Source organism: Halobacillus rhizosphaerae (assembly GCF_046719735.1).
Classification (GTDB): domain Bacteria; phylum Bacillota; class Bacilli; order Bacillales; family Halobacillaceae; genus Halobacillus_B; species Halobacillus_B rhizosphaerae.
The window spans coordinates 1-57671 of the sequence record NZ_JAUTWQ010000013.1 but is presented as its reverse complement, the minus strand read 5'-3'; the positions used below and the strand labels follow the sequence as shown (position 1 = coordinate 57671).

Here is a 57671-nt window from a genome sequence, read left to right as displayed (position 1 = left end):
AAATAGTAAGAAAGTAAGAAAGTCCGAGAAACATCATGCTCATGAGTAAAAGATCGGAAGACATACCTCCAAGTCCAACGCAAAAAGACGGCCAAAACCCATAGGAAAGACCTCTTTTAATAATTTCTATATTAATCGGCCCCACTGGTGCAGCGATAGATAATCCGAGGAAAATATAGCTGATTAATAAGGTCAAGCCACTCCATCCTCTCTTCCTGCTTGTCCTTATTAGTAAATGACATTTGCAGGAAATGTATGACTGATAAAGTCCGTAATAAAAAATTTTTTATAAAAGTTGAAATGCCTACATAAAAGCATTTATTTAAGTTAAATAGAGAGAATTTCTCAGAAAATTGAATAACTGGGGTTGTAAAGCGCTTTCATTACCTCTATACTAGAGCTGTACTTTACTAAACCGATTTACTAAACTGATTTAGTAAAGGGCAATCTGCAGATGATTTGAGGATTTGGCCATGGGAAAAGTAAGGAGAATTACAATTAAAGAAGTAGCTGAGCGTGCAGAGGTTTCCAAAAGTACCGTATCTCAGTTTTTGAACAAAAGGTACGAATACATGGCAACTCTCACTAAAAAAAGAATAGAGGAGGCGATTAAGGATCTTGGGTATCAGCCCAATATTGTAGCAAGAAGCTTGAAACAAAAATCAACAAGAACCATAGGGGTGATCGTCGCGAATATTCTACATACATTTTCAACTGAGGTAAGCCGTGCTATTGAGGATGTTTGTAATCAAAAGGACTTTCACACGATCATATGCAATGCTGATGATCATCCTGAAAAGGAAAAGAAGTACATTGAAATGCTGAGGGCAAAACAAGTTGATGGGTTAATTATTTTTCCAACTGGAAATAATCGAACGCTTTATAAGCAAATGCAGGAGGAAAATTACCCGGTTGTTTTTATAGATAGGGAAGTATCCCAAATTCCGATAACTTCAGTCTTACTTGAAAATAAAAAAGCGGCTTCCATAGCTGTAGACCACTTTATTGAAAAAGGGCATACAAAAATTGCAATGATCACTACTTCTATTATTCATAACGTAACTGCCCGTGTGGAAAGGCTGGAAGGTTATAAGCAGAGTCTTAAAAGAAACGGAATACCCGTTCGCAAAGAATACATTGGGAGTGTCCGGTCCGCTGAAATTCTTGAAACACTTGAGGAGATGCTTAACCTGGATCAACCGCCTAAAGCCGTTTTAGCCGGGAATGACCTGGTATTGATTGAGGTTCTTAAATATATTAAACAACATCATTTAAGAATTCCTGAGGATTTGGCTGTTATAGGAATTGACGATGTGTCATTTGCCAGCTTCTATACTCCCTCGATTACCACAGTGGCCCAGCCGACATTCCAAATGGGTCAATCTGCCGCAGAAATCTTATTTAACAAGATGGAAAGCAGCACAAATAAAGATGCTAGTATTCGATTTGAACCCAAATTAATGGTTCGAAATTCTGGTTAAAGCCGCAGAGGAGGAACAAGATGAGTGAAGTCATAACAATAGGCGACGCGATGATTACTTTCGATCCAGTTCTAACGGGGCCAATGAGAAACTCCCCCTCGTTTAGTAGAAAAGCTGGAGGAGCAGAATTCAATTTTGCAATCGGATGTGCAAGGTTGGGAATGGATGTAAAGTGGCTCAGCTGTCTTGGAAATGATGAATTTGGAAAGTACATTAGGAATTTTGCAAGAGGAGAAGGGATCGACACATCCTCTGTCCGTTTGATGGATGGTTTCCCCACCTCGCTTAACTTTAAAGAAATCCGAGCAGATGGTAGTGGCAGCACTTATTACTACCGAACTCCATCTCCAACCAAAGCGTTAACCGAACAAACCTTGGATGAAAATGCGATACGCAATGCAAAACTTCTTCATATTAGTGGAGTTTTCGCAGCCATTGACCCCAAAAAGAATATTCCTTTACTAAAGAGAGCCGTAACTATCGCAAAAGATCACGGCTTACTGATTTCCTTCGATCCAAATATCCGCTTAAAACTTTGGAGTAAAAAACAAGCAAAAGAGGGTCTTATTGAATTGTTACCCTATGTAGATATCATGCTGACAGGAGAGGAAGAAGCTGAGCTGTTGTTTGGTGTTTCTGATCCAGAATCCATTGTAGATGCCTGCAGAAAATACGGGATTTCTACTATTGCTATAAAAAAAGGTGAGTTAGGAGCAGTTGGTTATCACAACGGAGAATTTATCACGGCTCCGGCAATTCAGCCTAATAAAGTAGTAGATACAGTGGGGGCAGGAGATGGTTTTGATGCTGGGGTAGTATACGGCTTTTTACAAGGCTGGGAGTTAGAAAAGACCCTGAATTTTGCTAATACAATAGGTTCTATGGTTGTTAGTGTTCAAGGAGATAATGAGGGGCTTCCGGAGCTCGAAGATGTACTTGTGCAAACAGGAGAAAAAGAATACCTGGAGCGATAAAGCAAGAGAAACTACGGTTCATTTTGAAAGCGAATTCATTTAAAAATTATACTTGGAGGAATTAGAATGAAAAAATCTTTGTCTATGTTTTGCTTATTATTCATGGTGATTGCAGCCGGCTTAACTGGCTGCAGTAATAGTGACAAGTCTGCAGGTGCATCTGGAGATGGCAAAATTAAAATAGTCGCGGCTCATAACCAGACGTCGCCAGAAAATCCTTACCAAATCGGAATGAAGGAATTTAAAAAAGTAGCAGAAGAAAAATCTGATGGAAATATTGAAGTTGAAGTCCATGCAGGTACATTAGGTACAAGTGAATCAGAACTTGTAGAGAAATTAAAGCTAGGTGCAGCAGATGTCGTGCTGGTATCTCCAGGGTTTATGTCTAAAACAGGTATAAAGGAAATCGATTTATTAGCTCTTCCTTATTTATTTGACAGCTACGATCATTGGGAAAAAGCTGTTGATGGGGAAGTGGGAGACAAGATGGCAGATATCATTAATAAAAAATCTAACAATGACTTTAAACTATTAGGTTATTGGACAGCAGGGGTTCGTCATTATTACGGCAAGAAACCTCTTCATTCTGTAGATGATTTAAAAGGCATGAAATTACGCACTCAAACCTCTGGAGTCGTTGCGAATTATTGGGAGAAAACTGGAGCCATTCCTACATCCGTTGCATGGGGCGAACTTTATCAGGCACTGCAGCAGGGTGTTGTAGATGGAGCTGAAAATGCTTATCCATACTTTGTCCAGCAAAATCATCATAAAACAGAGAACGGGAAGTACATTACAGAAACTGCCCATGACTACACTACAAGATTCTTATTGATTAACGGTAAGAAATTTGATTCTTATTCTGATGAACAGAAAAAGAATGTTCTAGCAGCAGCTAAGGCAGCAGTGAAGAAAGAACGTGAAGCTCTATATGCTCAAGAAGAAGAATACAAACAAAAAGCCATTGATGAAGGAGCAAAAGTAAACCAAATCGATCGTGAGCCGTTTATCGAGCTTGCTAAACCTCTTCAGGATAAAACGGCTAAAAAAATTGGTATGACGGATATGCTTGAAAAAATCCGTGAAATGAAATAACTAAATCAAATAGAGGAAAGAACATAGCATTGTTCTTTCCTCCAATATTCTTTGAGGAGGACAAGCTAAAGATGTTGATCAAACTTCTTGAGAAAGTACAATTAGCTATCGGTGTTTTATTTCTGGTCATCTTCTTTACTACAATTATTATTCAAGTTATCACTCGTTTAGTGGGAATCTCTGCCATATGGACTGAAGAAGTGGCGACCTATTCGTTTATTTGGTCAGTCTTTATGGGAGCATCGATCATGGTAAATAAACGAGAGCACTTTAAATTTGATTTGTTGTTAAAGAAATTAAAAGGCAAACGAAAGAACAGTCTTTATCTAGTTAACGATTTCATTTTACTGCTCTTTTGCGCAGCACTTTTCTACTTTGGGATGGTGGCCGTTCAAAGTTTTTGGAATTACAATTGGGTGTCCCTTCCCCAGATGAAGATGGGATACGTTTGGATCTCAGTTCCGATTATGGGAGGATCCATGATGATTTATAAACTTGGCCATATTATCAATACGGTGAAAAATTTCTCAAGAGAGGGGATCGCAGAATGATCGGACCTATATTAGTCGGAGTGTTTATATTGTTTATGATCATTGGCGTCCCTATTGCATTTGTTATCGGCATCGTGGCTTTACTGGGGATTATGTTTATTCCCTACATTCCTGATGTTACCGTTCCTGTAAAGATGCTTAACGGGCTGGATTCTTTTGTCCTGCTGGCTGTTCCTTTGTTTATTTTAGCCGCTAACCTAATGAATAGTGGAAAAATATCTCAAAAACTCATTGATTTTTCCCTTTCTATGGTTGGCCATATTCGCGGAGGATTAGCCCATGCGAACATACTCGTTTCCATGCTTTTTGCAGGGGTGTCAGGAGCTTCTCAAGCTGATACGGCAGGCGTAGGGAAAATTCTCATTCCTAACATGAAGAAACAAGGATATGATAAAGAGAATGCAGTAGGAATTACAGCCGCTTCCTCTACGATCGGTGTCATTATTCCACCGAGTATTCCTATGATTATTTATGCAGGCTTGACCAATGTCTCTGTAGGTGCTTTATTTCTAGTGGGTATCATTCCAGGAGTCCTAGTGGGCTTAGGAATGATGGCAATCGTGTATGTACTAGCTAAAAAAAGAGGTTATCCCACCTATCAAAAAGCTTCATTAAAGAACTTCTTCAAGCAATTTTTTGAGACAATTCCTGCTTTATTTACACCGGTGATCCTTATTGGCGGCATTATTTCTGGGATTTTTACGGCAACGGAAGCAGCGGCTTTTGCTTCTTTATATACAATTATCGTAGGAATGTTCTATTATAAGACCCTGAAGCTGAAAGATTTTCCAAAGATACTCAAAGATACATTAATGCTGAGTTCCCTTTCATTATTTGCTCTGGCAGCAGCCAATGCACTCGGAGAGTTAATGAGTTATTATCAGCTTTCCTCATGGGCACAACAGTTTTTCACTAACAATATCGACAGTAAGTGGTTATTCTTAGTTGTCATTATTGCATTCTTTTTATTTGTGGGTACGTTTATGGATGCTATTCCAGCAATGATCCTGTTCATACCCGTCATTTTGCCAGTCGCGATCAGCTTCAATATCAGCCCGATCTTACTTGGAATTGTTACCATTATGACACTCGCTGTTGGATTAGTTACTCCGCCATATGGATTGTGTCTACTGTTAGCCGCTAAGATAGGTGACTTACCTATAGAACGATCGTTTAAAGGTGTTCTCCCTTATATAACAGTGGTAGTTGTAGTTCTTCTCTTGGTGGCTTTCATCCCAGGATTTGCTTTTTACCTGCCTCAGCATGTAAGTCCAAATTTATTCTAAATGTCAATTTATTTAGTAGAGACTGAAACAGAATAATTTTAGTCATTTAAATCCGAACGATGAGGAAATGTTAACGACATTCTTCCATCTCTGTTCGGATTTTTTTGTACTGTATGACGTTACTCGTCGGTCGTTACTGGGGAAAAAGAAAATGTAAGACCATGGATTGTTCGTGATGGGAAGATTTCCTGTGCTCGTTGTTATCGTTATAATAAAGCTAAATGCTGAAAGGAGCACTGTCGCTAATGGAAGTTAACCAACTGTTAGGAAAAGCCGTCTGCTTATTTACACAAGAGCTTCGTACAAATTTAACAGGTATCTATTTGCATGGATCGCTGGCAATGGGCTGTTTTAAGAAGGATAGAAGTGATGTAGACCTATTAATAGTAGTAAAAGAGAAGATAAGCGAGAAAACAAAGAGAAAACTCATCGAAGGCACAATCAGGCTGGAGGAACAATGTAAAGTGTACCCACTGGAGTGGAGCGTTATTCTCCAAACAGAAGTCAAAAAGCCTTCTCATCCTGTTCATTTTCTGCTCCATTATTCTGCTTTCCATAAACCTCATTATCTTACTAATCCTGATTATAAATGCGAAGAGGGCAGGGATCCTGATTTGACTGCCCACTTAATGGTTACTTACGAGCGAGGACGCTGCTTGTTCGGGGTTCCGATAAGGGAAATGTTTAAGAAGCCTGAAGAAGCGGACTATTTTCAAGCGATATACTATGATATTCATAATGCGGAAGAGCACATAGCGGAAAACCCTGTTTATTATGTGCTTAACTTGTGCCGGGTTTATCAATATGCATTAACTAAAATGGTCTCTTCTAAGAAAGAGGGAGGGGAGTGGGGAGTAACTTTTTTACCCTCTGAGTATCATCACCTCCTCCGCCTGTCATTGAAGAAATATGCAGGGGAAGGACAAAGTGAAAAACTGCCTGGTCCTTTGCTGAAAAAGTTTGCCGGATTTATGATTCGTGAAATAAAGAATTACTGTTTTTCAGAAATGGGCCGCACATAACCCTCCACCGTAATACGGTCATTCTCTTTTTCAGCGTTGGCCCATTCATTAATTAATTTGAGCAAGGTAAACAGCATAACAACTAGCCCTGAGATTAAGAACCCCTGCGTAGGCTCTGCTTGATAGTATTGGAAACTGATAATGTGATAAACAAAGAAAGCTATGGATGTTAAAGCCAAATAACCAAGCCGCTGCATATAGGGTCTCTGCTTTTGAAACGGACAATTCAGCAGTAAGGGAGCCCAGTAAACGATAGAACAAACCGTTAGTATACCTAAATGGATGATGAAACCAAAAGGGTGAGCAAGCATTAGCGTGACTTCATAGCTAATGACTACTCCAATGAAGAACAAGGCTGCACTGACAATGAGACGTTGGCTGCCATTGACTATCCATCTTAAAGTTCTCCTGAACCAAAGATGGGTGCGATTCGCGTACAGAATCCAACCGGGGACGACAATAAAGGTAATTAAACTTCTAGAGAAATTCATAAGAGGATGCTCATTATGAATAGTAATGAGCAAAATGCCAGCAAAGACGAGAGAAAAGAAAACAGGGAAAAGGATTTTCTTATTGCGGACCAGCACGTGCTGCACTCTCCATCAACTCCTATAAGCTTTGGCGTTACTATTCCCTTATTGATTGAAAATAAACTTTAAAAAGCCGATCCCCTTGGGAGTTAAGACGATTTTCGAGGGGAGAACATAACGGAAAAATAATTACTTGTGGGAAAACTCAAATGTACTGTATTAAAAATGGATTTTCCACCAATGGAGGGCTAATTCTTCCACCTCATCCAGATGAGTCATGAAATCGTGTTCTGCTCCTTGAAGTACCTCTAGCTTTGAATCATCAGACAGCCATTTCATCCCTTGCTGAGTTATGGGCATGAGAATAGCTTCCTCTCCCAACTCCCCATGAACGATGAGCACTGGACACGAAATTCTGCTTAAGAGAAGCTGCTGGTCGCATTCCGAAAAGTCATCAAGCATCTGTTTAGAAATCGTGATATGGTCACGATTAGAATGTTGGACAGGCTGCGTAAGAAATCCTGTGGCAGCAAGCTCATTCAGCTGCGTATCTGTAAATTCTTCCTTCCAGTTATAGTGGACAGGTCCAGTCCCAGCTCCCGTTAGAACCATGGTGGTGATATCTTCCGGCTGGAATGCCTCTAAGCAGACTCTTGCCCCCAAGCTATGCCCATATAGAGCAATCTCTTCGAAACCTTGAGATTTAACAAAAGCAATAGCTGAGCTTAAATCATCGACTTCGTTTTTCAAAGAAAGGGCTGTATCTTCACTATCACCACAGCCTGAGAAGTCAAACCTCAATACGCTGAATCCTGCTTTTGAGAAGGCTTCGGAGAAACGATCAAACCTTCCTTTTGAAAAACGGTTCGACCTGAAGCCGTGACACATGATAATAACTTTTCGCTTGTTTTCCCCTTGTAAGTCTCCTGCTAATGAAAGTCCTTTGGAATTCTTAAAACGGATCTGCTTCACGATTCAGTCTCCTTGTCTATGTAAAAAGTATTCGGTGCTCCTGCCGTGTTTAAACAAAATCATCAAGAGAGGGCTTTACCTTCATTAAAGATGTCCATAAGTAGTCCTCTCCGAAAAGGCACTCAGAAGTCTCCATTTTCTTCATTTTTCTAAATGAAGAAAGAGTAAACTTCTTTTCGAGGATTTCCTTCAGCCTGTCTTCTTGATAACCAATCCCTCCCTGCATATTGAACTGGCGATAAACCTCCCAGTCTGAAATATCCGCACCACCATCAGGGGTGAAACAGACTAACCCAAAATATCCGTTAGACTTTAATGATTCTGCGATAATTTCTAAATAATCGATTCTTTGATGAGGCGGAAGGTGGTGCAGTAAACCGCTGTCGTAAATGAAATCGTAAGAATCAGGCAAAAGGTTCAGCTTGAATACGTCTCCACAGCGATAACGAATGGAGAGGTTTTCTTTCTTCGCTCGCTGACGTGCCCAATTTATAGCATTCTCGGATAAGTCGACAGCTTCTACTTCACATCCTTGTCTTGCCATATACATAGCGTTTCTTCCTGGACCGCAGCCTAGTTCCAGCACGGTCTCAGGTGAGATAGAATGTTTAAAATAATCCACTAGGTTTTCATCCGGGTAAGTGCTTTGCAAGAAAGGAACATCTTGATTACGATCTTCGTAGAATTTCTCCCAGAAGGGCTTGGGTGCACGCATCAATTCATCCAGCATACGATAAAGATCTTGATTATTTAATATTTTTTCGTTCACATTTACCCCTCCAGAACGTTGGAATGATTCGCTATCTTTATCATACCATTTTCCCTGTACAGCCTCCTATGAAATCTTTTGAAGCACTGTGAAGTAATTATTTTTACTTTTAAATTTAAAAATTTATTGCTTTTCAGAGTAATTTATTTTACTATTTAAAGTAATAAGGAGGGACATAATGGAAAATTTTCAATTAAATGTGGCTTTGCTTCGGAGGAGGGTCCCTAATTTAACAAGTGCAGCTAAGTCAGTGGGTCTTCGTCCAGCCACTGTGTCTAATTTATGCAATGGGAAAATATCTATTGGCCGCACAGAGGTCAGGACTTTAGTTGCTCTTGCCACACTCGCAGAATGCGGGCTGGATGAGTTAATTATTCGAGGGGAGAGATTTGAAATGGTGGAGACTGGGGTTAAGGTTCTTGATTTATTTGCACCTTTAGCTAAAGGGGGAACCGCTGGATTGGTCGCACGTCCTGGAATGGGACAGCTCGTCGTATTGGCTGAAATCTTTCATCGGTTAAAACAAGAAGGGTATAAGATTGTCCTGCTTCATCCTGAAGGGGAGTATCCCGAAGTGAACGATATCACTGACGATGTGGATGAAATATGCTGGAGCCTGGAGGATGCTGAGAATCAAGTTAAGCAACTGGGAGAAAATCATGATGTTGTCTTTGCAGCGGACCGTTCCCATGTCTTAACTGGGGGAATGGTACAATTACAGGAAAGCTGGTCTGCCTTATCGTCAGTAACCACCTTTTTACTCGATCTAAAAGGGGAATCGGTTGATGAAGATCTTCCTTATGGCCCCCTTGAAACGTTGTGGCAGTTTGACATTGATTTAAGCAGCCGGCATCTCTATCCGGCAGTTCATCCATTATTCTCCACCTCTACGGTCCTTGAAGGAGCAAATCTTGATCAGACCCATTTCTCCATTCAACAGCGGGCTCAGAGGCTGCTGCGAAGGTATCGGGAACTTCGATCTGTCGTGAATGCAAGCAGTATAACAGCACTTTCCTCTGCAGATACAGAGACTTTTAATCGAGGGGAAAGATTAGAAGCCTATTTGAGCCAGCCTTTTTTTACAGCGGAAGCTTTTACAGGTCAAAAAGGAGAATACGTACCATTTAGGACTACACTAGAGGATGTAAGAAAAATCCTTGATGGTTTAGCTGATAACAAAGGTGTTAAGGAACTAACATATAGAGGCAGTCTTTCATAAGGAAGTGATAACATGGATTATATTACCTACCTAAGATCAATGGTAGGGCATGAGAAAGTACTCATGCCTGTATGCGGGGCGTTAATTTTTGATGAGCAGGGCAGAATCCTGCTGCAGCTGCGCTCTGATACCAACTCCTGGGGAATTCCTGGAGGTTTTATGGAATTAGATGAATCGATTGAAGACACAGCGAGACGCGAAACTATGGAGGAAACCGGGATAAAACTGGGAGAACTGAACTTCTTCGGGATATATTCTGGCTCTGACTTTCACAAGACTTTTCCGAATGGGGACCAGGCCGCTCTCGTACAAATTCTGTTTACTTGCAGGGATTACGCCGGGGACATTCATTTTCATGATCGAGAAACTCTTGATGCTCAATTCTTTTCGTTCGATGAATTACCGGAAGAGATTTTGGAAAAACACCGGATGTTTCTGAAGGATTATCAGGAGAATCCTTCTGGACCAGTCATTGGCTGATGTATAATTGCATAAAATATGGTACACTGTGTGTAGAATAAGAAAGACCGCAGTTTGAGCTGCGGCCTTAACGATAACGATTCCTTCGGGGATCAGCTACTCACTGAGGAATAGACCTCTCCCGTTTGCAGACAGGAGGTCTATTTTTTATTGGTCAATTTTAAGACCAAAGTAAGCAGAGCAATAAGGAAAGTTCCGAACGAAAACAGAACCATAAATACCTCATAGATACTCACTAAAGGCATCACCCCCTTTCTCTGAGAAATAAGGGGGCAGCCGACCTCCGTGTAAGAATCGTTATCTACTTGTTATTGTATCACAGGAAAAATAGGGAAAAGGTCGGAATTTCCTGCATCTTCCTTATTTATCTTCTAGCTATATTCCATAAGCAGGTGAGATCCCACAGGGTCTGTCCGACGAAGCACACTGGCCATACTTGGGAAAGTGCACAAATGGGGATAACCTGGAAGGCGCTCTTTCTTTGCGGTGTGATAGAAGGGAGTTTGGATGCGATAGAAAGAAATTTTGAAGCGATAGATTGTATTTCAAGGATAATGATAAGACGATAGAAAGGGTAAGATGCGATAGAACGAAAGGAAGAGGCGATAGAATCGCTTCGGGAAAAGATAGAATTGAATTTAGCACCGATAAAAGAGAAATAAGGAAGGATAGATTCAATATTCGGAGCGATAGAAAGATTTTGAAACAAGAAAGGTAGTGGTTGAGTGATAAAATAGCTTGTTCCCTTTGCGGTTGAAGAAAATAGAGTCCCTTACCCGAAGGCTCCATTTCCATCATGCGAAGCTTCCCCCATCCATGACACCTACAGAAGTTTCAGGCGAGCAGTCGCTTGATTTTCACCTCCTCAGATAATGACCTCATTTTGTATGATCCCCTGCTGTTATGCCGTCCCAAATTGTCTTATCCCCCATAGTTTGCATCCAATTTTCAAAAGCAGAGGAGCAGCCATTCTAAATCCTGAATTTGGCCCCCTCCCAAAGTTGGGTTAAAATTTATATTGTCATTTTGTTATAGCTGTTATACTATATATATAACAATACAAACAAAAGAGGTGAGATTCATTTGTGTTTATTCATCTTGATTTAGAAGCGAAAGAACCCATCTATACCCAATTAAAAAATGAGATCATTGCCGGAATAGCTAAACAGGAACTTGTTCCAGGAGAAGGGCTGCCATCTGTAAGATCGTTAGCTAAGGATTTAAGCATTAATCTGCATACAGTCAATAAAGCATATCAACAGCTAAAGCAAGAGGGGTTCATTCTGATTCACCGCCAAAAGGGAGTGGTCATCAATCCAGATGGAATTCCTGAAGCAGGTAATGAAGAAATACAAAGAATAAAGAAAGATCTGCGTCCCATGATTGCTGAATCAATTTGCAGAGGAATAGAAGAAGAAGAGTATATAGAGATGTGCCGGATGATCTTCCGAGAATTTAGTGCCAAAGGGGGAAATCGAAATGAATAACGAATTAGCAGCTAGTTTATTGGCCCTCATCTTCATTCCAATTGTGCTCTCCATGATGTTTATTCCATATTGGACTCGAAGAACAGAAAGTTTTGGTGTATCCATTCCAGAATCCTACTACATGCGAGAAGACCTGAGAATCATGCGAAAGCGCTATGTATTTTATACAGGTATCTTGAGTGTTCTTTCATTAGTGATAATTTTTCTGCTGGGTGGTTTATTGGATGAGAGGACTTTAAGTCTTGGGTTCGGTGCAATTACGGTCGTTTATATTATTGCTTCCTTTTTTATTTATTTGTACTTTCATCGCAGGATGAAGACACTGAAAGCAAAGGAAAAGTGGAGTAAAACGAAGACTCAGCAGCTGGTTGTCGATACGAGCTTTAGAAATTATCGCTTAACGTATTCAAACTTATGGTTTCTTATACCGTTGCTGCTTACACTGGTTACAGTCGTATACACATTTCAAATGTATGATAAAATACCAGATCGTTTTCCAATGCAATACAATTTCAGCGGCGAAGTTACCAATTGGGCGGATAAATCCTATAAGACTCTTCTTCTTATGCCGGTGATGCAAATATATTTAACCGTAATCTTCTTATTTACGAATATCGTCATCTCACGGGCCAAACAGCAGGTGAGTGCGGAACAGCCGGAAAGATCTTTAAAGCAGAATCTTGTATTTCGTCGAAGGTGGTCTGCCTTTACGATTTGGTCAGGTATTGGGCTGGTTGTGTTGTTCTCCTTCAGTCAATATACGTTTATATATCCCGTTCATGGAGTCTGGATTATGGTCGTTCCCTTGGTATTTACATTTGCAATTGTGGCAGGTGCTATTGTCCTATCTGTATCTACCGGACAAGGAGGAAGCCGAGTAAAGACGGCTTCAGGATCTGATGGAAGTGTCATTGATCGGGATGATGACCGCCATTGGAAGCTTGGACAAATCTATTTTAACCCTAAGGATCCCGCACTCTTTCTGGAGAAAAGGTTCGGAGTGGGCTGGACGGTTAATTTTGCCCGGCCGTCTGCCTGGGTGATTCTCGTCGTTATTATTGGTCTAGCTGTGGTGCTTCCGTTTCTATTTGGAGCTTAACAATCGACGATAAGAAAAGGCTGTATTTCATGGGTAGTCCATGAAATACAGCCTTTTACGTTTATTATATTATCTCCTGATTTTCTGCAGCAGGCGCAGAATTTCGAAGTATAACCAGACAAGCGTGACGATTAAACCGAAAGCTCCATACCACTCCATATACTTGGGAGCTCTTCCTCGGACACCTGATTCAATGAAATCAAAATCGAGGACAAGGTTCATCGCGGCCACGGCCACAATGAGTAAACTAATGCCGATTCCGATCCATCCACTGGAATGTAGATAGGGAACGGAGGTATGAACAAATAGATTGAGAGCAAAGTCGATCATATAGACTACGAATATCGCTAAGGTAGCAGAAACGACCATCATTCTGAAATTCTTTGTAACTTTAATGATTCTTGTAGCGTAAAGAAATAACAATACACCTAATACAGCAAATGTCAGTCCTGCCGCCTGGATAACAATCCCGGGATACTGGGCTTCGAGAATAGAAGATATACCCCCAATGAAAAACCCTTCCAGTGCTGCGTAAATAGGGGCAGTAACAGGTGCCGCTTTCTTAAAGAAAGCAGTAATCAGCGCAAAGATAAGCCCGCCAATTGCTCCAATTAGCATCATTAGCGTAATATTTACTCCCTGGGAATACTGATACCAGGTGTAAAGCGCTGCTCCAAGCAAGAAGAGAAAGAGAACAGCTGTCTTTCCTACTGTTCCTCCCAGGGTCATTGAACTGCCTGATGCACGTTCTTTTCTAAATGTATCTTCTTTTAAAATTGGATTTCCAGATCTCATCATTTTCCTCACTCCTTCTAGTCACTCTCTATGTGATACGTAATTGGCCATCAGAAGGTTTCACTTCCGTGTTTACCTGTTAAGATAAAATGCCAAACCCATTTATATAAGAAAGCGGAGCTAAGAGGACAGCTTTACCCGCTCCTTTATAGATGATTACATAGAATGACTAATTTGAGTACCATTTGTAAAGTTTCTTCGGACGACCGATTTTCTGATGGCTGACAATCTGCTTTACTTTTCCTTCTTCCAGTAAATGCATCAAATATCGGTAAACCGTCGGGTAAGCTAGGCCGATTTCTTTGGATATTACGTCCACGGAAGTAGGGTCAGGATGATTTTTAAGAAATTCCGCTACTGACTTTAACGTGTTTTTACTGATTCCTTTGGTGGTGAACACATCCTCTTCTTCCTCTTGAACATGCTTCATATTCGCGATTTGCACATGTAATTTAATTCTGGAAATCATATCAGGGGCTTTCACTGGTTTAAGGGCGAAATCGGTTGCCCCTTCCTCGAGGAATTTGTCTGCTACTTCTTGTCGTTCATCTACGGTCAGTACAAGAATAGGAACATATTCGTTTTGTTTGCGAATCTCTCTAACCGTTTGTAAACCGTCCATTTCAGGCATATGATAGTCCACCAGAATGATGTCGTAAGAATCTGCTTGGAATTTCTTCATTCCTTCGCTGCCATTTTCAGCGGTCTCTGATTCCCATCCTGCATGCCGGCAAAACTCTGTAAGCATGTAGCGCAGGGATTCATCATTATCTATGATTAGTATTTTCATAACGTACTCTCTCCTTTGGAAAATGGATCCAAAACGTGGTGCCGAGTCCATCTTTACTTTTAATCGTTAATTCGGCATCATGTTCCTGTACTACATTCTTTACAAAAGCAAGTCCTACCCCGGGGTGGGCTTTCGTACTGTACCCCGCGTTCCATATTTTGGACACTTCAGAAGGCTTGATTCCCGGCCCGTTGTCTTCAATTCCTATTAATATACCTTCATTTTCTACTTTCGTTCGAATAGTGACGCGGGCATCTTCCTGGCCCTCTACTGCGTCACTCGCATTATCAATTAAGTTAACAAGTACTCGCGTCATGCGGATCTTATTTATATAAATTTCAATATCTTTCTCCGCCTGTAAATCAAATGCGTAGATAGTGGCTGAATCTGATAGCTTATTGGCTCGCATATAGGAAATAAACGCCTTCAGTGTACACCAGTTTCGTTTTTCATGATATAGAATTTCTGAAACCATATCACTGGTGGATTGAATAGACGATGAAATCTTTTCTGTGTATTCCTGGATTTCTGGATCCTGATTTTTCATTTGGATTAAGGAATTTAATCCTTCCATTAAAGCTAACGGAGTTTTTAAGTCATGCACGAGATGAAGGGCTTCGCGGCCTGATCTCGATTCTACCATCTCAAGTCTTGCGATATCGAGGTCTTGTCTCATCTTCCATTTCTGTTCAGAAACGGTCAGATAGACTGCAAGAATGGCGGCATTGATAATAAATACGCCGCATAAAACAAGGCTGTAAAAGGAAAGGGTGACGCCGAAGCCTAGCTCCACAGCCATATCTTTAATATCTGAGGATACGACGCCGTTTCCAAAACCAAAGTGAGTCAGAAAAATTACTGTATCGAGCCATTGAAAACCAAAAAGTAATTGAGATAAGACGACGGCTTTAAACAGCGGACGGAGCTGTCCCTTCCCTAATAATTGAAGAGCTGTTATAGCTGCCAGTAAGAGGAGGGCAGGACCACCGAAGTCATAATTCACTGAATTGTATCCGTTAATAGTCACATAAACAAGCGGGATGATGACAATAGGGAGAACTGCTTTCAGCCAGGGCATATCAAGCTTTCTCCCAAGTTCATCTCCGAGAAGTAGAGCTCCAATATAATGAGGCAATGCCCGTACCGTATTTAACATAACAAGCACAAAGGCAGCTATCATTAATGTATTGCCAGAAGGAGAACTGTGTAATTCCTTCATTAAGTGGGTGAGGCCGACCACATCTGGAGCCAGCCATAGTGGCATAGATATGCCTAATAGAATTAAACCAATCTTTATCCAGACGCTTTTCGATCGAACGAGCTCCTTCATCATTAGTAATCCCCTGCCTAGACCAATCTTTCTTTTATTCTAATACACGAAGAAAAGATTTTCGATCCTTTTTTACTTAAAAGCGTTAATCGGATATTTGCTTCTTTTCTTGGGAACTGGGCATTCACTGGCAACACCTAGTATAATGGAGACAGATAACTCTATATAAAGAGCAGGTGCTTGAGATGATCTTGATGATTGATAACTATGATTCGTTCACTTATAATCTATTTCAATATTTTAAACAAATGGATGATGAGGTTCTTGTTTTCCGAAATGATGAGGTCACATTACAGGAAATGGACGCTTTGAATCCCGATCTTATTGTTTTGTCCCCGGGTCCTGGAAGTCCATCTGAGTCAGGGATATGCCGTGAAGTTATAAAATCTTATTATTTACACACACCGATCCTGGGGATTTGTTTGGGACATCAGCTAATCGTCGACTTCTTTGGCGGTGAGATTAGGAAAGGGAAACAGCCAGTGCATGGAAAAGTGACGGCTATTCGTCATGATGGAAAGTTTTTATTTAGGAATATCCCAGCCTCTATCCGTGTAACAAGGTACCATTCTTTGGTGATAGCGGAAGATAATTTGCCGTCAACTTTACAGATAAGCGCCATATCTGAAGATAATGTAGTCATGGGTGTGCGCCATGCAGAGGCTCCGTTAGAAGGGATTCAGTTTCATCCGGAGTCCATATTAACCGAATACGGATTTGAAATGCTTAAGAACGCTTATGAGCAGGCTGTGCAATTTCAAAGAAATCGAATGGAGGTCTGCCGATGAATCCTTTGATGGTGTTCGATTTTGCAGATGACAAAGGAAATAACCAGCAAATCTCCTTTGAGAAACCAATCTCTGTAGTCACTGCCAACTCTCTGAGTGAGGTAAAGACTGCGTTTCATGAAGTTGAGAAGCAGTTAGCCAAGGGGAATTATGCAGCAGGGTTCGTTTCTTACGAAGCTGCTCCAGCATTTGATCGTGCGTTTCGGGTGCATAAGCAGTCAGAGTGGCCGCTTGTGTGGTTTGGAATTTTTGATGAACCAGTGGAGGAGTTAAAAATTTCAGAAGGGGAATATCAGCTTTCTCAATGGGAAATGGAAGGAACATTCGCAGATTACCAGACGGGAATGAAGAAGATTAAAGAAGCGATCGAAGTTGGAAATACCTATCAAGTGAATTACACTACACGACTGCGGTCCCATTTTAAAGGGAATGCTTATTCCTTTTATAAGCAGCTGTCCAAGAACCAGCAAGCCCAGTATAGTGCTTTCTTACAATTGGGCAATCGTAGCATACTATCTGCTTCTCCAGAATTATTTTTTAAAAGGCATGGTAATCAGCTGACAGCAAAACCCATGAAAGGTACAGCGAAACGCGGCCGATGGGCAGAGGAAGACAAGCAGCAAATGGACCATTTAGTGGAATCAGAAAAAGAAAGAGCGGAAAACTTGATGATTGTCGACCTGTTAAGAAATGATTTAGGCAGAGTAGCTGTTCCCGGGTCGATACACGTGCCAAAACTCTTTGAAATAGAAACGTACCCAACGGTTCATCAAATGACCTCGACCGTTAACGCTGCTTTACTAGAAGAAACTTCTATACTCCAAATCTTTCAGGCTTTGTTTCCTTGCGGCTCGATCACTGGGGCCCCGAAAGTTCGAACGATGGAATATATTGCTGCGTTAGAAACCTCTGCCAGAAATATTTATTGCGGGGCAGTCGGGTATATAACACCTACGAAAGAAGCGGTGTTTAATGTTCCTATCCGAACCGTTATGATTGACCATCGAACAGGAGAAGCCGTATACGGGACGGGCGGAGGGGTTACATGGGATTCAACACCGGAAGCGGAATTCCACGAACTTCAGACAAAGGCAAAGTTCCTAACTGAAAAACGACCGGAGTTTGATTTATTAGAGACGATGAAGCTTGAGGAAGGGCAGTTTCCGCTCCTGGAGTACCACCTGAACCGTGCCGGCAAGTCTTCAGCGTATTTTAATCGGCCATTTAACGATGCGGATATAAGGATACAAACAGACAAACTTGCTTCTGAACACCCCCAAGGAGTTTATAAAGTACGGCTGTTATTAGATGCAGCAGGTGACTGTAAACTTACAATCAGTCCAATTTCTGAGCCTCCACTAAAGGTGAAGGCGTCGCTTGCTTCTGAGCCTGTAAATGAACATGATGTTTTTCTTTTTCACAAGACGACCCATAGACAAGTATATAATCGCCACAATCGGAATGATGTGTTTACAGTGCTGCTTTGGAATCAGAAGAATGAGCTTACGGAGTTTACAATGGCTAATTTAGTAGTCAAGCATCAAGGGGAATTCTACACCCCGCCTGTAACGTCTGGACTATTAGCGGGAACTTACCGGGAAAGGCTGTTAGAGGAAGGCTTCTTAAAGGAAAGGAAATTAAATAAAGAAGATCTCGGAAGCTTCGAGGAAATCTGGATGATTAATGGTGTTCGGGGCTGGGTGAGAGTGGAGATGGTATGACTAGCGGTTTATTTAACCGCAAAAGTGTGAAAAGTGGATATAAGGAGGTATGAAAATGAAACATATCGTTTTTTATGATGCTCAATGTCCCTTTTGCTTTAACGTAAAAAGGATACTAAGGAAATTTGACTGGTTTCATCAAATTAAATGGGTAGCCGTTCAAGAAGTGGAGGAACGCGGGGGTTATCCTTATTTAGAAGGCCGCAATACACTTGATGAGATCCACATGCTTACGAAAGAAGGTGAAGTGAAAGAAGGGTATTACTCCATTAGAAAACTCCTCCTGGCTTTACCTCCATTTGCTTTGTTAGGGCTGCTTTTATATTTGCCGGGTATGGACCGCGTTGGCTCCCCTGCCTATAAGTGGTTTTCCGCTCACCGTTATCAATGGTTCGGCCGTTATGATATTCCTAGGTATGCTTGAAAGTCTCCCTAAGATGGAGGCTTTTTTAATAGAGGACTTAGGTAATGAACTAAACAAGTTCCATAAGCCTGTGTTTTCTTAATTTGTTATAATAAAAAGAAAATGAAGCGTGAACACCTCTTAAGGATATTCACGCTTCATGAGTACCGCTGGCACGGTAATTTTATTTAATTCGAAGGTTCTGCGACTTTAACAAGCTGTTTACCCAGGTTCTCCCCTTTAAAGAGACCAAAGAAGGCATCGGGAATGTTCTCAAACCCTTCTTTCACCGTTTCTTCATAGGTTAATTTGCCTTCTTGCAACCATTTGGATAAGTGCTCAAAGCCTTCTTTATACCGATCCTGATAGTCAGCTACCACGAATCCTTTAATAAGAGCACTGGACTTGATGAGATAGCCTTGGATGCGCGGTCCCTGATCATTTTGAACGTTATAGGACGAGATGGCCCCGCACTGAACGATCCGAGCGAATTTATTCAAGCGTGGATAGATGGCGTCAGCAATTTCGCCTCCCACGTTATCAAAGTAAATATCAACTCCGTCTGGACACGCTTGTTTAACGGCTTCGCGTACATTTTCGGTTTTGTAGTTAATGGCAGCATCGGCTCCCAGTGTGTCAGTCAGGTAGGAAGTTTTTTCGTCAGTCCCAGCAATACCTATCACTCTGCAGCCGAGAATTTTTCCTATTTGTACAACAGTAGAACCTACAGCACCTGCTGCCCCTGAGACGACAAGAGTTTCTCCCTGCTTAGGGCTTCCAATATCAGTTAATCCGAAATAAGCGGTTAAGCCTGGCATACCCAGGATACCGAGGGAAGTAGTGACAGGTCCGAGCTTTGGATCTACTTTTCTTACAGATTCTCCATTAGCGGTGGAATATTCCTGCCATGGAAGAGCGCCAGTAACAATATCCCCTGCTTGGAAGTCCTGATTATTTGAATCTACTACTTCAGCAACAGCACCTCCAGAAATGGGTTCATTAAGCTGAAATGGAGCAATATAAGATTTCGCATCACTCATACGTCCTCGCATATAAGGGTCAACGGAAACGTATAGGGTTTTAAGTAAAACTTCACCTTCTGCAGGTTGAGGTTGGTTGCTTTCTACAATCGATAAATGTTCATGATCCGGAGTTCCTTCTGGCCGTTTAACAAGATGGATTTCACGATTCATAGTGTTTCACTCCTTCCAAATTTAATACAAATCTATTGTACCTCGGATGGGGAAGACTAGTAAAAAATATTGACTCATTACTATGCTCCTTTGAAAACGATAAGCAGGAGGGTTTACCTAATGAATAAGCGTGTCCGCTTTTACCCGGAGCACCATTTTAGAGAGCAAGCTGAAAGAGTTTATCAGCGTCATAGAAATAGAATACTAGCTACTTTTCCACAAGCTGAGATTCACCATATTGGAAGCACTGCCGTCGAAGGCTCATTAACCAAAGGGGATGTAGATCTCCAGGTGAGAATTCGAGAAGAACAATTCCTGCCCTGTAAAGGATTCCTTCTGCATCATTACTCCATAAATACAGGAAGTACTCAAACTCATGATTTTTGCGCATTTGAAACAAACCACGAAATAGCAGTAGGAATTCAGCTGACCGTCAAAAACTCATCTTCTGATTTCTTCTTCAAAATGACACGTTTTTTCGTCGAAAACCCTGCTTATACCCAGGATTATAATCAACTGAAGAAGGACTATGACGGTGCAGATATGGAAGATTACCTGCAAGCAAAAGCTGCATTTTTAACCCGCATGCAAACTTCTGAAAAATATAAACAACTGCTGTGTAAACTAGATTTGTATCAAAAAGTGAAATTTGTGGAAGGTGAAAACTTTGTAACTATTGAGGAGACAAAGCATTTAACCACTGAAGAACTCCCTGAACTGATTCACCACTTGGCTGAGGATCCTATTTTGAAAAAAGTAAACCATCTAAGCATTGTAGTAAAGCATCCATATTCTAGTTCTATAGAGGAATGTATGAAGAAACATGGTTTTTCCCACCACGATACGATGATTACTGTGAAAAAGGACTTAGCCTACCACCAGAAGAGAGATTGCCCATTTACATTTAAAAGTCTGCCTGAGATTTCGGAAGAAGCATTTATTCTAACCTGGGAACGTTGTATGAGCGGTTCTTTAAACTCCCCCTCGTATTTAAATATGAAGGAGCAAATGGGAAGTATAAAGAAAGAGATTGGACCAGCTTACGAACAAAGCTGTAAAATCGCCTATGAAGGAGATCAACCGGCAGGGGTGGTCATTCCTCATATTGAGGAAGGGACGAAAGTTGAGGGACGGCTTTTCTATTTCGGAATGATGCCAGAAGCACGTGGGAAAGGCAAGGGAGCCCTGCTGCATTATGAGGCGCTGACTATTTTAAAAGACGAATTTAAGGCATTGTATAATGTAGGAGGGACAAGTATCCATAATATCCCTATGCAGAAGGTTTTTCTCAGAAACGGCTGTGAGGAAGAGGAAAGAAACAGTGTGTACCGCCGTTCCATGGAAGGATGAGCTTCGCTTACTAGTGAAGGACATTTCCTAAGGTGCCGCGTTAGGAAAAGTTATCCTTGTTCTTAATAAGGGTAAAGAACCAGAAGAGAGAATCCTATTTTCATTACTAAGAGGGGCTGCTATAGACGCATACTAGAGACAGGAGGGCCGGAATGATTTTACATACGAATGTGACTGGTGAAGGTGAAGCCATGGTGTTTCTCCATACAGATCTTCAAACAGGCAAGACTGATTTCCAGTTTCAGCAGGACCATTTTAACCAGACCTATCAAGTCATCGCCCCAGATTTAAGAGGGCACGGCAACTCGTTCAGTGAAAATTTCAATAATTATTTTCATGATAGTGTATTAGATTTATTGGAAACGTTGGAGAGTTTGAATATTTCTCAAGCACACTTTGCTGGCAATTCACTAGGTGCTTTGGTCGCTATTTTATTTGCTCAAGACTATCCACAATACGTAAAGAGTTTAACAATCTCCGGGATTATTCCCTACAAGCCGAATCAATGGAAGAAGCTCCATCATAAAGAAGTGGACAAGCAACGGCAGCTTCTTAGGAATGAGGCGTCAGTGGCATATTTTAATCAGCTTCATAACACCAACTGGCGTGAGATTATTTACTTGGAAAGAAATGAAAACTGGTATCCTTTTGCAGAACTTAAATTCCTTCCTGCGATGAATGTACCTGTCCTCTATATCGCAGGGGATAGAAACGTCCACGAGCTTTCAGGGGTCACTCAATTTTCAGCTTCTAACCATTTTCATGTGGCTGTGCTGCCTTTTGCCTCCCAATTTACCCACACAGATCAGCCGGAATTATACACCGCCATTTTAGAAGAATTTATTCTAAAGTACGCTCACTCTATGAAAGAGATTCGTTGAACTTTCATCCTCTGCGTAGAAAAGGGAAGGAGAGTTTCAATTGAAAGAAGCAATCTATTGTCATAAATGTTCACATGAAATTATGAAGAGAGAGAAGCTTGCCGTCGCTGGGCTGTTATTTTTTCTAGCCCCCTATCATGAAGAGTGTTTCGCAAGAGAATTGAAGGGACCTGCTTCTTTATTTATGAGGAACCAGCCGGTTAACAGCGCATTTGGTACGGTTTTTGCCATCATTAGTTTTTTCTTATTAGCAGGTGTGCTGATATTAACTGAGGGATACACGAAATTATTTTCCGTCTTTTTCGTATTTCCGATCGTTTTTCGACTGCTTGCCTACTTTTTATACGAAAGATATGTTCCACGATAATCAGCTGTTTGGAGGAGTTACACTGTAATGAAATTAAGGAATATCGCTCATGAAATTGGAAAGCTGTATAGCCGAAACGAAAAAGTTTCGGCTGTTCTACTAGCGGGTTCTGTCTCAAGAGGATGGGAAGATGGTCACTCTGACATTGAGCTTCATGTCATTTGGAATCAATCTCCCTCATCGGAGGATCGAATGGAAGTTATCAGAAGGGTGAATGGGGTACTTAAAAGTTTCTATCCCTATGAGGATGAAGAGTGGTCGGAAACTTATTGGTACAATGGGGTGAAAATGGAGATCAGTAATTTTCTATGCCAAACCATTGATAAAACCATTGATAGAGTAACAAAAGAATATTCCACTAATTTAGAGGATCAGTGCTTAGTGGCAGCTGTTCATGATGGAATCCCTTTGCACGGAAATGAAAAGATAAGTCAATTCAAACACAAAACGGCAGTGTATCCCGACGGTTTAAAACGCGCCATGCTAACTGAAAATATGGAACTCGGGAGCAGATGGGATAGCAGGGTAGCTCTACAGTCCCGTGGAGATTATCTCATGCTTTATGACTTAATGGCAGCAGTAGAGAAAAAAGTAATGGCACAATTATTTGCCCATAATAAGTTATATGTTCACCATCCAGCCTTTAAGTGGCAGAGAAAGTCCTTAGAACAGATGTCCCGTGTACCTGAGGGGATAGGAAGGCGACTGGAGCAAGTGTTTATAAGTGATGTGGAATCCGGTCTGAGAGAACTAGAAACCATTGTAGGGGAAGTAGAACAACTAGTGATTGCAGATCTTTAAGTGGATCAATCATCTCCGCATTTGGTGTTAAAAAAAGACTCGCACAGATTTCTGTGCGAGTCTTTTAGCTTTAAACGGTTCCTTCAGCTTTTAGTTCTTTAAATTCTTCATCAGAAAAAGCCCGGGAACGAGATAAAAATCGCTTTCCCATTACTCCTTCTAAAGAAAACATTCCGCCTCTGCCATCCACAACATCAATGATGACTTGCGTATGCTTCCAGTATTCATATTGCTTCTTGTTCATATAAAAAGGTGTGTCTCCAATTGTTCCAAGCAGAACATCCTGGCTCCCTGTTAGCAGATCACCTTCAGGGTAGCACATAGGAGAGCTGCCGTCACAGCATCCTCCTGATTGATGAAACATCAAGGGACCGTGTTTTTCTTTTAACTCTTCTATTAATTGGAGGGCGGAATCCGTAGCGGTTACACGTTGTACCAATATCGGTCACCTCCTCTGCGTGTAGTTTAAAAGAATCCTAGTTTCTGCGGGCTGTAGCTGACTAGCATGTTTTTTGTCTGCTGATAGTGATCCAGCATCATCTTATGGTTTTCACGGCCGACACCTGACATTTTATAGCCTCCAAAAGCGGCATGAGCAGGGTAGGCGTGGTAGCAGTTCGTCCAGACACGGCCCGCTTCTATCTCACGTCCAAACCGGTAGGCAGTATTCATGTCACGGGTCCATACACCAGCTCCGAGGCCGTATAACGTATCGTTTGCAATTTCCAATGCCTCTTTCTGGTCTTTAAAGGTAGTGACTGAGAGTACTGGTCCGAAAATTTCTTCCTGGAAAATTCTCATGTCATTTTTTCCTTTAAACATCGTTGGCTGAACATAGTACCCCTCTGAAAAATCACCATCCAATGAGTTTCTATCTCCACCAACCAGGCATTCAGCCCCTTCTTCTTTACCAATGGCTAAATAGGACATAATCTTATCCATTTGTTCTGAAGAAGCCTGGGCACCCATCATAACTTCTGGATCCAGCGGGTTTCCTGTTTTAATAGCTTTCACTCGTTCAAGCGCTTTTTCCATAAACTTATCATAGATAGATTCCTGGATTAAAGCACGAGAAGGACAAGTACAAACTTCACCTTGATTTAAAGCAAACATCACCATACCTTCAATGGTTTTATCAAGGAAATCGTCATCTTTACTCATCACGTCTTCGAAGAAAATATTCGGCGATTTGCCCCCAAGTTCCAGTGTTACAGGGATAATATTTTGAGAAGCATACTGCATGATCATTCTTCCGGTTGTGGTTTCACCGGTAAAGGCGACTTTATTAATTCTTGGATTGGAAGCAAGTGGTTTTCCAGCTTCTAATCCAAATCCATTGACGATATTTAACACCCCTTCAGGAAGCAGATCGCCAATGAGGTCCATCATATAAAGGATAGAAGCAGGTGTCTGCTCTGCCGGCTTTAATACAATGGTATTACCAGCGGCCAGGGCAGGAGCAATCTTCCACACACCCATTAAAATCGGGAAATTCCAAGGGATGATTTGTCCAACGACCCCAAGAGGCTCGTGAAAATGGTAAGCAATCGTATCCTGATCTATTTCTCCAATCGAACCTTCCTGTGCTCGAATGACTGAAGCGAAATACCGGAAATGATCCACAGCCAGGGGAAGGTCTGCATTCAAAGTTTCTCGAACGGCTTTCCCATTTTCCCAAGTTTCGGCAACGGCTAATTGTTCCAAATTTTCTTCCATTCGATCGGCAATGCGATTTAAGATAACAGAGCGTTCCGTAGCCGAGGTTTTCCCCCAGGAATGCTTTGCTTTATGAGCAGCATCTAAAGCAAGTTCAATGTCTTCTTCGGTTGAACGCGCTACCTGACAGAATGCTTTACCTGTTACAGGAGTGACATTATCAAAGTACTGCCCTTTAACAGGGGCAGTCCACTTGCCGCCTATAAAATTATCATATCGTTCTTTAAATTGGACGATCGCACCTTCTGTGTTCGGAAATGCATATACCATCTCATTCATTCCTCCCATTCATATATAAGTGCAAACGCTTACAAAATTCGCTATGTAAATAGAATTGCACTTAGTTTGAAGCTATCATGCTGACGGAATTTTGTCAATTATTAGATAATTTGGATGAGAAAACAAGATGAGGTCACCTGAAAGAGTAAGAGTGTTTCTGGCAAAATCTTAATTCTCTTCTATGCCCGCTTTTTTGTTATAATAGGGCTATCTCTCTATGAAAGAAGGGCACGTATAAATGACCACAACAAATCGTATTTTGCTGGTGGATGGGATGGCCCTCTTATTTCGGGCATTCTATGCTACAGCCATGAGTAATTATTTTATGGTAAATAGTAAAGGTACTCCAACTAATGGAGTTTACGGTATGATGAAACACTTGTTTACTGCAGTTAACCATTATCAGCCCACTCATGTAGTGTGCTGCTGGGATATGGGAAGTAAAACCTTCAGAAATGATATGTTTCCTGAATATAAAGCCAATCGCGGAGCACCACCGGTAGAACTGATTCCGCAGTTTGATTTAGCAAAGGAAGTCGTTGAGTCTTTAAATATTCCTAATGTAGGACAAGCTGGTTTTGAAGCTGATGATTGTTTAGGCACACTCAGTCATCAATACAGTGAGCATTCGCAAGTGTTCATTTTGACAGGAGATCAGGATATGCTGCAGCTGTTAAAACCGAACATTTCTGTTGTTTTACTGCAGAAAGGCTATGGAAATTATGCGGAATATCACGAGCAGTCATTTTATGAAGAGAAGGGGATTACTCCTGCCCAAATGGTCGATTTAAAGGCATTAATGGGAGACAGCAGTGATAATTATCCTGGAGTTAAAGGAATAGGAGAAAAAACAGCCCTGAAACTGTTAATAGAACATGAAACCATAGAAGGCATTCTTGAGAATATGGATCGTCTTACGAAAGGGCAGAGGTCTAAAATCGAAGCGGACCTTGAAATGCTTCATTTATCAAGAAAGCTTGCCCGGATTCACTGTGAAGCAGATGTAAATTGTACATTGGAGGATGCACTGTTTTATATTGATGATGATAAAATGAGTGCTAAATTTGATGAACTGGAATTTAAAAATTGGAAGAAGAATATTTTAGGGGTTTCCTAACCATTATGTAAAAGCCGGCAACAATGAGTTGCCGGCTTTTTGATGGGGAATATTAAAGTAGGTCTTTCTTCTGGGTGGATTTATAATTGTTCGCTTCTTTAAAATACATGGAAGCTTTCTTATACATTCTTTTGTTGTAGTATAAGTTGCCGAGCAGCTCAAGGTTATCCTTGTAATCATCGTATTCATTCATATTTCGTAAATCCGGAATGATATTTTGTTCCAATTTTGCTATAAAGTCCATCTGATGAGTTGTCTCTTGAAGTTTGTTTTTTAAGATGAAAAATTTGTGCTGGTATTTGAGAGCAGCGTTTGATTTTGCTTCTTCTTCACCAATTTCAATAAAATCCAAACATTTTTCTCTGTCACCACTGTAATAATGGGCTAAAGATAAAAGGTAGTTCGTACTTGCGTTAAATTCTGTATCTTCTGTAGTAATATCTTTAGCTTTATATAAATAATACAAAGCCTCGGTATAGTTTTCCATATTAATATTGATATATCCTAAATTATGAAAAATCCTCCGTTTTTCAATAAAATTAAGGTGATTCTTTGCAACTTTTAAAATCTTTAGGAAGTAATCTTTTGCAATATCATAGGCATTTAAAATCTGATAATTGATAGCAATAATTGTGTAACTATCAATAATTTTAGAATACTCTAATGAGTTAGTATAACCCTCTAAGGCTTTTTCAGCATAAAAATTGGATTCAACCGCAGACCGCGTGCGGGAATAGGCTAAAGATAAATGAAAATAGGTTTCGCTATCTTCTAACGGCAACTTATTCATCATTTGATTGGCTTTTCGGAAGTAGTCGAGCGCATCTCGAATTTCTCCATTAATAAAAAAATCCAACCCTACAGTTTTATAATAAAAGAAATGATATTCAGCAGTGGCTTCTGGAAAGATTCCTTTTAGTTCTTTCATTTTTTCTTTGGAAATGCTGGTTTCGTTTAATGTCATGTTGTGCCGTACCTGAATGATGTGGTACAAGTTCAAAAGGTCAATATTTTGGTTCTTGTTTAGAGCCTTTTCAGCATAACTTTGATATTCTTTCATTATTGAAAAATCTCTCATTTGAATGGCTTCATGCCATTGGTGTAAATTTTCATAAATAGTTTCATCAAATTTTTGGTTAATGTCTGTCAAGGTAATACTTAAACGCTCTCCGAGAAGACGATAGATTTCATCGCTGGCATTGATTGAATTATGTTCAATTTTACTTAAATAGGATACTGAGCAGATTCCTTGGGCAAGATCCTCTAAAGTTAAATTTTTAAACTTTCTGTGTTGTTTAATTAGCGACCCTTTCACTTCTTCTTCACCTCTTCTTTAAAGCATTCAAGTATACACATTATACTAAAATAAATTTATACACAATACAAATTCCTTCAAGCAGGCGCATTGTTGTTGGAATCACAACAAAAAAGCCATCCTCGTCAAGGATGGCTGGGTTAGTACTAATTAAAGTGATTTTAGAGCTTCCTCGATTTGGGTTTCGCCTGAAACCAGTTCAAATGTTTTATGATAAGCATTGGCTTCGTTTAAAGCAGCAATCATCGTTTTAGCAACATCTGCTCTTGGAATAGTGCCCCCGTCAACTTTCTTCTCTACTTTAACTTTACTGGTTCCTTCTTCATCAGTAAGACCGCCTGGACGGACAATAGAGTAATCAAGCTCCGTAGTTTTAAGGTAATCGTCGGCTTCACCTTTCATTTTAAGGTAATGTTTCATTTCTTCGTTGCCTCGTTCAGGCTGCCCAGCAGCAATAGAACTCAACATAACAAATTTCTTAATCCCAAGGTTTTCTGTAGCTTTTATTAAGTTTATGGCGCCGTCACGGTCAACGATTTCCGTTTGTTCAGGGCCTGTGCTTGATCCGGATCCTGCAGCAAAAATAACAGCGTCCATGCCTTTCACTGCATAACCAACATCACTTGTAAGGTCCGCTAAAACAGGGGTTCCTCCAAGCTGTTCGATTGTGCTTTTCTGCTCTTCCTTACGTACCAAACCATAAGCTTCGTGACCATCTTCTTTTAAATATTGAATGAGTAAACGGCCAGTACTGCCATTTGCTCCTGCAACTAGTACTTTCATGTTATAACAACTCCTTCAGCTAGTGTTCGTCTCCATCCATTATTTAGCCGGTTTTCTAGTACGTTAAACATGTAAGCTGGCAGGAGATACATTAATCAGGTAGCAGAAGAAGGGAAGCATAGTTCCTGATAATTGCAGCGTGCACAAATATTTGGATTCTCCTGCATAGGAAATTGGGGAATAGGTTTTGGCTTGTTTTTTTCTGGTTCTTCCAGATAGGATTTCATTTGTTCCATGCTGATTTGATAAAGATTCTGGACGTTAAGCAAATCTTGTTCAGTTAATTGATGTTCTACATGAGTGCCTTCCAGTAAATACTCATTCCTAATAATAATATCGTTAAGATCCTGAATCTTGTACTTTTGCTGAAGATAGAGGGCATATAAGGCTAATTGATTACGGTCCTCTTCAGAAGATTTACCTGTCTTCCAATCTACGATGACCCATTTATTCTGCTCGAGATCTTTGTAAAGCAAGTCCATAACGACGAAGATCTTCACACCAGCAATCTTCATGTAGCGGAATTTCTCAGATTCAATAAATTGCATATCCTGTTTATTTAAAACATCGGCAAAGGACTGACTGGCAAAAAAGTTCTTTACTGTTGTATTCAACCGGTCAGTGATTTTCTGGACTTTGCCGACTGGAAGTTCATTCGTTTGACTGTAATAGATTTCGTGAAGCATCGTGTAATGTTTGGGGCGATTATTCCATAAATGCTCTTTGCGTGTGGCTTCAATAAACCCTCGGTTAAGGTGATGGCGAATCTCAGTAACGACCTTCTCCTCAGTTGGTATTTGCTTGTTCTGAAGGACTTGCTGAATGATCTGATAGATTAAATCATGTACAATACTGCCAAAGTACATCTCTAAATTAGTAATTTTTTTAAGTCGGTAGGTTTGGCGGGCAAGTGAATCTGCATCTCTTAACCAGCCATTATGAGAAACATAATAATCGTACGCATATTTTCTTACGCAAGTCAGCAAAGTTTTATGTCTGGACAGAGACCAGGACAACTCAGGATAGGGTTGAACTTCAAACATAGGGCGCCTCCCGGGAATAGGTTGATTTCATTATAGTAAAAATGAGGACAGTATGAAAATTAATAATCTATATGGTATTGATAGCGTTCTAAGCTGATCTGTTTATTTATGACGGCAATTCCCTCCGCTTCGAGTGCCATGGCTTGAATTTCGGCTGATGCTTCGTCCTTAATTGCTAGCTGGCCTTGTGCATTAACCACTCGATGCCAGGGGAGAGAGTAATTGTTGCTCATAGAATGCAGGACACGGACCACCTGCCTGGCTGCTCGTGGACTGCCTGCTAATCGAGCGATCTGCCCGTATGTCATCACTTTCCCTTCTGGTATTCGCTGGATAATTTGAATAACCCTATTCGTAAATGGTTTCATTGGTTTACCTCCTTTCCTATGAGTTATAGTTCGTAGATTGGTTTCTGAGTTTAGGAATTAGCCTATATGAAAGTAAATTTGATACAATTCACTAAAGATAGAGAAGGGTGTGGAAGTAGGTATGAGTATCCCAAGGACGTTAACTATTGCTGGATCAGCTTCACAAGGGAGTGCGGGCATCCAGGCAGACCTTAAAACATTTCAAGAATTAGATGTGTACGGAATGAGTGCTATTACTGCGATTGTAGCTACTAATCAAACGATTGATCAAGGAATATTTACTCACTCTTTAGATGCAATCAAGGCACAGGTTTACTCTTCTTTAGAGCATGTGGGGGCAGATGCTCTAAAGACAGGGATGTTATTTACAGAGGAAATTATTAAACTGACAGCAGACCTCATCCAGTCTTCCGACGTGAAGCATATCGTAGTCGATCCCGTAATGATCGGTAAAATGGGGTCACAATTATTGAAGGACGATGCTATTGAAGCTTTGAAGTCTCATTTGCTGCCCCTTGCTTCCGTATTGACGCCGAATCTAAAAGAAACCGGACGTCTGCTAAATCAGCAGGCCCCTCAGTCACCTGAAGAGATGAAGGAAGCTGCAGTGGAACTCTACCAAATGGGACCAGAGAATATTTTAATAAAAGGCGGTGCTCTTGAAGGATACCCGGCTGTTGATCTTCTGTTTGACGGTAAGAATATGATGGAGATTCATTCAGAAAGAATCAACACGATCCATACAAGCGGGGCGGGCTGTACCTATTCAGCCGCGATTACCGCCGAACTTGCTAAGGGCTTTTCAGTGGAAGAAGCCGTACGCTCTGCTAAAGATTTTGTTACGGCAGCCATTCAGTATTCTTTGAATTTTGAAAGGGGCATAGGGTCTACGTATCACGCCGCTTATCGTAAGTATAAGGAGGAAGGACTTAAATGACCACCCATTTGTTCTTATTTGGAGGCAGTCCTCCATTTACACCGCAATTGGCAGATAAGTTTTCCAGTCTGATTAGAAACGGTGAAATTGCAGTTTTATATATTGAACGGGAAGGTTCAAGCGAATACTTACCTAAGTACACGGCTGACATCGCTTCGGCATCGCATAAGATTTACTGGCTGCCTTTGAAAGAGAACTATACTAAACAAGAATGTGAGCGGTTAAGGCGTTGCGGAGCTATCATTATTGGTGGAGGAGATACAGAACTTTACCATAAGTTCATTGTGCAGGGTCCCTTAAATTCTTTAATCGTATCCATGTTTCGAAAAGGCGTCCCTGTCGCAGGTTTTTCAGCCGGTGCTTTAATAAGTCCAGTACATTGCGTGATTTCATCGAAAGATAATGACCAGAACATTCAGCTCTTTAAAGAAGGGCTGGGATTACTGGAGAATCAGGTCATCTCTGCTCATTACTTAAAGTGGGAGGAAGAACAGTCTTTAAAAGAAGCTGTAAAGCAATCGAGAGTACCACTAGGCTATGGGATCGCTGACGAGTCTGGACTCTATTTTCATAATCATAAACTTGAAAGGACAGAAGGGTATATACATATCGAATACTCCTCTTAGCCATTGCTTCGGACGAGAGATTACGGCCAAAGGGGGCAAGCATCTATCTAAGAGGGGGGCTAGTCTGTGAGGAATAAACGTTCATTTAGGCGCTCGCCAGGTACAGCACGTATCTTCGTACTCCTCAGTATAGGAATATTATTTATTTTCACTTCTTCTCTTATTTTTGGAGGATTCTTTTTAAGTATGGTGGGGTTATTCGAGTTGATAGGAGTAACGTATTCCTCAAAATTAGGACTATTATTATTCGCTCTGCTCGTTTTTATGCTCGGCTTCCTTTTCGAGGCAGCTGCCAAAATGATTATTACGGTAAGCCGATTAGCACAGCCTTCTCCATTCGTTTTCCTATTATGGAAATCGATTGTGTACCTTACCTTCACATGGCTAACCATTTATACAGTAGATGAACTCGTTCGGAATGTAACGATGACTTTGGGGGCAGAGTGGATCTTCGCACTCGCTCTGGTCGTGGTTGATTATGTTTTTGATGAGAAAAGATGGCAAAAGAAAAACTCACATGAATAAATCCATGTGAGTTTTTGGTAGTTTCTATTAATTATTAATACGGTCATATTTATCAATTTGTTTTTTTCGTTCCGCGTCCCAGCGGTTTTCAGGATGTTCTTTACATTCGGTCGTACAAGCTGCGTGGTGTTTCTCTTCACATTCCCTGCAGCATACGTATTGCCGATTGCAAATCGGGTTGCTGCAATTGATCATCCGATCTTCTTTTTTTCCGCAATGTTCACACTCGGAAACAATAGTCTCTTCTACTTGGTTAACGGGAACAGCGATACGTTCGTCAAAGACGTATAACTTTCCATCGAAATATTTCCCTTTGACTTCCGGGTCTTTTCCGTAGGTGTTCACTCCGCCTTCTAGCTGATAAACGTCTTCGACTCCGTTTTTCTTTAAAATACCGGTGAGTTTCTCGCAGCGAATGCCCCCAGTACAATAAGTGAGGACCTTCTTGTCTTTCCATTGATCTGCGTTTTGGGCAATCCATTCAGGAAATTCACGAGAATGATCTACCCCTGGCTGGATCGCGTTACGAAAGTGACCAATACGGTATTCATATTCATTCCGCCCGTCGATCACCACAGTATCTTCCTCTTGCAGCAATTCATAAAATTCGCTAGGTTTCAGATGTTTGCCTCCAAAGCTCTTAGGGTCAATATCATCATTTTCAATACTCCAATTGACTAATTCAGGCTTCACTCGGCAATGCATCTTCTTGAAAGCATGACCTTCATGTTCGTCAATTTTAAAATGGATGTCCTCAAATCTCTTATCAGAACGAACGTACTCCATATACTGTTCTACTTGTGCAGTCGTTCCAGATACCGTTCCGTTTATCCCTTCTGGGGAAACAATAATCCGGCCGCGAAGCCCAAGGTCTTTACAGTATTTTAAATGATTTTTACAGTACTCTTCATACTCCGGCAGATCGACATACTTGTAATACAGCAGAACTCGATAATCTTGTGAGCTCATGGTGATTCCTCCTATATTTATATCTATAACTTAAGTCATAACAGAAAATGTCCATACTCCATCATATTCGATTTACATTAGAATTTCAAATCGAGAAGATTTTAGAAAGCCTTCTGGCAAAGTTAATAAGGTAGGGAGAGAGTATTACGGAAAGCGAAGCAGGAGGATGGCACATTCTAGCTGTAAAAAAACATCCCAAACCCATATGCTAATGGGTCGGGACTATGGGGAATAATTTACTCGTAACTCCATTTAATTATTTTATCTCAGCCCCAAGTACAGTTTCAAAATGGTCCATCGCCCACGAATGGCCGGTCTGGTTGAAGCTTGCTACCGAATCTTGGTGAACTACAATCGAGTAACCAAGATTGTAAGCGTCCACTGCAGTGTGCAGAACACAAATATCTGTACAAACCCCAGTTAAGTGGATCTCCTTGATATTTCTTTCGCGAAGTTTTATATCCAAATCTGTTCCGTTAAAAGCACTATATCGGGTCTTATCCAGATAGTGAACATTAGAACGTTGTTTATTTAATTCATATAAGCGCTCCATTTCACCGTAAAGTTTTCTACCTTCTGTATTCCGGATATTATGGGGAGGAAACAACCGCGTCTCCGGGTGAAAAGGGTCGCCTTCTTCATGAACATCTACCGCAAATACTACATATTGGTCTTCTTCTAAAAATTGCTGGGTGATAGTAAATAGGGCGGGGGCAATTCTTTGACCTGGTTCTCCACATGACAATGCTCCTTGATCCGCCACGAAATCATGGGTGTAGTCAATGACGATTAAACACTTGTTCATACTGATCTCCTCCTGTGTCTATACATTTATATTAACAGAAGTAAAGTATTAACTGTATTATTTAGTTACTCCTTAAGTAATTATTTAGTGGTGAATTTACGTACTTTGAATAAAGCTCCGAATTCTTGATGACTTCGTTTCGAAACCATGATGTGAGTTTAGGGGCTGTGGGGGAAGGGTCGACTTCCGTGGTTGGACGCTGATTATATGAGAAAGATCTATGTAAATGAATATCGCGGAATATTGATAACTAAAGTATTGAAAAAAAGATCCCATGAGATATGGGATCTTTTTAATGAGAGGCGGCATGCCGGACAGCGTTTGGATTTTTCAGCATCGTGAACAGCATCATCCCGCCGCAGCACAAGAGGAGGGTACTTGTAATAAAAAATACTGCAGAGAAACCAAAAGCACCTGAGATCATTCCTCCCATAGCAGGGCCGATGACATTTCCTAAGAAGCGAAGACTGGTATTGTAACCGAGAACTTCACCTTGCATAGCTATCGGGGCTTCCTGTCTTATATAAGCCGTTCTGACAGGGATAATTCCGCCAATGGATATGCCAAGTAGGAAGCGTAAAACAACTAACTGCCAAATATTAGTAACGAAAGCAGCGGGGAAATAGACGATGCCAGCCATAAATAGCAAAAATACTAGAATTTTAACATATCCTTTTTTGTCTGCTATTCGCCCCCAGCGTCTTGCCATAAGTAAATTCCCCATTCCTGCCGCAGAAAATGCGATTCCTGAAAACAGGGCGATATTTTCTGGTCCGTGCAAGTTCCCGACAAAGAGAGAAAGAATAGGCTGGATGCTGAAGTGAGCGATTTGAACAAATAAAGACACCACCATCACCATTAATAACACTGGATGCTTGATAATATGCCCGAGTACTTCTTTAGAGGAATAGCTGGACTGCTCATTGCTATTTTCATTTTCAAGTCTTTGTTCTTTAATTCCAATCGCAACAATGATGGAGGACAGTGCTACTACAATCGCAACAAAATGAAAAGTAGTAGCATAGCCGATCTCATCTGCAATTAATCCTCCAAGCACGGGTCCAAGCAAACTTCCTGTAATACTCCCGGTCTGAAGTGTTCCGAGTACTTGGCCTGCGATATCCTTGGGAGTTTGAGTAGAGATGAGTGCTTGAGACATTGGAATAAACCCTGTAAAGATTCCCATAAATAAACGAAGCATAAATAATTGCCATACAGAAGTGACAAAACCCATTAAGAACACGGATAAAGCGAGTCCGCACGCTGACATAATCAGTATTTTCTTCCTTCCGTACTTATCACCTATACGTCCCCAGATGGGAGAAAAAATAAATGCAGATACAAAGGTGACTCCGAATGTCACTCCTGACCAAGTCTGGACAAATGAATCGGTGAAGCTTCCAAGTTCTTCTATATATAATGACAAGAATGGTAAAACCATCGTAATGCTGCCTGCTATGAAAAAATTAGCAAACCACATAATCCATAAATTTTTCTTCGCTCTTTGATTTTGTGTAAGGATAGCGATTCCCTTCTTCCAAAGTTATTTCGGTACCCTAAATATATAACATATCAGGGGGAGAATTGAAAGCAACCTTTCTCAATAAAACCTTCCGATTACAGATTTCATTTTATTTATAAAGAGAAGGTTGTACAGGAAGGGAACAATAGGAAATTTTAATGTCTCCTGTTACAATTAAAGCGGAAGAAGTAGATTTGTAGAGGTGGAGATGTTTTGTTTTTAATAGGAATGACTCAAAAAGCAGCCGATGAAATTAATAAACCGGTAGCTGAACGCGCTCAATATAGTGAAGAAGCAGCTGATATTTGTCAGTGGCATATGGATATAGTAACGATAAATCGTCGTAAGTGTTTAATTCTAATCAATAATGAAACCGGATTAAATCTCACTTTGTTTGGTCTTCGCAAACAGCAGTTTGAGAACATTGATCATGTAATTCGCGGTTCATTGAAGCAACTCTTTCAATTACTTGAAGTAAACGAATCGGTGATTGAATATATGCTTAAGCAAGCAGAAGAGTTATATTATTCAGAACCGAAAAGTGAAGAAGTCCTAAGCCTTATAAAGGAAGTAAAGTTAAAGGTGGAAGAGAAGACGAAAGGGCTCAACTATGAAGAGATTGATGCTGTAGCTATTAATTTCCACAATAATTGCAACGCGGATTACCCAGCTTTGGATTTTGAAAAACCTTATGAAATGTTTGCTAAATACTTTCAATGAAGGGAACCAATCCCCATACCCTTCCGCTCATTAAGAATACTATAGCAGGAAAACTACTAGTATTTATGGGGTGAAAGAAATGAGGCATGCGTCATCATTTTTTAGGTCTTACAGGCGAGTTGGTTACCTCTGCTGATCCCTTTTATGATGAATCCAGACAGGAACGGAATCGTTCAATAAATATATTTCCACTTGTACTTGTTTATTGTGAACGGAAGCAGGATGTGGTAAATGCAATTCGCTAGGCGTACATGATGTCTGGTGGTCATCCTTATGAAGAGTATTTAGTTAGAAATTGTGTATTGGTCATTGATATCAGCCGGATGAAGGGATTGAAATTGGACAAGAAGCGCCACATTTTAACGAAGATAGGGTTAGTTAGATTCGTTTGAAAAATGAACCTATCCTGGTACGTCTCTACTTTCCAATTTTTATGAGCGTTTGGTTCTCTCAAAGGAACCGTCGCTCATTTTTTTTGGATTACTTTATCAACTTAACCTAGAATAACACGGTTTACAATATACCGTTAGGGGTATATAATTAGTGTTGAATTAACTTTTAATTGGAGGTTACTGCCATGTTTTTTAAATCTTTTTTTGATGAGAAATTAGCTCAAATGTCATATATGATCGCTTGTCAGCAGACAGGAGAGGCACTGGTAATAGACCCGGCCCGTGATATTACTCCTTATTTGGAAACGGCACAGAAAGAAGGGTTTACCATCACTGGTGCTGCAGAAACTCACATACACGCTGATTTCACTTCAGGGGTACGAGAATTAGCTAATCGATTAGATGTAAAACTATATTTTTCAGATGAAGGCAGTACGAACTGGAAATACCAAAACCTATCTAAACTAAACCATCAACTGCTGAAGGATAGAGATTTAATTAGAGTTGGTAAAGTCAAACTCGAAGTTATGCATACCCCAGGTCATACACCTGAAAGTCTTTCCTATCTGCTAACGGATGAAGGTGGCGGTTCAGAAGTTCCGATGGGAATATTTACAGGTGATTTTGTGTTTGTCGGAGATGTGGGACGTCCTGATTTATTAGAGAAAGCGGCCGCCGAGAAAGGTACCGCAGAAGAAAGTGCCAAAGAAATGTACCATTCTCTGAAGAGATTTGCTAAATTGCCTGATTATGTACAAGTGTGGCCAGGTCATGGAGCGGGAAGTGCATGCGGTAAATCTCTAGGTGCTGTCCCAAGCTCAACAGTTGGATATGAAAAGATCAATAATTGGGCACTAAATGTTAAGGATGAAGCCACATTCGTAGCGAATTTACTAGATGGTCAGCCAGAACCCCCTAAATATTTTGCCGAAATGAAAAAACTTAATAAACAAGGTCCGAAATTGCTGGGTCACCATGATGTGAAAAAAGTTTCTCTTGAGCATCTCAACCAGTTGAAAGAAGAGAATGTGAATATCGTAGACACACGTTCGTCTTCTGAGTTTGCTAATGGCCACGTAGAAGGAACGTTAAATATTCCCTTTAACCAATCATTTACCAACTGGGCAGGCTGGCTTCTGGATTATGATAAGAAAATTGCTTTCATTGCTGATAGCCAGGAGGTTGAAGCAGTTCAAAAAGCCCTGCAGTCTATTGGGTTAGACGAGGTTTCACATTATATGGAGAAAAGCGAGCTTGAAAAATCAGGCAGCTTGGAATCATACGAAAGTATTTCCGTGGAAGAATTAGAGGAAAAATATAAAGATCACAATGATTATGTGATTATAGATGTGAGAAACCAATCAGAGTGGGATGCTGGCCACATGGAAAAGGCAAAGCATATTATGCTCGGGACCCTGCCGGAACGACTGGATGAAATAGGGGGAGACGTCACTCCAATTGTTCATTGCCAATCCGGGATGCGATCAGCTATTGCAGTAAGTGTCATGCAAGCCAATGGGTTTAAGAATGTACTAAACCTGACAGGTGGATATGCCGCATGGAATAAATATTAATCAGCGTAAGTCTGTTTGTGAAAATGAATTCAGCAAGGTTCTTTACTGAGGAGCCTTGCTTTTTTTGTGGAAGAATGAACGTGATCTCATATACCGAGTAAGTTCTATAGAGGAAAAAAAGACCTCTGCCACAAGGGCAGAGGCTAAAATATATAGGTATAGGATTAGGGGGAGGTGCTAATAAACACTTCGAAATAAAAAATTAATTACATTTGTTCAACAGATAATGGTCTTGGGTAAGCATCTACAGCACTATCCTGTAAAACAGGAGCGGCAGCAGAAGCCAAGAAAGCTACTATAGCAAGAACAGCTAAAAGCTTCTTCATAAGAGAATCCCTCCTAAATGAGAATGTTTATTTAACAATTGAATTGCTAACCTAAGGTAAGTTGAAGATTTTTTATACATTCGTTGATTCTCTAAAAGATCAGCGAGAAACATTGCATAACGAATTACATAAACATGTTCCTTCTTCTCTTGGAAGTAAGGGATAATGATATCTTCTAAATACTGTTCTAAGTTTTCGGATTGGTTTATTACCTTCTTATACACTGCGAAATGGAGTTCATAGGATTTAGAAGGAAATGAATGGAGAATTTTTTCACCTTCATTAAGCCATTTAAGACACCCTTCTTTGTTCTCCAATCTGTAATATTCGATAATTAAACCATGGATCGTTGTTAACGAGTCTAAAGCCTGAAAATTTGAGTCACTTTCTTTATTGTACTCGAGACTTTTCTCATAATTTTTTATTGCTGACTGGTGATTTTCTATTCTAGACTCTAAGGTCCCTATGTTAATGTGGACTAACCTCAACTGAACAATATCTTCTGTTTGAATTGCTATCTTACGCGCTAAATGAAAATTCTCAAGAGACTTTGCGTAATTTTTAAGCCGACTATAATTTATTCCTTGCACTATATGACAGTCTGCGCTTTTAGCTAAATCATAATGGGTCTGATAGATTTCCAACGCTTGGTCAGCGTAAAAAACAGACGCGGAGATGTGATTAGCTTGGCTGGTACTTAAAGCTAGTAAGTAAAATAGATCACTATATTCCCAGTCTTCTAATTCTAACGAGGAACTATAATTCTTGGCTTCCATAAGCTCTTGGAATGACTCGTCAAAATTTGTACTATAATATTTTAAAATTCCAGAGATTAAATGGAAGTAAAATTCCATTTCTTCATCAAAGGTGTCTTTGTGCTGGCGTATATCTTCCCATACTTCATAAGCCTCCTCCACCTGGTTCTCTAATAACAGGTGACGGATGCGGAATAATTCAAAGAAGATATATAAATGGTGGTTAGACAGCGTTTCTTTCTGCTGCAATAACTCCTCTTGTAACTGCTGAGCATCTTCCCTTCGTTTGAATACGATCGATTCATACCATTCCTTCAGCTTTTCCTTAGAAGGGTGGTTATAGGAAGCTTCTTGAAAGTCAAGTCCCAGACGTTCATAGAGAAGTTCAAGCACTTCGATAGCAGGAACGGTTTGATCGTTCTCTATCTTAGAAAGATACGCTGGCGATATAATCCCATCAGCCAATTGGGTTTGAGTTAACCCTTGCTTGACTCGATGAAATCGAAGCACTTTGCCATATTCCATTCTCAACACACACCTAGTTGATCAACTATGGATTTGTCAGAAGTTTCTTTCTTTCAAATCTATATTCAGAATACACGTTCGCTTAGGTTTTTTCAACTATATTCAGGGGTTTCCCAAGTCCCCTTAATTTCATAGCCTTAGGACAGATTTCACCTGTTAACTTTCACAGATTGTATGTCGGAATATTGTGATAACATGAAATTGTTAAAAAATTTGGGAGGGATTTTATGAATTGGAAATCTTTGATGGCAACAGTTGTACTAGGAGGGAGTCTCGTATCCGGGGGCAGTCTTGCTCATGCAGAAAAGTCTTCTAAAGTGGACTTACCAGTAGAGACACCGAAATTTGTGAAGGATCATTTGAAATCTTCTAAGGTAGTTTCTGAGAAAGCTGTGAAAAAGTTTTTCAAAGATAATCAGAAGCAATTTAAAGCAAACCCGAACAAAAACTTAAAGTTTGTAAAGTCAGAAACCGATGACCTTGGAATGACTCACTTTACCTTTCAACCTGTAGTAGGTAATGTTCCTATCGCAAATTCCCGTGTGGTTGTACATACCGATAAAAATGGGGAAGTTCAGTCAGTTAATGGTGAGTTCCATAAAGATGCGCCTGCCGAGATAAAACAGCAGAAAAAGGTTAAAAAGAAAGAAGCCATTAATTTGGCCTGGAAATACATTGGCGTAGACCGTAAAAAAGCAGATAAAACTCAAGAGAGTCTTAATGGAGACACCTTTGATACGTTGACTGAAAACAGTAATTTAGTTGTGTATGATGATGAGGGGAATTATCAACTTGCTTATCATGTTGAACTTCAATTTTCCCAGCCCTATCCTGCGAACTGGCAGTTATATGTGAATGCTGAAACAGGAAAAGTGATTAAAGCGAGCAATGTAGCCGAAGAAGCTACAGGTACTGGTACGGGTGTACTTGGTGATACAAAATCTTTGAACACCTACCTATCTAATAACACCTATTACTTATATGATGTTACGAAACCAATGAATGGAGTCATATCTACATTTGATAACAAGCATAATGGTTATTACAGCCTGCCAGGAAGCTATGTTACAGACACCGGAAACACGTTTTATAGTGAAAATCAAAAAGCGGCGGTAGATGCCCATTACTATGCTGGGGAAGTATTTGACTTCTACTATGATAATTTTGGCCGTGTAAGTTATGATGACCAAGGTTCATCAATTCGTTCCACAGTGCATTATGGATCTAATTATAATAATGCTGCCTGGACAGGTAATCAGATGATTTATGGAGATGGTGATGGTTCTACTTTTACTTATCTATCTGGTGGAAACGATATCGTAGGACATGAATTGACTCACGCTGTAACTGAATCCACAGCTGGTTTAGTTTATGAGAACCAATCAGGTGCATTAAATGAATCATTCTCTGATGTATTCGGGTATTTCATTGATCCTGAAGATTGGTTAATGGGTGAAGATGTATATACACCTGGTATCTCCGGAGATGCATTGCGCTCTCTCTCTAATCCAAATAAGTACAACCAGCCGGAAAATATGAGCCAATACCAAAACTTACCGAATACGGAAGCTGGAGATTGGGGCGGCGTTCATACTAACAGCGGAATTCCTAACAAAGCAGCGTACAATACAATTAATAGCATAGGAATAAATAAATCCAAAGAGATTTATTATCGTGCTCTCACTGTATATCTGACACCTAATAGTGACTTTGCTTATGCCAAACAGTCACTAGTACAAGCTGCCCAGGATCTTTACGGAACCTCTACAGCCAATGCGGTTACCCAGGCTTGGAATGCTGTTGGGGTAAATTAAACACTGCAAGTAATCTAAACAAGAGACTAACGGTTCTTTATACTCAGACTGCTGATAACATATCGGCAGTCTGTTTTTTAGTTGAAATAATGTCCTATAATGACCGTTTATTTGAGCGCTATAAAAAAGTGTAAGGAAGAAATTTATCCGGTCGTGTTTCTGTGCCTTCAGAACCATTAACAATCATCAGTATTTGGTTCTAAGCCGGGCGGTGGAGCATTTAGTTCAGTGAATATGAGTTCCTTTTATTAGTGAAAATAAGGAATTGTAAGAGTAAATAACCAGAATTAAGGGTATAAAAAGTGTAGCGTTAATAATAAGAGGAGGCAATTACGTACTGGCAGTAATTGTAACAATAGGTGAGAAGGAGGAGTTCGTGTGAGTTATAATGTTGCACAAAAGTTAATCAAAGATCACTTAGTAAAAGGTGAAATGAAACCTGGAGCAGAGATTGGTCTGAAGATTGATCAGACTCTTACTCAGGATGCTACAGGTACAATGGTTATGCTGGAACTGGAAGCTATGGGTATTGAACAAGCGAAGACGGAAGCTTCTGCTCAGTATGTCGACCATAATTTAATACAAGAGGATAGTAAAAACCCGGATGATCACTTGTTTCTTGAAAGTGCTGCGAAGCGTTTCGGTCTTCATTTCAGCCGCCCGGGTAATGGTGTAAGTCACCCTGTCCATATGCAAAGATTGGCTGCGCCAGGAAAAACACTGCTTGGATCAGATAGTCATACGTGTGCAAATGGCTGTATGGGGATGCTTGCGATCGGTGCCGGCGGTATTGATGTAGCTATGGCAATTGCTGGAGAACCTTTCTATGTGAAAATGCCTAAGATCTGGGGTGTGAAGGTTACCGGAGAATTCCCAGATTGGGTTAGTGCGAAGGATGCAATCTTAGAGATGCTGAAACGGCATGGCGTGAAGGGCGGAGTTAATCATATTTTTGAATATTATGGCCCTGGTCTTAAAAATCTGACCGCAATGGACCGCCACGTTATTGCTAACATGGGAGCTGAACTTGGTGCCACGGGTACTGTTTTCCCTTCGGATGAAGAGACGAAGCGTTTTCTAAAGCTCCAGGGAAGAGAAGAAGATTGGATTGAATTGAAAGCTGACGATGGAGCGGAATATGATGTACATGACGAATTAAATCTCTCTGAGCTTGAACCTATGATTGCCAAACCATCCAGTCCAGGAAACGTGGTACCAGTGAAAGAAATAGCCGGAGAGTCGATCTATCAATCCTATATAGGTTCTTCTGCAAATCCGGGTTTCAGAGACTTTGCTATTGCTTCTAAAATTGTGGAAGGCCGCCACATAGCAGATGGAGTTTCTTTTGATTTAAATCCCACTTCACGGCAGATGTTAATTGATCTCTCTCAGCAAGGACATATCGCTAACTTTCTTCAAGCTGGCGCCAGACTTCACCAGGCAGGATGTAACGGATGTATCGGTATGGGCCAAGCGCCGGCAACGGGAAGGAACAGTCTGCGTACCACTCCTCGGAACTTTCCAGGGCGTTCAGGTACGAAAGAAGACAGTGTGTTTTTATGCAGTCCCGAAACGGCAGCCATATCTGCCTTACATGGAAAAATAACTGATCCACGTGATGCCGGGTTTAGTTATCCGGAAGTGCAAGAATTGGACCAGCCTACTATCGATACACAGCTTCTTGACGTTCCATTGCCATATGAAGAGGCAAAAGATGTTGAACTTGTTAAAGGACCGAATGTGGCATCCATTCCTGAAATGGATGAATTGCCAAATGATATGGAACTCCCGGTTTTATTAAAAATGGGAGACGACATATCGACCGATGAAATCTTGGCAGGCGGTGCAAGAGTGCTTCCTTACCGAAGTAACTTGCCGGAGATTAGTAAATTTACGTTCGAAATCGTCGATGACACTTACTATGACCGTGCCATGGATGTGCGTGATGATGGCGGGCACGTTGTTGTTGGAGGTACGAACTATGGACAAGGATCCAGTCGTGAGCACGCAGCTCTTGCGCCGCGTTTCCTTGGATTAAAAGTAGCGATAGTGAAAGACTTTGCCAGAATACATTGGCAGAACCTCGCTAACTTTGGTGTTCTTCCTCTCACTTTTGTGAACGAATCTGACTGGGAAGAGCTTGAACAAGGTGATGTGCTCGTCTTTAAAGGATTAAGAGATAAAATCCATGATGGATATGAAGTAGAAGCTGAAATTAAAGGGAAAGACAAGACGATAAAACTCGAGCATGCTTTGTCTAAACGACAAATTGAAATCATGCAAATGGGTGGTTTAATTAACTGGGTGAAAAACAGACTAGAAAAATAAACAATAAAAACAAGCGCCTGACATAAGTGTCTGGCGCTTGTTTTCTGATTATAAAGATCGTATTTAACTGACCAGGGCATGGTGTCTGTTTTCGGCGATTGTAAAGGTGATCCCCAGCTATTCTTTTGAAGATTGCAATGGCTTTAACTGTGCCTCAATATGAGTACGGTCCTTCTCTAAGAACGGAGGAAGAGCTAAATTCTTTCCAAGTTCATCGAATTCTTCGTCTGCTGTGAATCCAGGTCCATCGGTAGCAAGCTCAAATAATATATGGTTGGGTTCGCGGAAATAGAGCGACTTAAAGTAGTAGCGATCAACGATTCCCGAATTTGGCATGCCTGAGTCTTCAATCCGGTTTTTCCAAAATTCTAGTTCAGTTTCATCTGCTACACGAAAAGCGACGTGGTGAACGCTTCCTCTGCCTGGACGTTCGCGTTTGGCTTCAGAATCTTCGATCAGCGCTACTTGTGCTCCGCTGCCGCCTTTACCTGTTTCAAATAGTTTGAAATGATCCACTTCACTTATTTCTTTAAAACTAAGTATTTCGGTTAAAACCTTTTTAGTGGAAGTTATATCTGCAACTGTCAAAAATACTGGACCTAGACCGATAATACCGAACTCTGCCGGGATAGTACGTTGTGACCAAGGAATTCCAGGCTCGACCCCCTGATTATATTCGTCAGATATAAGCATCAGACGCTGGCCTTCAGGATCTCTGAAACTCAATGTCGCTTTCCCAATTAATTCTACAATGGGATCATGGTCCACATGGTGCTCAGTGAATCGGTCTTTCCAGAAATGCAAAGCGGCATCATCTTTTACCCTTAAAGAGGTAGTGGAGATGCTTTGATTTCCAGGATAAGTGTGTCCAGCACCCGGGATTTCAAAGAATGTAAAGTCAGTTCCTGGGCTTCCCTGTGCATCGGCATAGAACAGGTGATACATAGAAGGGGAGTCCTGGTTTACTGTTTTTTTTACTAAACGCATCCCCATTACTGATGTGTAAAAATCATAGTTCTTTTGTGCATTAGCTGTTATGGCAGAAACATGGTGAATTCCTTTTAGATTCATTTATTAGCCTCCTTGAAAATAAATTATGGAATAATAATAAATATCTCGAATTAAAGATAAATGATACAAATTCTTTTGCTTGAAGTCAACTGACAAGCTCTAACTTACATCATCCGTTCTAATGGATAGATAGAAGCGGTTATGTTACGGGAGTAATGGATTAACGGCTGAACACGAGCATTAAAAGAAGGCATGAAATCAAAGAGACTATTTGTCTGGATGGTCCCTGACGCTTCGTTAAGTTCCCAAGGTTTGTGGCGGATGCTTCCTTTGTAGATTGCATTATTCCGGCAAATAAACAGATTTCGCCGTTCGGTCAGCCAATGAGACAATGTTCCTTTTTGGTTAGTAATCATTGGAAATTGCGGCGTTAATTCAGCATGAAACTGGGCAGGCGGAGAATCCTTATGAATTCGTCTGCTCGTAAAATGAATCGATTGGCTATTTTTATTAACCCTTATAATAGAAAGTAGGTAGGGGAGAGTGAAAAATTTTCGCGCCACCAGGACGGCAGGTAAATGATTCGCATCTAACGAAAAAAAATAGACCCCATGTTCTTCTTTGTATCTAACGTAAGTTCTGACGTTTATTTCCACGAATGGACGTAATAGTGGGAGGGAAGGCAGTCCTCGTGGCTGGATTCTGCTTATTCGAAAGGGAACAAGAGAAATCCAAGCAGATTGATGATATAAATCAAGTTTTAATCCTTCAGGGAGCACTGGAGAGAGGCATTGTTCAGGGATCGGCCAATGCAGGAAAAATAGGTCGCTCCATTCTTGCTGCATCACCCATGAATGATGTTTCATTTCAATTCCTTCTTTTTTAATGGTTTTCCCAATAAGCAGTAAACCATGCAATTGTAAGAAGGAATTTTTGCATAAAAAAAGCCGGAACTAATTATTCCGCCTTTTCTAACGAGTGGTTTTGTCCGCAGTTGCGCCGATCAATTTCCTGGACGATTAATTCTATGAATTCATCATCCAGTTTCAGTTCAACTGCACGTTTATGAGTCAGCAGAAGTAACCGGTTGGATAATTCCTCAATGATGACCAATTGATCCCCTCCTAATGTAAAAGTTGAGTAGACGCTGTTGCGGCTCCAATTATCTCTTTATTCTCGTTAAATAAAGGCTGTCCAAAAACTTCATAATAGATCAGACCTTCAGATAGCGGAAAGGAAATACGTTCTCGTACGGTCTGACCTGTATCAATAACCGTCTGCTTTAAATTCATCAGGGCAATTACCCCATCATTTACATCTAGTTCATCGTCTCGTTTACCGAGAACTTGATTAATATCAAAGTCTGGATGAGGGTTAAACATCCAGGTATATCTAAGATTTACATCACAATGAGCAACCACTATAGGTGAATTGGCTAAGGCAAGTTCAAAGGGCTCGCTTAAGATTTCCGAAAAAAAGAAAGACGGATTAATTAAAAGGACTGAAGCGATTTGACAAGCAACAGCCATACTTGGGTTTCTAGTACCGCTTTCTATTTGTGCGTAATAGGCACGATCAATATGAGCGGCTTTAGATACCTGTTGTTGTGTTAACTGCTTTTCTTTTCTAAGTTGAATTAACCAATTTCTCATCTTGTTCACACCCATTTTTTTAAAATCTTATATAATAAATTCTACCTAGTTAATTTAAATTCCTTGTGGCAGATTGCAACAAATTAGTCCGTCAATTGGATTTATAAGAAAAAAATAGAAGGAACAAAAGGTCATTGATAGGGAAATCGTGAAAAATTTATTTGTTTCTTCCATCAACTAAGTCCTAGGATTTGATTTTAACAAAGAAAATGCTTTTTTCCTAATTGCGGACTGAGTTATTTGTTATCATGGGGCTAGTCCGTTTACAAAAATAAAGACTATAAGCCTAACTTACTATAACAGAAAAAAGGGGGGCGGGTATATGTCTTGGGAAATATTAAATGTTGCTGCTGTAGCAGCCTTTGCATTTAGTGGTGCAATAGTCGCGCTTAATGAACGGTATGATATATTTGGCACATTTATCCTTGGAATTGCGACACCCTTTGCAGGTGGGATTGGCCGTAATATAGCGCTTGGGGTACCGGTGATTCACGTATGGGAGCAAGGGTATTTATTATATGTGGCTATTGGAACGATTGCCGTGGTTTATTTCTTTCCGAAGAGCTGGGTTATGGCCTGGGATCGATGGAATATTTATTTGGATGCTATTGGTCTGTCCGCTTTCGCCTTGCAAGGAGCTGCGTTTGCAATCGATCAGGATTTCCCTTTAGGGGGAGTATTATTTTCAGCGGTCTTAACCGGTGTTGGCGGAGGAGTGGCGAGAGATGTGCTTGCACAGAGACGGCCGATGGTTTTACATCAGGAAATCTATGCGGTCTGGGCCATGGCAGCGGGCTTAGTCATTGGGGTTGGAATTATTAGTATAGAGAGTGTTTTTCAAACTTATGTATTGTTCTTAAGTATCATCGTTTTGCGAGTGTTGTCTTACCACTTAGGCTGGCACTTAAGATTCCGGGATTTATATCGATTATGAAATAAGCAGTTAAAAAGAATTTTACAATAGATAACCCGAACTCATAGGATTAATGGTTCGGGTTATCGCTACTTATAAAAGTAGATTTTATTTACTATCCTTTCTTCTTATTAATAGCGGAAAAGATCCCCGGAAAGGTAACGTTCTCCGGTATCAGGAGCAATCACTACAATAATTTCGCCCGGGTTTTTCTTTTTCGCCACTTCTATTGCTGCCCAGCATGCTGCCCCGCCTGAAGTGCCTAAGAGGAGGCCTTCTTCCCGGGCAAGCCTTCGGGTGATTTCATAAGCATTCTCATCTGTTACTTTAAAGATTTCGTCATAGATTTCCTGATTTAAAATATCAGGTATAAATCCTGGACTCGTACCGACTAATTTATGCTTGCCGGGATTACCTCCAGAGAGTACAGGAGATCCGGATGGTTCAGCAACATGGATAGTTAAGTCCTTAAATTGTTTCTTTAGTTCTTCACCTGTACCGGTAATTGTACCGCCTGTTCCTGCCGTTGAAACAAAGGCGGAAAGCGGTGATCCCAGCTCGTCCATTGCTTCAATAATTTCTTGTGCCGTGGTATGCCGGTGGGCATCGGGGTTTGCCGTATTTTCAAACTGCATAGGCATGAACCCGCCCTCAATTTCTTCAGCAAGCTCTTTCGCTTTGGAAATCGCTCCTGGCATTTTTTCCTCTCCAGGAGTTAACACAATTTCTGCGCCGTAAGCTTTTAATAAATTTATTCGCTCTTGTGTCATGGTATCCGGCATTACTAAAATAGATTTATACCCACGTGCAGCGGCGTTCATGGCAATGCCGATACCTGTATTTCCACTGGTTGGTTCAATAATTGTTGACCCTTGCTTCAAGCGGCCTTCTTTTTCTGCCTGTATGATCATATTATAAGCGGCACGATCCTTAACGCTTCCGCTGGGATTGAAGCTCTCAAGCTTCAAATAAATATCTGCTCCGCCCTCAGGAGCTAACCGGTTCAATTTTACTAGTGGTGTTTCGCCGATTAAATCAGCAATATTATTTACAACCCTCATGACCTCACTCCCTTTAAATTGATGTGTTTTTGATTTTAACACAGCCACCCATATCATTTCATGACTAGCGATTGATTAACAGGCGCAGGAGCTGGATGGATGAAACAATAGCGGAGGCGCCCGTTAGCCCCGACAAGCAGCCTGTTTAATTTTAGACAATAAAAAAAAGACACAGCGGTGTCTTAGAGAATTGTACAGTTTAATTAATTGTGATAAGATTAAAAATGGTACACTTAGTAAATTAATATAAAAATATCCAATTTAATTTTATCGTAGTTACTTTAGATTGTCAACTATAAACAATAGGGAGATGGTGTGATGGATCCCAAAGATAAAGATTGGAAACAGGAACAAGACCGTGTAGGGAGAGTAAAAGAGGTCATTACTGCAAAACAAGAGAAGTTTGAAGGAAGCACCTCTAATCTTAAAGAAGACATCATCGATCTCAGAAAGAAATTTTGGGATGATGTGACGGTGAATATTGATGAACCTGATGATGTTATTGAGACTTACGCTAGTATTAAGCAGCAGGCAGAACTTTTATCAGAGAGAGAAAGAAGTCATGGACAATATTTTAAAAGCGCGAAATTATTAGAGAGAATGCAGTCTTCCCCGTATTTTGGCCGCTTTGACTTTGCGGAGGAGGACAGCAGTACAGAATCGTTCTATATAGGCATTGCCTCTTTAATGGATGAAAAAGAGGAGGAGTTTCTGGTTTATGACTGGAGAGCTCCTGTTTCCAGTCTTTACTATGACTATTCTCCAGGACCTGTGCAATACCAGACCCCTGAGGATAATATTGAAGGAGAAATGACTTTAAAAAGGCAGTATATCATTCAGAACGGAGTCATTCAGGGGATGTTTAATACGGGGATAACGATAGGAGACACTTTGCTGCAGAAAGTCCTTGGCGGCCAGGCCACTTCTCAGATGAAAAGTATCGTAGCTACGATTCAGAAAGAGCAGAATTCGATTATCAGAAATGAAAACAGTAGACTGCTCATTGTACAGGGAGTGGCTGGAAGCGGGAAAACCTCCGTAGCAATGCAGAGGATTGCCTACTTGCTTTATCAGCATAGAAAACAGATTACAGCAGACCAGATTCTGCTATTCTCCCCAAACCAAATGTTTTCAAGCTATGTCGCATCCGTTCTCCCTGAATTAGGAGAAGAAAACATGCAGCAGTCCACGTATTATGAATATGTGCAAAAACGACTAGACCAGGAATACACACTGGAATCCCCATTTCAGCAAGTAGAAGAAGCATTAACTTCCAGACGGAAAGATGCCTCTCATTTATTTGAAGAGATGGTTCGCTTTAAGTCCAGTATAGAGTTCAAACAGCTGTTGGATGAGTATATTGACTCACTGGCAAAAGAAGGATTTATCTTTCGGAATATCAAATTCCGTAAAAAAATCAAGATTACAGCTAAAGAAATTTATAATTATTTTTATCAGCTTAATGACCAAATGTCGATTCCTAACCGCCTTGAACTCGTTAAAGAGTGGATTCTTAAAAAACTGAAAGATATTGAGTCAGAAGAAATAGAAAAAGATTGGCCTGAAGAAGCCGCGGCCCTTCTTGATAAAGATGATTATATGAGTGCGTATCAAAAACTTGAACAAAAACAGAATTTGCATGAAGAAACCTTTAATGATTCTATTCAAGAAGAACAGTTTCTGAGAAGTCTGGTGGTAAAAAGGAAGCTTGCCCCGCTTCGTAAACAAGTAAAGCAGTTTCGGTTTATGAATATAAGAAAAATGTATAAGCAGTTATTTGATCAGAACCCTGCTTCTCTCAAGCTTCCAGAGCACTGGGCATTCTTTGCTGAGAAGACACTTGAGAATCTTGCTGCTTATTACTTGCCGGTGGAAGATCAGACAGCTTACTTATACTTAACGGATCGCCTAGAAGGGAAAAAAATGAATACAGACATCCGTTATGTTTTCATAGATGAAGCCCAGGACTATTCGGCTTTCCAATATTCCTATATTAAAGAAATGTTCCCTTCTGCGCATTTCACATTACTAGGTGATGTTCATCAATCTATTTTCAATCATAACGAAGAATATTCCACCGTTTTAGCTGAAGGGTGGCACCAGGGTCAAGCTGTGAAACAAGAATTATTAAGAAGCTATCGTTCTACTGAACCAATCGTTGAGTTTACAAAGATGCTGCTGGAGGATGGAAAGAAAATCGAGGCGTTTAACAGAGATGGAGAATGTCCACAAATTTATCATTCTGATTCTGCAGATGCCCAGTTGGATATGATTGAGAAGGTGGCTCGCCACCGATTGAGCCAAGGGTTTGAAACGGTAGCCATCCTCTGTCAAACGATTGACGAATGTCGAGCGGTTCATAGTTATCTTAAGGAAGATTTGCATGCAGGGCTGATATACAAAGAAACCCAGCCTTTTCAGACGGGGTTAGTGATTCTTCCCGTATATTTAGCCAAAGGGATAGAGTTCGAAAGTGTTTTAGTTTATAATGCTTCTTCTGATATCTATTATAAAAATGAAGATCGTTTAATGCTTTATACGGCTTGTACAAGAGCTATGCACGTATTAGATGTGTTTTACCAAAATGAACCCAGTCCATTTATTGAAAGGGTGCCAGAAAATAAATACGAAAAGAAAACAGCTGTCCAATTGTAGACAGCTGTTTTCTTATTGTAATTAAATCTAGTTAACTTTTGGCAGAGTGGAGCTACACCCACCTTCAGGTCCTGGCGCTGTGAGTTCAGCCTCTATAGGTTCTAGGTCTTTACAGCTGGTACGTATAAGTAAGGGTATGGGCAGGCCGTTCGGTTTTAATTAGATTACTTTTGAACAAGCTTTTCCGCAAAGTTAAATGAATTTTTCGGTACAGAAATGCGGAAGGCAAGCTGGTTGGAATTTAAATTAAAGCGCTCCACTCTGACGTTAAAGTTGCTGGCTGTATCCATCTTTGTAACCGCCACATAGATGTTTTCCTCTTTAGGGTTCACTATGACCCAGTCGGGGAAATTGTAGTTATCCTCAAGAAACTCCATTACTTTTTTGTTAGGCAAAGGAAGTTTGCCGAGCGATATACTTTTCTGCTCCAGAATAATGTCCCCATTTTTTTGGACAACCGGGTTTAATTCAAGTTTGATCGGAAGGACTTGGTCAAATGCTTTAATGTTGCCGACTAGGGTTACATTTCGATCCAGAGAAATTGAATAATCGAACACCGTTTGTGTAGATAATTCACTTAAATATTCATTAGCAAGCTGTTCGAGATTTTCTTTCGTGGATACGATCGTAAACTCTGCGTCAGAGCTTTCTTTTTCCTTATCTACATTTACAATGGTATAAGAAGTAGGAAAGAAAATGAGAGCAAGCAGCCAAAGAATAATTCCAACATTAATAATCGCCAAAATCCAAAAGGAGCTTTTCCACTTATTATTTAAAAACAGTCGTTTAAACATAATCTACCACCTGCACTATTGCTGGATTTCTGGCTTGATGTACTCTAATACTCTTTCGGCTATTTTTTTATAGCCTCTTTCATTGGGGTGAAAGTGATCTTCCTGCCACAATAATTCATCTTCGGAACCTGAAAAAATGTCTTTGACGGGGATGAATGTCGTATGGTCGTAATTATTCAGGACCTCTTTACTGATACGGTTCCAGTCACTCATAATTTGACTGAGCTCTGGAATGCTTTTGAAATAGGAGTCAAATGGATTGTAAAGACCAATTAAGTAAATAGGAACGTCAGGATTTAGAACGCGGATGCGCTGCATGATTTGGTTAAGCCGGTCTTGGTAACCTCCCTCAGCATTAACAAACTCCTGGTAATGGAGGTCGGGAAAGTTTCCTTTAATCACTTTCATAACATCGTTTGCTCCAATTGTAATGAGCACAATATCCGCCTGTTTCAGCGAGCTTGTAATTTCTTTACTTTTCATCCGTTCTAAGAGCTGATCCGTACGGTTTCCACGCTTTCCATAATTGGAGATCGTAATATCTTCCTCTTTCTCGTTACTATTAATCGATTCTTCGAGGATCCCAACATAACCCCCGTGATTTGTCGCATCCCCTACACCCTGAGTCAAAGAATCTCCCATTGCTACAATGTGCAAGTCGTTTTTGACAAAAAGATTCTTTGCACTTTCAATGACACCTGTGAACACTTCTTTAATGCCTTCTCCAAGAGTTCCTTCATCATTATTCTTAGCTTCTTCTTGCTGTTTTTCTTTTGGCTGATTGTTCTCTTTTTCTTTTGGTTTTGGTTTTTCTTGAACAGAAGAGTTTGGTTGATCTTGCTGGCTGGTATCCTTATTATGGTTGACAAGAGCAATGGTAATGCTTGTAATAAAAAAGATACTGATAATAGCTGTTAAGATCCAGATTATTTTTTTCATTATGATCACACCTGTGGTCCAGAAGTAGGTAAACTTAATATATACTATGAAGAACGTACCTATATTGTAATAAAAGGTCTTCCTTTAATTATAACATCTTACCATTCCCCATACACATTCGTCAGCATTAAAAAAAACATGGGGGCAAAGGCACGGCTCTTTTGGAAAGAGGTGGAACTTTTGGAAAAACAAATGAGTATTTCCGTTCGAGAACTTGCGGAATATGTCTTCCGCACAGGGAGTATAGACAATCGCTTCAGATCAAACTCTACATTAACGGAAGGGACAGCCATTCACCAGGCAGTTCAAAAGGAGTACAAAGAAGGTGAAGAGAAAGAGGTGAGTCTGGAATATGTGTATTCCACTGAAGAAATCTCCCTCAAAATCCATGGTCGCTGCGATGGTATTTTATCCTCTGCTGAAGGGGTGGTCATCGATGAAATTAAATCGACGGCGAGAGATCTGGAAGAGATTACGGAGGAAAGTTATCCAGTATATTGGGCACAGGCAAAAGGATATGCGTTTATTTATCTAATGAATCATGAAGAAGAATCCATCGGTGTCCAGCTTACTTATGTGCAAAAACAGAGCCGTGAAAAAAAACGATTTTATCATAAATTTTCAAAAGAAAACTTACAGGAATTCATGGAACATGCAGTGAAAGAATACACCTCCTATGCGAGAATCCTGCTGCATATCCGTGAGCAGAAGTCTAATTCAATTCCAGATCTTTCTTTTCCTTTCCCGGATTATCGAAAGGGACAGCGCAAGCTTGCAGGAAGTGTCTATCGTACGATTGAAGAAAAGCGGAATCTATACGCACAAGCCCCAACAGGTATAGGGAAAACGATTTCCACCTTATTCCCAGCCATTAAAGCTATGGTTGACCGCGAACAGGATAGGATCTTCTATTTAACTGCTAAGACGGTTACCAGGGCCACTGCAGAGGAAGCACTTAAGCGGATGGAAAATCACGGCCTTATTCTAAGATCCGTGACTTTAACCGCCAAGGACAAAATATGTTTTCAGGAAGAAACGATCTGTCAGCCGGATTACTGTCCCTTCGCTGATGGCTACTACGACCGGATTAACGGAGCTATTGTAGATGTTTTATTAAATGAAACCCAATTAACCCGTCCTGTTATTGAGGAATATGCAAAAAAACACAGGGTATGTCCATTTGAGTTTTCCCTCGATCTTACTGATGTGGTGGATGTTATTATTGGAGACTACAATTATATTTTTGACCCGCGAGTTTCATTGAAAAGATTGCTGCCGGAGCAAAAGAAAAATACGGTTCTGCTCATTGATGAATCTCATAACTTGGTAGAGCGGGCACGTGAAATGTTTTCTGCAAGTCTGTCCCAGCAAGCCTATAAACAAGTGGAACAAGAGTGGGTTGCCTTGAATGAAACATTAGCTCAAGCAGCGAAGGCAATCAGAAAAGATCTGGATGCTTTAAGCGAACGGAATGCTAGAGAACTCGAGTTTGCGGTGGAAAGTATCCCTGGCGAGCTAGAGGAGAATTTGGAGCGGTTTATCGATAAGGCAGACCAAGAACTCAAAAATGAAACAGAAGAAGAGAGATCAGAGCAGCTTCTCGATACATACTTCGCTGCTCAGAATTTTATTAAAATCCTTCAATTAGCTGATGAGCACTATATAAATATCTGCACCAACAGCCATGAGGATTTCACAGTGAAATTGTACTGTCTCGATCCTTCTCATGTTCTTCATCAAACAACTAAAGCTTTTCGGTCAAGCGTGTTCTTCTCGGCAACTCTTTCTCCTTTCGCTTACTACAAGGACATGCTGGGTGGAAAGAAAGAGGATTATATTTTAAGACTTCCCTCCCCTTACGAGTCTGAACAAATTGATGTGGTGGTCGCGCCAATATCGACTCGCTTTAAAAATAGAGAGCGAACGGCGGACAAACTTGTAGAACTGCTCCGTACTCAAGTGGAGGAAAATCCGGGGAACCATTTGTTCTTCTTTCCTTCCTATCATTACATGAATATGATTTATGAGCGTTTCAGCCAATCTTCTTCAATGGAAACAGCTGCTCAGGAACAAGGTATGGATGAATGGCGACGCGAAGATTTTCTTGCGCAATTTGTAGAAGGTGGACAGCTTGCTGGCTTTGCAGTACTTGGGGGTGTTTTTTCAGAAGGAGTAGATCTGCGCGGCGATCGTTTAAATGGGGTCGCTGTGGTAGGGATTGGCCTGGCTCCGAGGAGTTTCGAAAAAGAATTAATTAAGAACTATTTTTCGAATATTGGAAAGAATGGTTACGACTATGCGTATGTGTACCCGGGAATGAATAAAGTCCTTCAGGCAGGAGGGCGGTTAATCCGCTCAGAGGAAGATCAAGGGACCATTCAATTAATTGATGATCGATTTTTGACACCTAAATACTTGAACCTTTTCCCGGATGATTGGGGGAATTATCGAATATTAAGCTAAAATATTTCCCGGGTAATAAAATACGACAAATGTTGTAGAATCTCTCAGCCAATTTGGTTAAATGAAAATACACTGTTTTGGTCATGTTTTCACTCTTCTGCCTTTTTATAATGGGGATAACAAGAAAAAGGGAGAGATAAATATGAACCAAACGATTATGATTACAGGTGCCTCCAAAGGACTTGGAAAGGCATTGGCGCTGGGATTTGCAAAGAAAGGTAATCGCTTAGCCATTTGTGCACGAGGTCAAGAAGAGTTGTTCAAAGTAAAGGAACAGATCGAAGCTGAAGGGGCAGCTGTCATTGCGATTCAAGCCGACGCAGTCAAGTCTGAAGACGTCGACCGCTTTGTTTCAGTTGTCGAAGAACAGTGGGGAGCGATAGATGTGCTGATCAACAATGCTTCCATTTTTGGACCCGGACCAGAATATTTACTCGATTACGATGTGAAAAGGTTTGAAGAAGTGCTGCGGGTCAATGTCATGAATCCATTTATTGTGACCAAAAGGGTTCTGCCAGGCATGCTTACTAGAAAAACTGGCTCAATCATTAATATAACCTCTGAAGCAGGCCATACAGGCTTTGCAGAGTGGGGAGCTTACGGGATATCTAAATTTGCCGTGGAAGGAATGACTCAGACATGGGCGGATGAAGCCGCTGATTACAACGTGAGGATAAATATGGTGGACCCTGGAGAGATGGATACAGAAATGCATGACATTGCAGTGCCCGACTGTGATTATACTTTAGCGAAACCAGAGGAACGGCTGGAAGTTTTTTATTACCTTGCTTCTGAGGCTTCCGAATATAGGACAGGGGAAAGGTTTGAAGCGGCATCATTTAGTGGTGTGGAAGCAGGTGAAGAACATGAGTAAGGCAGCTATGAAGTTTCATGTTCCTGAACATTTGCATGCTTCAAGTCCTGCGGAACACAACGGCAGCTCAAGGAATGATGTGCGTATGATGGTGCTGGACCGTTTAACTGGGGAATATAAGCACGATCGGTTTCCTGAGATAAGCTCCTATTTGAGAAAAGGCGATGTACTCGTGTTTAACCAGTCAAGAACAATTCCTGCTCGTTTAACTGCATTTTATAAGCAAAAGAAAATTGAAGTAAGGCTGGCCAGAAAGATTAAAGAAACGGTTTGGGAAGTATTAATAGTGGGCGCCTCTTTATCAAGGGGAGATCGGGTGCAGTTTGCTGACAGCCATGAGGCACAGATTGTAGGAACCGGCAGTGAAACTCCCTTAGTACAGCTCTCCTTCGAGCTAAAGGGGTTGGCTTTCTGGGAATTTGTTTTTAAATATGGAACACCGATTTACTATGAGTATATTCAGGAACCATGGCCATTAGCGGATTATCAGACGGTGTATAGCTGCTCTCCAGGTTCTGTGGAGATGACCTCCGCTGGTCGGGCTTTTACTTGGAAACAGTTAGCTGAACTTGAAAAAAAAGGAGTGGAAACAGCCTTCTTAACTCTCCATACTTCTTTAAGCTACTATTCAAATAACCAATGGCCGAATCCGTCTTACCATCCAGAAGCCTATGTGATCCCGGAAAAGACAAAATTTCTTGTGCAGCAAGCCAAAAGGGAAGGAAGAAGAATTATAGCCGTGGGAACTACTGTCGTCAGAGCGTTAGAATCGGCAGCGGATGTAACGGGAGAGCTAAAGAATCTTAAAGATCTTTCCTATCTTTACGTAGATGAAAAACATTCATTATCCGTTGTTGATGGACTTTTGACCGGTTTTCATGAACCTGAAGCAAGCCATCTTGATTTATTGAAAGCATTTATAAATGAAGAACAGTTAATGACTGCTTATCAAAGTGCAATTTCCATGGGATATAAATGGCATGAGTTTGGGGACGTAAACCTTATCCTGGAGCAATGAAATGGAGCTCCTCAGATGGCATCATTTTGGAATAGAAGTAAGCAGTCTTCCTCGATCTAAATACTTTTATAAGCATTTTTTTAATTGTGAGATAGAGACGGAGCTTCATGATAAAGGTGAGGATGCCGTCTTTATGAAAAATGGTGAAGTAAGAATTGAATTGGTTTCACCAGCAGGTGGGAGTGCAGGAAATACTGGGAGTCATTTGGCCATAGAGGTTACGGCACTGGCAGTATGGGTGAAGAATCTGAAGAGTAAAGGGTTAGAACCTGTTGAAGGACCCTTGCGTATTAAGAATTACTGTACCGTTTTCTATCAAGGACCGGACGAGGAGTTAATAGAAGTAATTGAAGTAAGTTGAATGGATGAAAGATGTGTAACATTAGGAGCTTAATTCGATATCAAGTCTTCCAAAAACGTGCAGGATTGTGTAAGACTCGAATTCGAGACATTTGTTGAGATTGTAGG

General features: G+C 40.7%; 58 protein-coding genes (1 of these 58 running past the window's edge). 32 read left to right on the top strand and 26 right to left on the bottom strand.

Features of this window, described 5'->3' with window-relative positions:
- On the bottom strand, positions 1–196 hold the 5' portion of the coding sequence (locus Q7A53_RS14730; protein ID WP_411789941.1) for a LysE family translocator. Its footprint begins 449 nt before the window's first position; 196 of the gene's 645 nt are visible here — the first part of the coding sequence; the start codon lies at positions 194–196; its stop codon lies off the left edge, out of view.
- A gap of 277 nt (positions 197–473) precedes the next feature.
- Between Q7A53_RS14730 and Q7A53_RS14725 the strand changes: the two genes are divergently transcribed.
- The 6 genes from Q7A53_RS14725 to Q7A53_RS14700 all read left to right on the top strand — a co-directional run bounded on the left by Q7A53_RS14725 (position 474) and on the right by Q7A53_RS14700 (position 6409).
- On the top strand, positions 474–1481 hold the full coding sequence (locus Q7A53_RS14725) for a LacI family DNA-binding transcriptional regulator (protein ID WP_411789940.1): 1008 nt from the start codon (positions 474–476) through the stop codon (positions 1479–1481).
- 20 nt (positions 1482–1501) lie between these two features.
- The gene (locus Q7A53_RS14720; RefSeq protein WP_411789939.1) at positions 1502–2455 is read left to right on the top strand and encodes a sugar kinase; all 954 of its coding nucleotides are present in this window, start codon (positions 1502–1504) and stop codon (positions 2453–2455) included.
- Positions 2456–2521: 66 nt separating this feature from the next.
- On the top strand, positions 2522–3550 hold the full coding sequence (locus tag Q7A53_RS14715; RefSeq protein ID WP_411789938.1) for a TRAP transporter substrate-binding protein: 1029 nt from the start codon (positions 2522–2524) through the stop codon (positions 3548–3550).
- A gap of 71 nt (positions 3551–3621) precedes the next feature.
- Positions 3622–4101 carry a TRAP transporter small permease gene (locus Q7A53_RS14710; protein ID WP_411789937.1) on the top strand — a complete coding sequence of 160 codons (480 nt, stop codon included), beginning with the start codon at positions 3622–3624 and terminating at the stop codon, positions 4099–4101.
- Positions 4098–5387 carry a TRAP transporter large permease gene (locus Q7A53_RS14705; protein WP_411789936.1) on the top strand — a complete coding sequence of 430 codons (1290 nt, stop codon included), beginning with the start codon at positions 4098–4100 and terminating at the stop codon, positions 5385–5387. Before Q7A53_RS14710 ends, Q7A53_RS14705 begins: the two co-directional genes overlap by 4 nt.
- 245 nt (positions 5388–5632) lie before the next feature.
- On the top strand, positions 5633–6409 hold the full coding sequence (locus tag Q7A53_RS14700; RefSeq protein WP_411789935.1) for an aminoglycoside adenylyltransferase domain-containing protein: 777 nt from the start codon (positions 5633–5635) through the stop codon (positions 6407–6409).
- Here the strand turns inward: Q7A53_RS14700 and Q7A53_RS14695 are convergent.
- Positions 6379–6900 (bottom strand): hypothetical protein, encoded by a 522-nt coding sequence (locus Q7A53_RS14695; protein ID WP_411789934.1) that lies wholly within the window; start codon positions 6898–6900, stop codon positions 6379–6381. The genes Q7A53_RS14700 and Q7A53_RS14695 overlap by 31 nt on opposite strands.
- Positions 6901–6915: 15 nt before the next feature.
- Here Q7A53_RS14695 and Q7A53_RS14690 point away from each other — a divergent pair, with 15 nt between their 5' ends.
- A complete protein-coding gene (locus tag Q7A53_RS14690) occupies positions 6916–7068 on the top strand; it encodes a hypothetical protein (protein ID WP_411789933.1) in 153 nt (50 codons plus the stop codon).
- A gap of 90 nt (positions 7069–7158) precedes the next feature.
- On the opposite strand, the gene Q7A53_RS14685 is transcribed toward Q7A53_RS14690, so the two are convergent.
- Both Q7A53_RS14685 and Q7A53_RS14680 read right to left on the bottom strand, forming a co-directional pair.
- Positions 7159–7911, bottom strand: a complete 753-nt coding sequence (locus Q7A53_RS14685; RefSeq protein ID WP_411789932.1) for an alpha/beta hydrolase — start codon at positions 7909–7911, stop codon at positions 7159–7161.
- A gap of 49 nt (positions 7912–7960) precedes the next feature.
- Positions 7961–8641, bottom strand: coding sequence for a class I SAM-dependent methyltransferase (locus Q7A53_RS14680; RefSeq protein ID WP_411789963.1), 681 nt, complete (start codon positions 8639–8641; stop codon positions 7961–7963).
- Positions 8642–8858: 217 nt separating this feature from the next.
- Between Q7A53_RS14680 and Q7A53_RS14675 the strand changes: the two genes are divergently transcribed.
- Both Q7A53_RS14675 and Q7A53_RS14670 read left to right on the top strand, forming a co-directional pair.
- A complete protein-coding gene (locus Q7A53_RS14675; protein WP_411789931.1) occupies positions 8859–9899 on the top strand; it encodes a hypothetical protein in 1041 nt (346 codons plus the stop codon).
- Between the two features lie 12 nt (positions 9900–9911).
- Positions 9912–10379, top strand: a complete 468-nt coding sequence (locus tag Q7A53_RS14670) for an NUDIX hydrolase (protein WP_411789930.1) — start codon at positions 9912–9914, stop codon at positions 10377–10379.
- 140 nt (positions 10380–10519) lie between these two features.
- Here Q7A53_RS14670 and Q7A53_RS14665 read toward each other — a convergent pair whose 3' ends face one another.
- Positions 10520–10624, bottom strand: coding sequence for a putative holin-like toxin (locus tag Q7A53_RS14665; RefSeq protein ID WP_411789929.1), 105 nt, complete (start codon positions 10622–10624; stop codon positions 10520–10522).
- A gap of 840 nt (positions 10625–11464) precedes the next feature.
- Between Q7A53_RS14665 and Q7A53_RS14660 the strand changes: the two genes are divergently transcribed.
- Both Q7A53_RS14660 and Q7A53_RS14655 read left to right on the top strand, forming a co-directional pair.
- Positions 11465–11866, top strand: coding sequence for a GntR family transcriptional regulator (locus Q7A53_RS14660; protein WP_411789928.1), 402 nt, complete (start codon positions 11465–11467; stop codon positions 11864–11866).
- Positions 11859–12965, top strand: a complete 1107-nt coding sequence (locus Q7A53_RS14655; protein ID WP_411789927.1) for a DUF1648 domain-containing protein — start codon at positions 11859–11861, stop codon at positions 12963–12965. The genes Q7A53_RS14660 and Q7A53_RS14655 overlap by 8 nt, the downstream gene beginning before the upstream one ends.
- Before the next feature lie 69 nt (positions 12966–13034).
- Here Q7A53_RS14655 and Q7A53_RS14650 read toward each other — a convergent pair whose 3' ends face one another.
- From Q7A53_RS14650 to Q7A53_RS14640, 3 genes are all read right to left on the bottom strand, one after another.
- Positions 13035–13760: a Bax inhibitor-1/YccA family protein gene (locus Q7A53_RS14650; RefSeq protein ID WP_411789962.1), complete on the bottom strand. Its 726-nt coding sequence runs from the start codon at positions 13758–13760 to the stop codon at positions 13035–13037.
- A 169-nt stretch (positions 13761–13929) separates the two neighbouring features.
- Positions 13930–14550, bottom strand: coding sequence for a response regulator (locus tag Q7A53_RS14645; protein ID WP_411789926.1), 621 nt, complete (start codon positions 14548–14550; stop codon positions 13930–13932).
- Positions 14528–15883, bottom strand: coding sequence for a sensor histidine kinase (locus Q7A53_RS14640; RefSeq protein WP_411789925.1), 1356 nt, complete (start codon positions 15881–15883; stop codon positions 14528–14530). Before Q7A53_RS14640 ends, Q7A53_RS14645 begins: the two co-directional genes overlap by 23 nt.
- A 182-nt stretch (positions 15884–16065) precedes the next feature.
- Between Q7A53_RS14640 and Q7A53_RS14635 the strand changes: the two genes are divergently transcribed.
- Genes Q7A53_RS14635 through Q7A53_RS14625 form a run of 3 tightly spaced genes read left to right on the top strand, consistent with a single transcriptional unit; the run spans position 16066 to position 18813 of the window.
- A complete protein-coding gene (locus Q7A53_RS14635) occupies positions 16066–16668 on the top strand; it encodes an anthranilate synthase component II (RefSeq protein WP_411789924.1) in 603 nt (200 codons plus the stop codon).
- Positions 16665–18389, top strand: a complete 1725-nt coding sequence (gene pabB, locus Q7A53_RS14630) for an aminodeoxychorismate synthase component I (RefSeq protein WP_411789923.1) — start codon at positions 16665–16667, stop codon at positions 18387–18389. The genes Q7A53_RS14635 and pabB overlap by 4 nt, the downstream gene beginning before the upstream one ends.
- Before the next feature lie 55 nt (positions 18390–18444).
- Complete coding sequence (locus Q7A53_RS14625) at positions 18445–18813, top strand: thiol-disulfide oxidoreductase DCC family protein (protein ID WP_411789922.1); 369 nt, start codon at positions 18445–18447, stop codon at positions 18811–18813.
- Between the two features lie 167 nt (positions 18814–18980).
- Here Q7A53_RS14625 and Q7A53_RS14620 read toward each other — a convergent pair whose 3' ends face one another.
- Positions 18981–19985: an NADP-dependent oxidoreductase gene (locus tag Q7A53_RS14620; protein WP_411789921.1), complete on the bottom strand. Its 1005-nt coding sequence runs from the start codon at positions 19983–19985 to the stop codon at positions 18981–18983.
- 120 nt (positions 19986–20105) lie between these two features.
- Between Q7A53_RS14620 and Q7A53_RS14615 the strand changes: the two genes are divergently transcribed.
- From Q7A53_RS14615 to Q7A53_RS14600, 4 genes are all read left to right on the top strand, one after another.
- Positions 20106–21335, top strand: coding sequence for a GrpB family protein (locus Q7A53_RS14615; RefSeq protein WP_411789920.1), 1230 nt, complete (start codon positions 20106–20108; stop codon positions 21333–21335).
- 152 nt (positions 21336–21487) lie between these two features.
- Positions 21488–22216 (top strand): alpha/beta fold hydrolase, encoded by a 729-nt coding sequence (locus tag Q7A53_RS14610; protein ID WP_411789919.1) that lies wholly within the window; start codon positions 21488–21490, stop codon positions 22214–22216.
- A 40-nt stretch (positions 22217–22256) separates the two neighbouring features.
- Positions 22257–22583 (top strand): hypothetical protein, encoded by a 327-nt coding sequence (locus Q7A53_RS14605; protein WP_411789918.1) that lies wholly within the window; start codon positions 22257–22259, stop codon positions 22581–22583.
- A gap of 27 nt (positions 22584–22610) precedes the next feature.
- Positions 22611–23384, top strand: coding sequence for a DUF4037 domain-containing protein (locus Q7A53_RS14600; RefSeq protein WP_411789917.1), 774 nt, complete (start codon positions 22611–22613; stop codon positions 23382–23384).
- A 70-nt stretch (positions 23385–23454) separates the two neighbouring features.
- Here Q7A53_RS14600 and Q7A53_RS14595 read toward each other — a convergent pair whose 3' ends face one another.
- Complete coding sequence (locus Q7A53_RS14595; RefSeq protein WP_411789916.1) at positions 23455–23823, bottom strand: DUF779 domain-containing protein; 369 nt, start codon at positions 23821–23823, stop codon at positions 23455–23457.
- 26 nt (positions 23824–23849) lie between these two features.
- A complete protein-coding gene (adh, locus tag Q7A53_RS14590; protein ID WP_411789915.1) occupies positions 23850–25370 on the bottom strand; it encodes an aldehyde dehydrogenase in 1521 nt (506 codons plus the stop codon).
- A 247-nt stretch (positions 25371–25617) separates the two neighbouring features.
- Between adh and Q7A53_RS14585 the strand changes: the two genes are divergently transcribed.
- Positions 25618–26496 carry a 5'-3' exonuclease gene (locus Q7A53_RS14585; protein ID WP_411789914.1) on the top strand — a complete coding sequence of 293 codons (879 nt, stop codon included), beginning with the start codon at positions 25618–25620 and terminating at the stop codon, positions 26494–26496.
- Positions 26497–26548: 52 nt separating this feature from the next.
- Here Q7A53_RS14585 and Q7A53_RS14580 read toward each other — a convergent pair whose 3' ends face one another.
- From Q7A53_RS14580 to Q7A53_RS14565, 4 genes are all read right to left on the bottom strand, one after another.
- Positions 26549–27811 carry a helix-turn-helix domain-containing protein gene (locus tag Q7A53_RS14580; RefSeq protein WP_411789913.1) on the bottom strand — a complete coding sequence of 421 codons (1263 nt, stop codon included), beginning with the start codon at positions 27809–27811 and terminating at the stop codon, positions 26549–26551.
- A 150-nt stretch (positions 27812–27961) separates the two neighbouring features.
- Positions 27962–28594: an SDR family oxidoreductase gene (locus tag Q7A53_RS14575; RefSeq protein ID WP_411789912.1), complete on the bottom strand. Its 633-nt coding sequence runs from the start codon at positions 28592–28594 to the stop codon at positions 27962–27964.
- A gap of 95 nt (positions 28595–28689) precedes the next feature.
- Positions 28690–29637 carry a PD-(D/E)XK nuclease family protein gene (locus tag Q7A53_RS14570; protein WP_411789911.1) on the bottom strand — a complete coding sequence of 316 codons (948 nt, stop codon included), beginning with the start codon at positions 29635–29637 and terminating at the stop codon, positions 28690–28692.
- A 59-nt stretch (positions 29638–29696) separates the two neighbouring features.
- Positions 29697–30005, bottom strand: coding sequence for an MGMT family protein (locus Q7A53_RS14565; protein ID WP_411789910.1), 309 nt, complete (start codon positions 30003–30005; stop codon positions 29697–29699).
- A 121-nt stretch (positions 30006–30126) separates the two neighbouring features.
- Here Q7A53_RS14565 and thiD point away from each other — a divergent pair, with 121 nt between their 5' ends.
- The 3 genes from thiD (at position 30127) to Q7A53_RS14550 (ending at position 32093) form a co-directional block, all read left to right on the top strand.
- Positions 30127–30942, top strand: a complete 816-nt coding sequence (gene thiD / locus Q7A53_RS14560) for a bifunctional hydroxymethylpyrimidine kinase/phosphomethylpyrimidine kinase (RefSeq protein WP_411789909.1) — start codon at positions 30127–30129, stop codon at positions 30940–30942.
- The gene (locus tag Q7A53_RS14555) at positions 30939–31568 is read left to right on the top strand and encodes a Type 1 glutamine amidotransferase-like domain-containing protein (protein ID WP_411789908.1); all 630 of its coding nucleotides are present in this window, start codon (positions 30939–30941) and stop codon (positions 31566–31568) included. The genes thiD and Q7A53_RS14555 overlap by 4 nt, the downstream gene beginning before the upstream one ends.
- A 66-nt stretch (positions 31569–31634) precedes the next feature.
- Positions 31635–32093, top strand: coding sequence for a YrvL family regulatory protein (locus Q7A53_RS14550; protein ID WP_411789907.1), 459 nt, complete (start codon positions 31635–31637; stop codon positions 32091–32093).
- 27 nt (positions 32094–32120) lie between these two features.
- Here Q7A53_RS14550 and trhO read toward each other — a convergent pair whose 3' ends face one another.
- The 3 genes from trhO to Q7A53_RS14535 all read right to left on the bottom strand — a co-directional run bounded on the left by trhO (position 32121) and on the right by Q7A53_RS14535 (position 35347).
- The gene (trhO, locus tag Q7A53_RS14545; RefSeq protein WP_411789906.1) at positions 32121–33062 is read right to left on the bottom strand and encodes an oxygen-dependent tRNA uridine(34) hydroxylase TrhO; all 942 of its coding nucleotides are present in this window, start codon (positions 33060–33062) and stop codon (positions 32121–32123) included.
- Between the two features lie 256 nt (positions 33063–33318).
- The gene (locus Q7A53_RS14540) at positions 33319–33867 is read right to left on the bottom strand and encodes a cysteine hydrolase family protein (protein ID WP_411789905.1); all 549 of its coding nucleotides are present in this window, start codon (positions 33865–33867) and stop codon (positions 33319–33321) included.
- Positions 33868–34159: 292 nt separating this feature from the next.
- The gene (locus Q7A53_RS14535) at positions 34160–35347 is read right to left on the bottom strand and encodes an MFS transporter (protein WP_411789904.1); all 1188 of its coding nucleotides are present in this window, start codon (positions 35345–35347) and stop codon (positions 34160–34162) included.
- Between the two features lie 255 nt (positions 35348–35602).
- Here Q7A53_RS14535 and Q7A53_RS14530 point away from each other — a divergent pair, with 255 nt between their 5' ends.
- Positions 35603–36109, top strand: a complete 507-nt coding sequence (locus Q7A53_RS14530) for a DUF6933 domain-containing protein (protein ID WP_411789903.1) — start codon at positions 35603–35605, stop codon at positions 36107–36109.
- Between the two features lie 577 nt (positions 36110–36686).
- Positions 36687–38075, top strand: a complete 1389-nt coding sequence (locus tag Q7A53_RS14525; protein WP_411789902.1) for an MBL fold metallo-hydrolase — start codon at positions 36687–36689, stop codon at positions 38073–38075.
- Positions 38076–38397: 322 nt separating this feature from the next.
- On the opposite strand, the gene Q7A53_RS14520 is transcribed toward Q7A53_RS14525, so the two are convergent.
- Positions 38398–39681: a helix-turn-helix domain-containing protein gene (locus tag Q7A53_RS14520; protein WP_411789901.1), complete on the bottom strand. Its 1284-nt coding sequence runs from the start codon at positions 39679–39681 to the stop codon at positions 38398–38400.
- Between the two features lie 227 nt (positions 39682–39908).
- On the opposite strand from Q7A53_RS14520, the gene Q7A53_RS14515 reads away from it, so the two are divergent.
- Both Q7A53_RS14515 and Q7A53_RS14510 read left to right on the top strand, forming a co-directional pair.
- Entirely contained in the window at positions 39909–41495 is a 1587-nt protein-coding gene (locus tag Q7A53_RS14515) for a M4 family metallopeptidase (protein WP_411789900.1), read from the top strand.
- 378 nt (positions 41496–41873) lie between these two features.
- A complete protein-coding gene (locus tag Q7A53_RS14510) occupies positions 41874–43823 on the top strand; it encodes an aconitate hydratase (protein WP_411789899.1) in 1950 nt (649 codons plus the stop codon).
- 117 nt (positions 43824–43940) lie between these two features.
- On the opposite strand, the gene Q7A53_RS14505 is transcribed toward Q7A53_RS14510, so the two are convergent.
- From Q7A53_RS14505 to Q7A53_RS14490, 4 genes are all read right to left on the bottom strand, one after another.
- Positions 43941–44894 (bottom strand): ring-cleaving dioxygenase, encoded by a 954-nt coding sequence (locus Q7A53_RS14505; protein ID WP_411789898.1) that lies wholly within the window; start codon positions 44892–44894, stop codon positions 43941–43943.
- Positions 44895–44998: 104 nt separating this feature from the next.
- On the bottom strand, positions 44999–45700 hold the full coding sequence (locus tag Q7A53_RS14500) for a YqjF family protein (RefSeq protein WP_411789897.1): 702 nt from the start codon (positions 45698–45700) through the stop codon (positions 44999–45001).
- 91 nt (positions 45701–45791) lie between these two features.
- A complete protein-coding gene (gene sda / locus Q7A53_RS14495; RefSeq protein WP_411789896.1) occupies positions 45792–45947 on the bottom strand; it encodes a sporulation histidine kinase inhibitor Sda in 156 nt (51 codons plus the stop codon).
- Positions 45948–45958: 11 nt separating this feature from the next.
- On the bottom strand, positions 45959–46486 hold the full coding sequence (locus Q7A53_RS14490; RefSeq protein ID WP_411789895.1) for a helix-turn-helix domain-containing protein: 528 nt from the start codon (positions 46484–46486) through the stop codon (positions 45959–45961).
- 322 nt (positions 46487–46808) lie between these two features.
- Here Q7A53_RS14490 and Q7A53_RS14485 point away from each other — a divergent pair, with 322 nt between their 5' ends.
- The gene (locus Q7A53_RS14485) at positions 46809–47420 is read left to right on the top strand and encodes a trimeric intracellular cation channel family protein (RefSeq protein ID WP_411789894.1); all 612 of its coding nucleotides are present in this window, start codon (positions 46809–46811) and stop codon (positions 47418–47420) included.
- A 110-nt stretch (positions 47421–47530) separates the two neighbouring features.
- Here the strand turns inward: Q7A53_RS14485 and cysK are convergent, their stop codons facing one another.
- Positions 47531–48460 carry a cysteine synthase A gene (gene cysK, locus Q7A53_RS14480; protein WP_411789893.1) on the bottom strand — a complete coding sequence of 310 codons (930 nt, stop codon included), beginning with the start codon at positions 48458–48460 and terminating at the stop codon, positions 47531–47533.
- A 318-nt stretch (positions 48461–48778) separates the two neighbouring features.
- Here cysK and helD point away from each other — a divergent pair, with 318 nt between their 5' ends.
- Complete coding sequence (helD, locus tag Q7A53_RS14475; RefSeq protein WP_411789892.1) at positions 48779–51115, top strand: RNA polymerase recycling motor HelD; 2337 nt, start codon at positions 48779–48781, stop codon at positions 51113–51115.
- Positions 51116–51279: 164 nt separating this feature from the next.
- Here the strand turns inward: helD and Q7A53_RS14470 are convergent, their stop codons facing one another.
- Both Q7A53_RS14470 and Q7A53_RS14465 read right to left on the bottom strand, forming a co-directional pair.
- Positions 51280–51909: a YpmS family protein gene (locus Q7A53_RS14470; protein WP_411789891.1), complete on the bottom strand. Its 630-nt coding sequence runs from the start codon at positions 51907–51909 to the stop codon at positions 51280–51282.
- Positions 51910–51924: 15 nt separating this feature from the next.
- A complete protein-coding gene (locus tag Q7A53_RS14465) occupies positions 51925–52848 on the bottom strand; it encodes an SGNH/GDSL hydrolase family protein (protein WP_411789890.1) in 924 nt (307 codons plus the stop codon).
- Positions 52849–53028: 180 nt separating this feature from the next.
- Here Q7A53_RS14465 and Q7A53_RS14460 point away from each other — a divergent pair, with 180 nt between their 5' ends.
- From Q7A53_RS14460 to Q7A53_RS14445, 4 genes are all read left to right on the top strand, one after another.
- Entirely contained in the window at positions 53029–55311 is a 2283-nt protein-coding gene (locus Q7A53_RS14460; RefSeq protein ID WP_411789889.1) for an ATP-dependent DNA helicase, read from the top strand.
- Positions 55312–55453: 142 nt separating this feature from the next.
- On the top strand, positions 55454–56185 hold the full coding sequence (locus tag Q7A53_RS14455; RefSeq protein ID WP_411789888.1) for an SDR family NAD(P)-dependent oxidoreductase: 732 nt from the start codon (positions 55454–55456) through the stop codon (positions 56183–56185).
- A complete protein-coding gene (locus Q7A53_RS14450) occupies positions 56178–57203 on the top strand; it encodes an S-adenosylmethionine:tRNA ribosyltransferase-isomerase (protein WP_411789887.1) in 1026 nt (341 codons plus the stop codon). The genes Q7A53_RS14455 and Q7A53_RS14450 overlap by 8 nt, the downstream gene beginning before the upstream one ends.
- Position 57204: 1 nt before the next feature.
- On the top strand, positions 57205–57564 hold the full coding sequence (locus Q7A53_RS14445; protein WP_411789886.1) for a VOC family protein: 360 nt from the start codon (positions 57205–57207) through the stop codon (positions 57562–57564).
- Positions 57565–57671: the final 107 nt, after the last annotated feature.

Bases quoted from the DNA above. Each gene is read 5' to 3' on its own strand.
- Q7A53_RS14655 (WP_411789927.1), top strand. From the start codon at position 11,859: ATGAATAACGAATTAGCAGCTAGTTTATTGGCCCTCATCTTCATTCCA.
- Q7A53_RS14640 (WP_411789925.1), bottom strand. From the start codon at position 15,883: ATGATGAAGGAGCTCGTTCGATCGAAAAGCGTCTGGATAAAGATTGGT.
- Q7A53_RS14705 (WP_411789936.1), top strand. From the start codon at position 4,098: ATGATCGGACCTATATTAGTCGGAGTGTTTATATTGTTTATGATCATT.
- Q7A53_RS14615 (WP_411789920.1), top strand. From the start codon at position 20,106: ATGAATAAGCGTGTCCGCTTTTACCCGGAGCACCATTTTAGAGAGCAA.
- Q7A53_RS14540 (WP_411789905.1), bottom strand. From the start codon at position 33,867: ATGAACAAGTGTTTAATCGTCATTGACTACACCCATGATTTCGTGGCG.
- Q7A53_RS14675 (WP_411789931.1), top strand. From the start codon at position 8,859: ATGGAAAATTTTCAATTAAATGTGGCTTTGCTTCGGAGGAGGGTCCCT.
- Q7A53_RS14680 (WP_411789963.1), bottom strand. From the start codon at position 8,641: ATGCTGGATGAATTGATGCGTGCACCCAAGCCCTTCTGGGAGAAATTC.
- Q7A53_RS14700 (WP_411789935.1), top strand. From the start codon at position 5,633: ATGGAAGTTAACCAACTGTTAGGAAAAGCCGTCTGCTTATTTACACAA.
- cysK (WP_411789893.1), bottom strand. From the start codon at position 48,460: ATGAGGGTTGTAAATAATATTGCTGATTTAATCGGCGAAACACCACTA.
- Q7A53_RS14570 (WP_411789911.1), bottom strand. From the start codon at position 29,637: ATGTTTGAAGTTCAACCCTATCCTGAGTTGTCCTGGTCTCTGTCCAGA.
- Q7A53_RS14500 (WP_411789897.1), bottom strand. From the start codon at position 45,700: ATGAAACATCATTCATGGGTGATGCAGCAAGAATGGAGCGACCTATTT.
- Q7A53_RS14715 (WP_411789938.1), top strand. From the start codon at position 2,522: ATGAAAAAATCTTTGTCTATGTTTTGCTTATTATTCATGGTGATTGCA.
- Q7A53_RS14455 (WP_411789888.1), top strand. From the start codon at position 55,454: ATGAACCAAACGATTATGATTACAGGTGCCTCCAAAGGACTTGGAAAG.
- Q7A53_RS14520 (WP_411789901.1), bottom strand. From the start codon at position 39,681: ATGGAATATGGCAAAGTGCTTCGATTTCATCGAGTCAAGCAAGGGTTA.
- Q7A53_RS14450 (WP_411789887.1), top strand. From the start codon at position 56,178: ATGAGTAAGGCAGCTATGAAGTTTCATGTTCCTGAACATTTGCATGCT.
- Q7A53_RS14625 (WP_411789922.1), top strand. From the start codon at position 18,445: ATGAAACATATCGTTTTTTATGATGCTCAATGTCCCTTTTGCTTTAAC.
- Q7A53_RS14515 (WP_411789900.1), top strand. From the start codon at position 39,909: ATGAATTGGAAATCTTTGATGGCAACAGTTGTACTAGGAGGGAGTCTC.
- Q7A53_RS14465 (WP_411789890.1), bottom strand. From the start codon at position 52,848: ATGAAAAAAATAATCTGGATCTTAACAGCTATTATCAGTATCTTTTTT.
- Q7A53_RS14665 (WP_411789929.1), bottom strand. From the start codon at position 10,624: ATGCCTTTAGTGAGTATCTATGAGGTATTTATGGTTCTGTTTTCGTTC.
- Q7A53_RS14485 (WP_411789894.1), top strand. From the start codon at position 46,809: ATGTCTTGGGAAATATTAAATGTTGCTGCTGTAGCAGCCTTTGCATTT.
- Q7A53_RS14490 (WP_411789895.1), bottom strand. From the start codon at position 46,486: ATGAGAAATTGGTTAATTCAACTTAGAAAAGAAAAGCAGTTAACACAA.
- Q7A53_RS14470 (WP_411789891.1), bottom strand. From the start codon at position 51,909: ATGTTTAAACGACTGTTTTTAAATAATAAGTGGAAAAGCTCCTTTTGG.
- Q7A53_RS14670 (WP_411789930.1), top strand. From the start codon at position 9,912: ATGGATTATATTACCTACCTAAGATCAATGGTAGGGCATGAGAAAGTA.
- Q7A53_RS14710 (WP_411789937.1), top strand. From the start codon at position 3,622: ATGTTGATCAAACTTCTTGAGAAAGTACAATTAGCTATCGGTGTTTTA.
- Q7A53_RS14620 (WP_411789921.1), bottom strand. From the start codon at position 19,985: ATGAATCGTGAAATCCATCTTGTTAAACGGCCAGAAGGAACTCCGGAT.
- Q7A53_RS14645 (WP_411789926.1), bottom strand. From the start codon at position 14,550: ATGAAAATACTAATCATAGATAATGATGAATCCCTGCGCTACATGCTT.
- Q7A53_RS14635 (WP_411789924.1), top strand. From the start codon at position 16,066: ATGATCTTGATGATTGATAACTATGATTCGTTCACTTATAATCTATTT.
- adh (WP_411789915.1), bottom strand. From the start codon at position 25,370: ATGGTATATGCATTTCCGAACACAGAAGGTGCGATCGTCCAATTTAAA.
- Q7A53_RS14600 (WP_411789917.1), top strand. From the start codon at position 22,611: ATGAAATTAAGGAATATCGCTCATGAAATTGGAAAGCTGTATAGCCGA.
- Q7A53_RS14650 (WP_411789962.1), bottom strand. From the start codon at position 13,760: ATGAGATCTGGAAATCCAATTTTAAAAGAAGATACATTTAGAAAAGAA.
- Q7A53_RS14525 (WP_411789902.1), top strand. From the start codon at position 36,687: ATGTTTTTTAAATCTTTTTTTGATGAGAAATTAGCTCAAATGTCATAT.
- Q7A53_RS14690 (WP_411789933.1), top strand. From the start codon at position 6,916: ATGAATAGTAATGAGCAAAATGCCAGCAAAGACGAGAGAAAAGAAAAC.
- Q7A53_RS14575 (WP_411789912.1), bottom strand. From the start codon at position 28,594: ATGAAAGTACTAGTTGCAGGAGCAAATGGCAGTACTGGCCGTTTACTC.
- trhO (WP_411789906.1), bottom strand. From the start codon at position 33,062: ATGAGCTCACAAGATTATCGAGTTCTGCTGTATTACAAGTATGTCGAT.
- Q7A53_RS14725 (WP_411789940.1), top strand. From the start codon at position 474: ATGGGAAAAGTAAGGAGAATTACAATTAAAGAAGTAGCTGAGCGTGCA.
- thiD (WP_411789909.1), top strand. From the start codon at position 30,127: ATGAGTATCCCAAGGACGTTAACTATTGCTGGATCAGCTTCACAAGGG.
- Q7A53_RS14565 (WP_411789910.1), bottom strand. From the start codon at position 30,005: ATGAAACCATTTACGAATAGGGTTATTCAAATTATCCAGCGAATACCA.
- Q7A53_RS14720 (WP_411789939.1), top strand. From the start codon at position 1,502: ATGAGTGAAGTCATAACAATAGGCGACGCGATGATTACTTTCGATCCA.
- Q7A53_RS14695 (WP_411789934.1), bottom strand. From the start codon at position 6,900: ATGAATTTCTCTAGAAGTTTAATTACCTTTATTGTCGTCCCCGGTTGG.
- Q7A53_RS14505 (WP_411789898.1), bottom strand. From the start codon at position 44,894: ATGAATCTAAAAGGAATTCACCATGTTTCTGCCATAACAGCTAATGCA.
- helD (WP_411789892.1), top strand. From the start codon at position 48,779: ATGGATCCCAAAGATAAAGATTGGAAACAGGAACAAGACCGTGTAGGG.
- Q7A53_RS14535 (WP_411789904.1), bottom strand. From the start codon at position 35,347: ATGTGGTTTGCTAATTTTTTCATAGCAGGCAGCATTACGATGGTTTTA.
- Q7A53_RS14585 (WP_411789914.1), top strand. From the start codon at position 25,618: ATGACCACAACAAATCGTATTTTGCTGGTGGATGGGATGGCCCTCTTA.
- Q7A53_RS14555 (WP_411789908.1), top strand. From the start codon at position 30,939: ATGACCACCCATTTGTTCTTATTTGGAGGCAGTCCTCCATTTACACCG.
- Q7A53_RS14610 (WP_411789919.1), top strand. From the start codon at position 21,488: ATGATTTTACATACGAATGTGACTGGTGAAGGTGAAGCCATGGTGTTT.
- pabB (WP_411789923.1), top strand. From the start codon at position 16,665: ATGAATCCTTTGATGGTGTTCGATTTTGCAGATGACAAAGGAAATAAC.
- Q7A53_RS14445 (WP_411789886.1), top strand. From the start codon at position 57,205: ATGGAGCTCCTCAGATGGCATCATTTTGGAATAGAAGTAAGCAGTCTT.